The 57671-nt window shown below is 60.6% G+C and carries 49 protein-coding genes and 1 pseudogene (1 of these 50 running past the window's edge); 19 read left to right on the top strand and 31 right to left on the bottom strand.

Annotated features, from left to right (window positions below):
• The 7 genes from ASB65_RS28510 to tssH all read right to left on the bottom strand — a co-directional run.
• Window positions 1-358 carry the beginning of a DUF4150 domain-containing protein gene (locus ASB65_RS28510; protein ID WP_065695414.1) on the bottom strand. 1211 nt of this gene lie to the left of the window's left edge, so 358 of the gene's 1569 nt are visible here — the first part of the coding sequence; the start codon lies at window positions 356-358; its stop codon lies off the left edge, out of view.
• Entirely contained in the window at window positions 355-1437 is a 1083-nt protein-coding gene (locus tag ASB65_RS13445; protein ID WP_245301391.1) for a DUF2169 family type VI secretion system accessory protein, read from the bottom strand. The genes ASB65_RS28510 and ASB65_RS13445 overlap by 4 nt, the downstream gene beginning before the upstream one ends.
• A gap of 46 nt (window positions 1438-1483) precedes the next feature.
• Window positions 1484-3748, bottom strand: coding sequence for a type VI secretion system tip protein TssI/VgrG (gene tssI / locus ASB65_RS13440; protein ID WP_060724239.1), 2265 nt, complete (start codon window positions 3746-3748; stop codon window positions 1484-1486).
• Between the two features lie 13 nt (window positions 3749-3761).
• The gene (locus tag ASB65_RS13435; protein WP_059761067.1) at window positions 3762-4262 is read right to left on the bottom strand and encodes a type VI secretion system amidase effector protein Tae4; all 501 of its coding nucleotides are present in this window, start codon (window positions 4260-4262) and stop codon (window positions 3762-3764) included.
• Window positions 4263-4273: 11 nt separating this feature from the next.
• Complete coding sequence (locus tag ASB65_RS13430; RefSeq protein WP_060724238.1) at window positions 4274-4663, bottom strand: Rap1a/Tai family immunity protein; 390 nt, start codon at window positions 4661-4663, stop codon at window positions 4274-4276.
• 109 nt (window positions 4664-4772) lie between these two features.
• Window positions 4773-5249 (bottom strand): Hcp family type VI secretion system effector, encoded by a 477-nt coding sequence (locus tag ASB65_RS13425; protein ID WP_003504561.1) that lies wholly within the window; start codon window positions 5247-5249, stop codon window positions 4773-4775.
• 57 nt (window positions 5250-5306) lie between these two features.
• Window positions 5307-7961: a type VI secretion system ATPase TssH gene (gene tssH / locus ASB65_RS13420; protein ID WP_060724237.1), complete on the bottom strand. Its 2655-nt coding sequence runs from the start codon at window positions 7959-7961 to the stop codon at window positions 5307-5309.
• Window positions 7962-8181: 220 nt separating this feature from the next.
• Here tssH and tssA point away from each other — a divergent pair, with 220 nt between their 5' ends.
• The 14 genes from tssA (at window position 8182) to ASB65_RS13350 (ending at window position 26832) form a co-directional block, all read left to right on the top strand.
• Window positions 8182-9234: a type VI secretion system protein TssA gene (tssA, locus tag ASB65_RS13415; protein ID WP_080868622.1), complete on the top strand. Its 1053-nt coding sequence runs from the start codon at window positions 8182-8184 to the stop codon at window positions 9232-9234.
• A 67-nt stretch (window positions 9235-9301) separates the two neighbouring features.
• On the top strand, window positions 9302-9811 hold the full coding sequence (gene tssB, locus ASB65_RS13410) for a type VI secretion system contractile sheath small subunit (protein WP_020010212.1): 510 nt from the start codon (window positions 9302-9304) through the stop codon (window positions 9809-9811).
• Between the two features lie 98 nt (window positions 9812-9909).
• Complete coding sequence (tssC, locus tag ASB65_RS13405) at window positions 9910-11391, top strand: type VI secretion system contractile sheath large subunit (protein ID WP_060724235.1); 1482 nt, start codon at window positions 9910-9912, stop codon at window positions 11389-11391.
• Window positions 11392-11447: 56 nt separating this feature from the next.
• Window positions 11448-12842, top strand: coding sequence for a type VI secretion system contractile sheath large subunit (gene tssC, locus ASB65_RS13400; protein WP_003504543.1), 1395 nt, complete (start codon window positions 11448-11450; stop codon window positions 12840-12842).
• Window positions 12839-13663, top strand: a complete 825-nt coding sequence (locus ASB65_RS13395; protein ID WP_060724234.1) for a type VI secretion system accessory protein TagJ — start codon at window positions 12839-12841, stop codon at window positions 13661-13663. Before tssC (ASB65_RS13400) ends, ASB65_RS13395 begins: the two co-directional genes overlap by 4 nt.
• Window positions 13656-14165: a type VI secretion system baseplate subunit TssE gene (gene tssE / locus ASB65_RS13390; protein ID WP_060724233.1), complete on the top strand. Its 510-nt coding sequence runs from the start codon at window positions 13656-13658 to the stop codon at window positions 14163-14165. The genes ASB65_RS13395 and tssE overlap by 8 nt, the downstream gene beginning before the upstream one ends.
• Window positions 14158-15939, top strand: coding sequence for a type VI secretion system baseplate subunit TssF (gene tssF, locus ASB65_RS13385; protein ID WP_060724232.1), 1782 nt, complete (start codon window positions 14158-14160; stop codon window positions 15937-15939). The genes tssE and tssF overlap by 8 nt, the downstream gene beginning before the upstream one ends.
• Before the next feature lie 9 nt (window positions 15940-15948).
• On the top strand, window positions 15949-16953 hold the full coding sequence (tssG, locus tag ASB65_RS13380; protein WP_060724231.1) for a type VI secretion system baseplate subunit TssG: 1005 nt from the start codon (window positions 15949-15951) through the stop codon (window positions 16951-16953).
• Window positions 16954-16957: 4 nt separating this feature from the next.
• Window positions 16958-18163 (top strand): type VI secretion system-associated FHA domain protein, encoded by a 1206-nt coding sequence (locus ASB65_RS13375; protein WP_060724230.1) that lies wholly within the window; start codon window positions 16958-16960, stop codon window positions 18161-18163.
• Window positions 18153-19493, top strand: a complete 1341-nt coding sequence (gene tssK, locus ASB65_RS13370) for a type VI secretion system baseplate subunit TssK (RefSeq protein WP_060724229.1) — start codon at window positions 18153-18155, stop codon at window positions 19491-19493. Before ASB65_RS13375 ends, tssK begins: the two co-directional genes overlap by 11 nt.
• The gene (gene tssL / locus ASB65_RS13365) at window positions 19490-20992 is read left to right on the top strand and encodes a type VI secretion system protein TssL, long form (RefSeq protein ID WP_060724228.1); all 1503 of its coding nucleotides are present in this window, start codon (window positions 19490-19492) and stop codon (window positions 20990-20992) included. The genes tssK and tssL overlap by 4 nt, the downstream gene beginning before the upstream one ends.
• Window positions 20989-24465: a type VI secretion system membrane subunit TssM gene (gene tssM, locus ASB65_RS13360; RefSeq protein WP_060724227.1), complete on the top strand. Its 3477-nt coding sequence runs from the start codon at window positions 20989-20991 to the stop codon at window positions 24463-24465. The genes tssL and tssM overlap by 4 nt, the downstream gene beginning before the upstream one ends.
• Before the next feature lie 83 nt (window positions 24466-24548).
• Window positions 24549-25949 (top strand): type VI secretion system-associated protein TagF, encoded by a 1401-nt coding sequence (tagF, locus tag ASB65_RS13355; RefSeq protein WP_060724226.1) that lies wholly within the window; start codon window positions 24549-24551, stop codon window positions 25947-25949.
• A complete protein-coding gene (locus ASB65_RS13350; RefSeq protein ID WP_060724225.1) occupies window positions 25936-26832 on the top strand; it encodes a protein kinase domain-containing protein in 897 nt (298 codons plus the stop codon). Before tagF ends, ASB65_RS13350 begins: the two co-directional genes overlap by 14 nt.
• A gap of 10 nt (window positions 26833-26842) precedes the next feature.
• On the opposite strand, the gene ASB65_RS13345 is transcribed toward ASB65_RS13350, so the two are convergent.
• On the bottom strand, window positions 26843-27979 hold the full coding sequence (locus tag ASB65_RS13345) for a polysaccharide biosynthesis/export family protein (RefSeq protein WP_060724224.1): 1137 nt from the start codon (window positions 27977-27979) through the stop codon (window positions 26843-26845).
• Between the two features lie 275 nt (window positions 27980-28254).
• Between ASB65_RS13345 and ASB65_RS13340 the strand changes: the two genes are divergently transcribed.
• Window positions 28255-28551 carry a PRC-barrel domain-containing protein gene (locus ASB65_RS13340; protein WP_003504518.1) on the top strand — a complete coding sequence of 99 codons (297 nt, stop codon included), beginning with the start codon at window positions 28255-28257 and terminating at the stop codon, window positions 28549-28551.
• 166 nt (window positions 28552-28717) lie between these two features.
• Window positions 28718-30238 carry a glycine betaine/L-proline transporter ProP gene (gene proP, locus ASB65_RS13335; RefSeq protein ID WP_060724223.1) on the top strand — a complete coding sequence of 507 codons (1521 nt, stop codon included), beginning with the start codon at window positions 28718-28720 and terminating at the stop codon, window positions 30236-30238.
• A 104-nt stretch (window positions 30239-30342) separates the two neighbouring features.
• Here the strand turns inward: proP and ASB65_RS13330 are convergent, their stop codons facing one another.
• The 14 genes from ASB65_RS13330 to ASB65_RS13265 all read right to left on the bottom strand — a co-directional run bounded on the left by ASB65_RS13330 (window position 30343) and on the right by ASB65_RS13265 (window position 45780).
• Window positions 30343-31068 (bottom strand): SDR family oxidoreductase, encoded by a 726-nt coding sequence (locus tag ASB65_RS13330; protein WP_060724222.1) that lies wholly within the window; start codon window positions 31066-31068, stop codon window positions 30343-30345.
• 56 nt (window positions 31069-31124) lie between these two features.
• Window positions 31125-32735: an FGGY-family carbohydrate kinase gene (locus tag ASB65_RS13325; RefSeq protein ID WP_060724221.1), complete on the bottom strand. Its 1611-nt coding sequence runs from the start codon at window positions 32733-32735 to the stop codon at window positions 31125-31127.
• Between the two features lie 91 nt (window positions 32736-32826).
• Window positions 32827-33558: an SDR family oxidoreductase gene (locus ASB65_RS13320; RefSeq protein ID WP_060724220.1), complete on the bottom strand. Its 732-nt coding sequence runs from the start codon at window positions 33556-33558 to the stop codon at window positions 32827-32829.
• A gap of 39 nt (window positions 33559-33597) precedes the next feature.
• A complete protein-coding gene (locus ASB65_RS13315; protein ID WP_060724219.1) occupies window positions 33598-34575 on the bottom strand; it encodes an ABC transporter permease in 978 nt (325 codons plus the stop codon).
• Complete coding sequence (locus ASB65_RS13310; protein ID WP_060724218.1) at window positions 34565-36067, bottom strand: sugar ABC transporter ATP-binding protein; 1503 nt, start codon at window positions 36065-36067, stop codon at window positions 34565-34567. The genes ASB65_RS13315 and ASB65_RS13310 overlap by 11 nt, the downstream gene beginning before the upstream one ends.
• Window positions 36068-36136: 69 nt before the next feature.
• Window positions 36137-37048 (bottom strand): ABC transporter substrate-binding protein, encoded by a 912-nt coding sequence (locus ASB65_RS13305; RefSeq protein ID WP_020813002.1) that lies wholly within the window; start codon window positions 37046-37048, stop codon window positions 36137-36139.
• A gap of 97 nt (window positions 37049-37145) precedes the next feature.
• Window positions 37146-38030 carry a helix-turn-helix domain-containing protein gene (locus ASB65_RS13300; RefSeq protein WP_060724286.1) on the bottom strand — a complete coding sequence of 295 codons (885 nt, stop codon included), beginning with the start codon at window positions 38028-38030 and terminating at the stop codon, window positions 37146-37148.
• Between the two features lie 373 nt (window positions 38031-38403).
• Window positions 38404-39456, bottom strand: a complete 1053-nt coding sequence (locus ASB65_RS13295; protein ID WP_060724217.1) for an NAD(P)-dependent alcohol dehydrogenase — start codon at window positions 39454-39456, stop codon at window positions 38404-38406.
• 260 nt (window positions 39457-39716) lie between these two features.
• Window positions 39717-40175, bottom strand: coding sequence for a DUF1801 domain-containing protein (locus ASB65_RS13290; protein ID WP_060724216.1), 459 nt, complete (start codon window positions 40173-40175; stop codon window positions 39717-39719).
• Window positions 40176-40439: 264 nt separating this feature from the next.
• Complete coding sequence (locus ASB65_RS13285) at window positions 40440-41873, bottom strand: ABC transporter permease (protein ID WP_060724215.1); 1434 nt, start codon at window positions 41871-41873, stop codon at window positions 40440-40442.
• Complete coding sequence (locus ASB65_RS13280) at window positions 41870-42559, bottom strand: ABC transporter ATP-binding protein (protein ID WP_060724214.1); 690 nt, start codon at window positions 42557-42559, stop codon at window positions 41870-41872. Before ASB65_RS13280 ends, ASB65_RS13285 begins: the two co-directional genes overlap by 4 nt.
• A 4-nt stretch (window positions 42560-42563) precedes the next feature.
• Window positions 42564-43028, bottom strand: coding sequence for a hypothetical protein (locus tag ASB65_RS13275; RefSeq protein ID WP_060724213.1), 465 nt, complete (start codon window positions 43026-43028; stop codon window positions 42564-42566).
• A gap of 115 nt (window positions 43029-43143) precedes the next feature.
• Entirely contained in the window at window positions 43144-44898 is a 1755-nt protein-coding gene (locus ASB65_RS13270) for an alkaline phosphatase (protein ID WP_060724212.1), read from the bottom strand.
• Window positions 44899-45186: 288 nt separating this feature from the next.
• Complete coding sequence (locus ASB65_RS13265) at window positions 45187-45780, bottom strand: TetR/AcrR family transcriptional regulator (protein ID WP_060724211.1); 594 nt, start codon at window positions 45778-45780, stop codon at window positions 45187-45189.
• A 121-nt stretch (window positions 45781-45901) separates the two neighbouring features.
• Here ASB65_RS13265 and ASB65_RS13260 point away from each other — a divergent pair, with 121 nt between their 5' ends.
• Together ASB65_RS13260 and ASB65_RS13255 are read left to right on the top strand one after the other, a co-directional pair.
• Window positions 45902-47128 (top strand): MFS transporter, encoded by a 1227-nt coding sequence (locus tag ASB65_RS13260; protein ID WP_060724210.1) that lies wholly within the window; start codon window positions 45902-45904, stop codon window positions 47126-47128.
• Window positions 47129-47423: 295 nt separating this feature from the next.
• The gene (locus tag ASB65_RS13255) at window positions 47424-47708 is read left to right on the top strand and encodes a hypothetical protein (RefSeq protein ID WP_233283015.1); all 285 of its coding nucleotides are present in this window, start codon (window positions 47424-47426) and stop codon (window positions 47706-47708) included.
• A gap of 37 nt (window positions 47709-47745) precedes the next feature.
• Here ASB65_RS13255 and purU read toward each other — a convergent pair whose 3' ends face one another.
• The 6 genes from purU to ASB65_RS13225 form a co-directional block, all read right to left on the bottom strand.
• Window positions 47746-48630 (bottom strand): formyltetrahydrofolate deformylase, encoded by an 885-nt coding sequence (gene purU / locus ASB65_RS13250; RefSeq protein ID WP_003504493.1) that lies wholly within the window; start codon window positions 48628-48630, stop codon window positions 47746-47748.
• A gap of 122 nt (window positions 48631-48752) precedes the next feature.
• Window positions 48753-50021 carry a serine hydroxymethyltransferase gene (gene glyA / locus ASB65_RS13245; protein ID WP_060724209.1) on the bottom strand — a complete coding sequence of 423 codons (1269 nt, stop codon included), beginning with the start codon at window positions 50019-50021 and terminating at the stop codon, window positions 48753-48755.
• Between the two features lie 17 nt (window positions 50022-50038).
• Window positions 50039-50593: a sarcosine oxidase subunit gamma family protein gene (gene soxG, locus ASB65_RS13240; RefSeq protein ID WP_060724208.1), complete on the bottom strand. Its 555-nt coding sequence runs from the start codon at window positions 50591-50593 to the stop codon at window positions 50039-50041.
• Window positions 50594-50606: 13 nt separating this feature from the next.
• Window positions 50607-53597, bottom strand: a complete 2991-nt coding sequence (locus tag ASB65_RS13235) for a sarcosine oxidase subunit alpha (protein ID WP_060724207.1) — start codon at window positions 53595-53597, stop codon at window positions 50607-50609.
• On the bottom strand, window positions 53594-53914 hold the full coding sequence (locus ASB65_RS13230) for a sarcosine oxidase subunit delta (protein ID WP_060724206.1): 321 nt from the start codon (window positions 53912-53914) through the stop codon (window positions 53594-53596). The genes ASB65_RS13235 and ASB65_RS13230 overlap by 4 nt, the downstream gene beginning before the upstream one ends.
• Before the next feature lie 12 nt (window positions 53915-53926).
• The gene (locus tag ASB65_RS13225) at window positions 53927-55180 is read right to left on the bottom strand and encodes a sarcosine oxidase subunit beta family protein (protein ID WP_031234322.1); all 1254 of its coding nucleotides are present in this window, start codon (window positions 55178-55180) and stop codon (window positions 53927-53929) included.
• An 85-nt stretch (window positions 55181-55265) separates the two neighbouring features.
• On the opposite strand from ASB65_RS13225, the gene ASB65_RS13220 reads away from it, so the two are divergent.
• Window positions 55266-56312, top strand: a complete 1047-nt coding sequence (locus ASB65_RS13220; RefSeq protein WP_020813016.1) for a GlxA family transcriptional regulator — start codon at window positions 55266-55268, stop codon at window positions 56310-56312.
• Window positions 56313-56328: 16 nt separating this feature from the next.
• Here the strand turns inward: ASB65_RS13220 and ASB65_RS13215 are convergent, their stop codons facing one another.
• From ASB65_RS13215 to ASB65_RS28825, 3 genes and pseudogenes are all read right to left on the bottom strand, one after another.
• A complete protein-coding gene (locus ASB65_RS13215; RefSeq protein ID WP_060724205.1) occupies window positions 56329-56652 on the bottom strand; it encodes a cytochrome C oxidase subunit IV family protein in 324 nt (107 codons plus the stop codon).
• Between the two features lie 14 nt (window positions 56653-56666).
• Window positions 56667-57389 (bottom strand): heme-copper oxidase subunit III family protein, encoded by a 723-nt coding sequence (locus ASB65_RS13210; RefSeq protein ID WP_060724285.1) that lies wholly within the window; start codon window positions 57387-57389, stop codon window positions 56667-56669.
• 95 nt (window positions 57390-57484) lie between these two features.
• Window positions 57485-57671, bottom strand: a pseudogene (locus ASB65_RS28825) (cytochrome-c oxidase); the annotation flags it as partial.

Below are 57671 nucleotides of genomic sequence, written 5' to 3'. Positions count from 1 at the left end.
CAAGCACCTGATCAGCGTGCCCGATGGGTTCGCAGATGCTTTCCACCGTGCCGGATTTTACCCCCTTACGGTTACCGGGCGCGTCGCCGTGCACATGTGTCGTACACGAACGCATCACCATTGCCTTTTTGCCGGTGAACCGAACAGACGGCGTATAGTTTTTATCATGGCCGCAAAAATCCACGACCGGATAGGGAATAGGCACCACCGACGAGCCAACCGGTGTCAGGCATACATCAGGTGCCAAAGAGACGATACGCGCCTCATCGATGTCACGCAGTCCCTCACGCGGTGTCCCCGTCGTCCATGTGCCGGGATATTGGGGCTCTCCGATATAATTGTCGCGGGGGATGCTCATGCTGTCTCCCTCTCGGTTAAAGCCGCTTCGGTTTCGGGCGACTTCAGACGAACGCGCGTCAGGGTAAGTTTTGTTTCACCGGCATCGGGAAGAGGAAACCTGATGCGCCAGGTCAGAAGCACCCGTCCGTCATTGCGCCAGTCGAATTGCACACCATCAAGCTTCAGCACATGCCATTCATCGCGATCTTCGCGAGAGCAATGGACACCGAGGGTAAGGCCAGGCAACGAGCCTTTCGCGACCGGATGCTCAGAACTCAGGTTAACCAGCTCGTAGTTCTCGTCACCCTTGAGGTGAGGCGTCGCGATGAGATCAGGATGGGCCGCCTGCCAGAAGCGTGGATCAAAATCACGCGGCAAGAGGGGGTGCCTCTCCTCCCGCCAACCATCATCATAGGTTCCGGAATATTGCTGACGGAACTGCCACCAAGGCGAAACGAGCCCAAATCCCTGCGGTTCCGGCGTGCTCCGCCAATCGGAATGCTCACCTACGGCAGCGATCTGCGGAGCTGGAACAGGCCCGGCGTCGGCAGGCATCTCAAGATTGACGATGCCGCACCCAAGCGGGTTTCGGCGCTCCACGTCAATCGGTGTTTCCGTCCCCGCGTCACCTGTGCCCGGGAGCGCGCCGCCATAAGCGTTGCGCCAGCATATGGCCACGCTTCTAGCCGGTTCAGGATCGCTCAGTTTCCAATCCGCTATGACACGTTTGGCTTCCCTGGCGGAAAAACCTGCCCATTTCTCCTTAACGACAGGCTGCCAGAAGCGTCTGCCGAAAACCTCGATTTGCTTGAAAATTCCGCCAACGCGGATGGAGGCGCGCCAGGATTTCTGTGGCTCCTGCGACGGTGACCATGCATCTCCCAGGAAGCTGATATCCGTGCCGGGCTTGTCAGGGATGAGATCGCTCTGCCGCAGGAGGACTGTTTGATGCGGATCGTCCTCGTAAGCGTCTTCCCATTGAAAGCTCTCCTGCTCACGAGCGATCTCCATTGTTCCGTCCTGCACATGCGTGAAGGTAGCGCGCACGGAAACAATGCAATCAAGTTCCCCCTCGGCATCAAACTGACGGAAAGCCATCGCCGGAAACGGCAGGCGGTTCTGAAGCTCCAAGACCTTGCCTCCGTCAGTTCAGATCGATCGGCTTGCCACGAAGCTGGAAATGATCCGTTGCCACGAAGTTGAATGTCTTGCCAAGAATGATGACCTCGCCATTCGCCTTCATGATGAATTTGGAATCGCCACACTCGATGACGAACTCTTCACCGACAGCGATCTTCTTGAATTTACCGACGCTTTCCAGTGATGTCTGGCCGACATTGGTGACCTTGCTCACACCGATCTGTTCAGCGCGCGCCACGCCGACGCTGTCGGATTTGAATGTGCTGACAATCGTGTTCATGATGCCCGGCAACGGAAACAGTCCCGAAGCATCGGAACCGACGCCAGACCCGGAACCGGCGAGCGCCGTACCGGCGTCAGCACGCGGACTGGCACCGGCCACCACGCCTTCGCGCGATGTCAAACCGCCGGAGCCGAGAAATCCCAACGCAGACGAGGCCAACGTAGTGGCAAAGGCCGAAACACCGGGACCGCTGGCCCCGGCTATTTGAGCAGCTTGTGATAGCAGCCCAGCGGTATGACCTGAAAGCGCCTGCACACCCGCCATGGCCATCATCGCCATCGGCCCAGTACCGCCGACGACGGTGTTCACCGAACCACCGATCTCGTGTTTCTGGTTACCGGAAACTTCAACGGCGCGATTGCCGCCGACCGAGGCGACCTCGTGCCGGTCGATGCGCTTGGTCCGGTCGTTCAGGACCCGCGTCGTCTGGTCCTTCTGGGCGTGGAAGAACTGGTTCTCCTTGCCGGCCTCATCCTCGAAGGTAATTTCGTTGAAACCGTCGCCCTTGTGACTGTTGGAGCGAAGCACCATGCGCGTCTTGTTGGCGGGCAGATCGTAGGGCACGGAATTGGCCGGATTGTTGACCACACCTATGACCAGCGGTTTGTCCGGGTCACCGTCGACAAAGGCCACCATCACTTCCATGCCGATGCGCGGGATAACCTGCGCACCCCATGTACCGCCGCCCCATGCCTGACTGACCCGCACCCAGCACGTATCCGTCCCATCCTTCTTCGCCTTGCGGTCCCACGGGAACCACAGCTTGATGCGGCCATATTGGTCAGGGTGGATTTCTTCGCCTTCAGGGCCGGCGACGATCGCCACCTGCGTGCCTTCGATGCGCGGGCGCTTCGTCGCCCGGTGCGGCGTCAGCGGCACGCGGGCCGGGATCGCTTCGAAGTGATTGCGATATTCCGGCTCGTTGCTGTTTGTCTCATAGGAGAGGTCGACAATGCTGTGGCTTGCCCTGATGATCACATGTTCTTCGTAAGCATGTTCGGGATGCGCAACCTCGAAAGGCGTGAAACGGCGGCCGGCCTCCAGAATGCGCGTGGTCGACGAACCGAACACCCGGTCATGATCGGCTTCGATCGCCTGGGTGCGCAGTTTCTGCGCCCGCTCGGCTTCTTCCACCGTCCTGATGCGGGCCGGATATTCGTAAAGCTCGCGCTTCGTCGCATCCGGCATCTGCACCAGTGAGGGCGTCATCGTGCCCGGCACCATGCCCGGCGTCTCGAAATTCCAGTCTGCGCCAGCGCGCTGGCCGGAGACGTAAGAAAAGCGCCGCGCCCAGTCGTTGATGTGGTTGCGATCCGACGAGCCCTGTGCCAGACGCACCGTCCCCTCACCCTGCGCGGCCGGAGATGGCCCAAGCCAGCCGCTGGCGCTATCGGCCACATGCAGCTTGTGGGAACCATCTTCGTGGCTGAACCAGTAGAACAGGCCGTCCTCTTCGAAACGGCGGGTGAGATAATCGAGATCGGTCTCATTCCACTGAACACTGTAGTGCTGTGCAGGCGGCGGCGAGATGATGCCTGACGTATCGGGTGCGGGAATACCGTGTTCGGAAAACAGCGTCTCGACGATCTCGACCGCCGTCTTGTCCATCCAGATGCGGCAATCGGAACGGCGTGACAGAAGCCACATTTGCGGGCGGATCGTCAGCGCATAGGAGCGCATGCCGCGTGTGATCGGCGGGCCTTCATGCAGCTCCGTCACCAGGCCGTTGAACGGGCGGCGAACACCGCCGCCATCCCCCTCGCCCTGGCTGATCTCGATGGAGATATCGACCAGCCGTCCGATCAGTTCCTCGGGCTTGACCGCTTCCTTCTTGGCCCGCACGGTCAGGCGAATGTCGAAGAGCTGCGACACGCCCTCCTCGACCGTCAGACGCTCCGGCAGAAGCTGATCCTCGCCGAGAGGCGAAGAAACCTTCAGAACGCGGCCCGCCTGAACGAAATCGGAAAAAGACGGCTGGTCGTTCATGGGATACTCCTAATCAGGACCCGCGGCTGGACTGCAGGGGCCAGAACCAGATCGTTTCCGAATTGTAGTAGCAGGCCGAAGCGCATTGGGTGGCTTCGGAGCCGCCCCGCACAAGATCGATATGACCGCCGCCGGTGTAGCCGGGGATATTGTTGAACGCCACGACGCCATTGCGCGCGCCGATACCGTTGCGCGCCGTCGCGGGGGTGAAAGGTTCGGGTTCGCCAAGATAGCTCGTCCGCTTCATCAGGCTGGCAAGGCGGCGCATGTTCACCTCTATGCCCTTTCCGGCATAGGGGCCCTTCTGGATGCGGTGCGAGGCGGGCACGATGTTGATGCCCGACTTCACGAAAGCGATGCTGACGCGGATGGCGCAGGTATTGTGATAGTTCGGGTTGCCGATGAAATCGTCCCAGCCGATTTCCGTGAACAGATCACGCTGGCTGAGATAGTTCGGATGCGACGGGTCGCTGCTCGGATAATTCTTATAGAGAGTGTCAAAGTTAACGCGCATGGTTCGTCCCACTAGTTACTTTTCTGCTCACAGGGAAAGGAGACCTCGAGCGCCTCCCGCACGAGAGTGGCTGCCTGTTCATCCAGTTTTTCCGCAGGAAGATCGCCGAGATAAGTGTAGATCCGGTCGGTGAGTTCATGGGGCGCCACGGCGCCCGCACCACACCAGTCCGATCCGCTTGTCAGATCGGCCACACCGGCGATATAGGCGCTCGATTTTGCAACGGAAACCAGCCGCCGCATTTCCGGATCAGACACCTCAGGGGCAAGTTTGCCCTCGATGGCCTGCTTGAGCTCGGTACCGGAGAATATCCATGTCCGTTCCTCGGCACCGGCCGGTGAAAGACCGGACAGAGCCAGAACAACCGGCACGGAAACAAAAAACGCATATAGGGAGCGCATTAAAAACCCGCCTCGTCCAACGTGGATGAGAAACATCACGACGTGAGCTGCAAAACTGCAATGAAAACGTTCCGGTGCCGGCAAATACCGGCACCGGGTCGCGTCGCTGTCAAGCGGCCTTCGTCGTCGCCAGATCGTAAGAGGCGATCATCGGAGACTGCGGCGAGTTGTTGTCGTCGAACGGCGTGTACTTCACTTCCATCTTGGTGAAGTTGAGCTTGATGGTTTCCACCGGACGGTCACCGCTGGAATCCACCGAGTAGCTGGCGATGAGCGTGTTCGTCAGCAGGTACTCGATATAGGTGTTGCCCGGATTACCCGTAGTCACCAGATGGATGGTTGCGAGCTTACCAGTGCGGCCGGCGCAGGCTTCCTGGAAAAGCTTGGTGGAAGAAGAATCGCTAACCTTGGTCAGAATGACTTCCGAAATGGTCGGTTCGGATGCTTCGCGGTTTGCAGCAGAACCGGCAGAAGTGTTCATGTTGCGCGCTACGTTCCAGTGAATGGCTTCGATGTCCATCCACTTGCGGTGTTCCTCATGCGTGGCGTCGCCCTGGATACCGTCAATCTGCAGATAAATTGGCATGCTGTAAGCTCCTGTAGCTGAAATGACCTCTTGCTTCGAGGCCGCGTTACCCTTCGTTTAATGCCGCATGCGTCGGGTAGCCCCTTCCGACGCGGCAACTTTATCCACCCCACCCTCTTCGGTTGCGGCGAATTCATCTGGCTCCCCAGCCACTTCGGCACGAATACCGAACCGATTTTCATCAAAATCGACAACGATCTTGCCCACCCGTTCTCCCGCGATCACCTTCTCAAGGAAGAAGCTGGAAAGAGACGGCAGGAGATCCTTGCCGATCATGATTTCGATGGCGCGTGCGCCAATTTCACTTGCACCGGCGCGCGCCACCAACGCGTCGCGCGCGGCATCGGACAGGGTCAGGTCGGCGCCATATGTTGCCAGAACACGCTCCCTGATCTTGCCGATCTGCATGTCCACGATCCTTGCAAGCTCTTCCGCACCGAGCGGCATGAACGGCAGGATGATCGTGCGCCCGAGGAAAGCGGGCTTGAACTGTTTGGTCAGCTCCGGCATCAGCAGCGCTTCCAGCGCCTCGCCTTCCGGCATCGTATCCGGATCGGCCGAAAGTGCGGTCAGCAGCTCCGATCCGGTATTGGCCGTCATGAAGATCGTGGTGTTCTTGAAATCGACGTCGCGGCCTTCGCCATCGCGAAGCACACCCTTGTCGAACACCTGGTAGAAAATATCCTGAACGCCGGGATGGGCCTTGTCGATCTCGTCGAGCAGGAGAACGCCGAACGGCCGGCGGCGCACCGCTTCCGTCAACACCCCGCCTTCACCGAAACCGACATAGCCCGGCGGCGAGCCGAGAAGCAGCGAAACCTTGTGCTCCTCCTTGAACTCCGACATGTTGATCGTCGTCAGATGGCTGTTGCCGCCATAGAGCAGATCGGCCAGCGACAGCGCCGTCTCGGTCTTGCCCGTTCCCGACATGCCGACGAGAAAGAACACGGCCGGCGGGCGGCGAGGATCGGACAATCCGGCGCGCGCGGTTCGCATGGCATCGGCAATCCGGCCGATTGCGGCATCTTGCCCCACGACCCGCTGACGCATGCGCGCATCCAGAGTGCGGGCGCTTTCGATCTGGTCGGCCAGAAGTTTACCGAGCGGAATTCCCGTCCACCGCGATACGACGGACGCAATCGCTTCACGATCAACCACCGTCGGCACAAGTCTTTCAGCATTTGCCGGCCTGGTCTCAGCCGCACGCCGCAGGGGCGACACATTCGATGCACCGGTTTCAACCGACTGTTCTTCGCTGAGTTCAGCCATTTCCGCATCGTAACGGCTGCGCAGATCGTCAATCCCTCTCTCGAGCTTTTCGACTTCGTCGCGTATCGATTGGATACGGCCCTCAATCTCTTCGTCCTGCGGTTCACGCAGAAGCCAGTTCAACTCATCGGACAGAAGACGCCGCTCACTTTCCATCGCGCGCAGCCGTTCCGGCAGGGTCTGCCGCGCCAGCGAAACGGCAGCCGCGGCCGTATCGAGAAGGCTGACGGCCTTGTCCGGCAATTGCCGCGCCGGCATGTAACGCGCGGATAATTGCACCGCCGCCACGATCGCCTCGTCACGAACGACAACGTTGTGATGGCTGACGAAGCTGTCGGCGACACCGCGCAACATGCGTATCGCGGTTGTCTCATCAGGCTCGCGCACATGTACGGGCTGGAAACGTCGCGTCAGCGCCGCATCCTTTTCGAAATATTTCTTGTATTCGCTCCAGGTCGTCGCCGCGACGGTGCGCACTTCACCCCGCGCCAGAGCTGGCTTGAGAATATTGGCCGCATCGCCCTGGCCAGCTGCACCACCTGCGCCGACAAGGCCGTGCGCCTCGTCGATGAACAGGATAACCGGTTCGGCCGAGCGCTTTACGGCATCGATCACACCATGAAGACGGCGCTCAAATTCACCCTTCACGCCGGCGCCGGCCTGCAGCAGCGAAATATCGAGGTTCAGCCGGCGGACGTTGCGCAATTTTTCCGGCACGTTCCCGGAAGCGATCTCCAGCGCCCGCGCTCCCGCACCCGCCGTTTTACCGACACCGGCCTCGCCCACGAGAATGGGATTGTTCTGACGACGGCGTGTAAGAATATCAACGAGTTGGCGCAGTTCATCGTCGCGCCCAATCACCGGATCGACCTTACCGTTCCGGGCATCGGCGGTCATGTCCGGGGTGTAAAGGCGAAGAAAATCGTTCTGGCCGGCGGCTGGCGCTGTCCCCGCCGTCGTGGAAGGAACGCCGTTCCCGGCGGTCTCTTCAACGGAACTGCGAAGGCGCTCGAGAGCCGCGCGATCCATCGCCTTCAGCGACGGAAAAGCGGAGCGGACGAAAGAGCGGAGCGAGGTTTCCTCGTCCATCGCCAGAAGCAGGTCGCAGAACGTCACGCGGTCGCGCCCGGCCTCCAGCGAAGCAAGAACCCATGCCTCGCGGCCCGCCGTCAGAATGTTCTGGGAGAGCGACAAGGCCTCGCCGTCGCCAATCACGGCCTCTTCAAGGCTGCGGCCGATTTCTGCCTGCAACACCGGAAGTGGAATTTTTAATTCCTCGAATGTTTTCGCATAGATGCCGGCATCTACAACCGCCAGCAGCCAATGCGGGATATCCACGTACCTGTGCCCCATACGCACCGCGACAGAAGCCGCAGCTTCAAGGGTGACGCGCAGGTCAGGCTCAAGCGCTTCAACGAGGCGATTGAGATCGATATGCGACATGCAATGAGCCTCCTGCCCGGGTTCATTCCACAACGTGACGTGGAATAACTATGATGATGAAACCGGGTTGTCCACCCCGAAGTTTATTTTTTATCGGGTTAGATTAGACACTAGACGCCACAATTTAGACACATTTTGAATAAGTCTGTCTGATCAATAGCCTAACGTAAGGGAAGTAACTACAAAAAATCCATTACTATTTTCTGGGGATAGACTACCTTTGGATACGAAGCATGTTAAAATAGATGTAGAACTTTTAGGGAATTGCGGAGATAATATCCGCAATGATTCAAGAACGCGTGAACTATACTATAGAATTAAGGATGAAAGAAACCAGGCACGCACAGAAGAGCGCGCCACCTCCCCTCAGGATAACTTAAAGATCTCCAGTAGCTGGGACAGTGTCAGCAATCTTGGATTGCAGATTATATATTCCGAGAGCAAGGACATAGAAATATTGGCGTGGCTTTCGGAAGCAAGCCTGCGGTTGCGCGGCTTTCCTGGACTGCGCGAAATCTACGAGCTTTGCAATGATCTTTTTTACAACCACTGGGACTCATTGCGCTCGATCAGCGACGATAATGATGAGGAAAAATTTGCACCTTTTGCGGGATTGAACGGCATCGGCACCGAAGGAACACTTGTTCAGCCGCTCCGGCTTGCACCGCTGATCCCCGGAGGGAAATTTGGCGAGCACAGCCTCTGGGATTTCCAGCTGGCGCAGCGGCCAACCGAGAGCAAAAGGCGCGAAGAACTGTATCGGCTGGCATCCGAAGCGGGCGTTGCCGCAATGTCTTCTCATCTGGCCGAGGTAAACGCCTGTCTCGCCAGCTTCGACGCCATCATGGCGGTTCTTTCCGAACGCTGCGGCCAATTCGCACCACCCAGTTCCAATATCCGAAACACGCTCATCGAAGCCGCCGCCGCCATCCGCACGTTGGGCGGGCGCGAGAAGGAGCCGGCACCGGTTGAGCAGGCGGTAATCGCTGTTGCGGGCACTGACGAGGGCGGGCAGCCGGCCGCTCGGGCTCCCGCAACCTCGCCGGAGGGCATATCTTCACGCGATGAGGCATTTGAAACTCTTCTTTCGGTTGCGCGTTACTTTCGCCGGACCGAGCCGCACTCGCCGATCTCGCTCTCCATCGAAACACTGGTTCGCAGGGGGCGCATGGATTTTTCGGAACTGCTGGCGGAGCTTCTGCCCGAAACGCAGGCTCGAAACGCAGTTCTGACGGCCGCCGGGATCAAGCCCGGCGGAGAAAACGGAAAATAACGAGCAAGGGACGGGAAACGCCGTCCCCTAACAGTCAGCCATGCCAAGGGGCATCAAGGAGGTTGAAATGGCAAGTGTACATGAAAAGCTGGAGCGGGTTCGCAAGCCCCGCGTTCACATCAAATACGAAGTCGAAACCGAAGGCGCGATGGTGGTTAAGGAACTGCCCTTCGTCGTCGGCGTGCTGGGTGATTTCTCCGGCAATCCCACCCAGCCGCTGAAGCCGTTCGGCGAGCGCAAGTTCGTTCAGATCGACCGCGACAATTTCGACGAGGTGATGCGCCGCATGACCCCGGGCCTCAACATTTCCGTTGCCAACACGCTGCAGAAAGACGGGACGGACATGCAGGTCAATCTGAAATTCGAAAGCATGGACGATTTCGAACCCGGCGCCGTCGTGCAGCAGGTTCCTGCCCTGAAGGCGCTTCTGGACGCCCGCAACGAGCTTCGCGACCTGCTTTCCAAGGCCGACCGTTCTGAAGATCTGGAACGCATGCTGGAAGATATTCTGCAGAACAAGACCGATCTCGCAACGCTGGTTTCCGAACTCAAGGAAAAGAACGGCGCGAGCAAATAATCGCCTGCGCGGAGGAAAACCTCCCCGAACGGCCCCCATTGCGGGGCTTCAACTGTTCAAGCGGCATTTTCCAAAGCCGCATGTGGAAGGACTGAAACATGAGCGCTGAAAGCCTGCTGAAAAACGAAGCACAGGCAACGACCGCCGAAGATCAGGGACTGCTGTCCAAGGTGGTTGCCGCAACCCGCCAGACCGAACCGGACCGCGCGCAAAATCTTCTGCGCACGCTGGCCGACCAGGCGCTGAAGGGAACGGTCAAATACGACCGCAACCTCACCGTCACCCTCAACCACGCCATTGCCGAACTGGACCGGACGATTTCCGAACAGCTTGCCGCCATCATGCAGGCGCCGGAATTCGCGAAGCTCGAAGGCACCTGGCGCGGGCTCAACTATCTCGTCAAGAATTCCGAGACGAGCGTCAACCTCAAGATCCGCGTCATGAATTCCGGCAAGCGGGAACTCGCGCGCGATCTGGAAAAGGCCGTGGAATTCGATCAGTCGCGCCTCTTCAAGGCGATCTACGAAGACGAATTCGGCACCCCCGGCGGCGAGCCGCTCGGCGCGATCATCGGCGACTATGAATTCGACAACTCCTTCGATGACGTACAGCTGCTGCAGGGCGTCTCGTCGATTGCGGCGGCGGCTTTCGCACCGTTCATCTCGGCGGCAAGCCCGCATATGTTCGGCTTCGAGGATTATCGCGATCTCGCCCGTCCGCGCGATCTGGAGAAAATCTTCGATACGGTGGAATATGCCAAGTGGCGCAGCTTCCGCGAGAGCGACGATTCCCGTTTCGTGACACTCGCTTTGCCGCGTGTGCTGGCGCGCATGCCCTATGGCCCCAAAACCAACCCAATCGATGATTTCGCCTATGACGAAACCAAGGGTGCGGTGAATGGCGACCTGCAGCATGACGAATATTGCTGGATGAACGCCGCCTATGTCATGGGCACCAAGCTGACCGACGCTTTTGCGAAAAGCGGCTGGTGCACGGCAATCCGTGGCGCGGAAAATGGCGGCCGGGTGGAAAATCTGCCCATGCACGTCTTCTCCAGCGATGACGGCGATCTCGATCTGAAATGCCCGACGGAAGTGGGCATTACCGACCGCCGCGACGCCGAACTCGGCAAGCTCGGTTTCCTGCCGCTCTGCCACTACAAGAACACGGATTATGCGGTGTTCTTCGGTGCCCAGACCGCGCATAAGCCGAAGCTTTACGACAAGCCGGAAGCAACGGCCAACGCCGCCGTTTCGGCCCGCCTGCCCTACATCATGGCAACATCGCGTTTTGCGCACTATCTCAAAGTGATGGGCCGCGACAAGATCGGCTCCTTCATGGAGGCATCGGATTGCGAAGTCTGGCTCAATCGCTGGATTGCCAACTACGTCAACGCCAATGACGAAGCGGGCGAGGAAAGCCGGGCGAAATATCCGCTGCGCGACGCCAAGGTGACCGTGCAGGAAGTACCGGGCAAACCCGGCGCCTACAATGCGGTCGCATGGATGCGGCCCTGGTTGCAGATGGAAGAACTGACGACGTCGCTACGCATGGTTGCCCGTATTCCGTCCAAGAACTGAACCCGGACCGGGGTGGTCCGGCCACCCCGGCCCCGTTCTTCACCCGGAGCCCGCTCATGGCGCATCAGTCCTTTCCGGACGCCCGTATTTTTGCCGACCAGCTCATCGCCCTTATCGACGATGCGCTGACCGGCCAGGTGAACGCCATTCTCCATCACCCTGACTTTCAGGCGATGGAAGCGAGATGGCGCGGGCTTGCCATGGTGGTGCGCGAGGCTGGCCGGGGCACTGACGTCAAGGTGAAGCTGCTGAATGCCAGCTGGCGCGACCTTGCCCGCAACACGGAACGCGCCACCGATTTCGACCAGAGCCATCTTTTCGAAGTTGTCTATAACCGCGAATTCGGCATGCCGGGTGGCGAACCGGTCGGTCTTTTGATCGGCGACTACGAATTTTCCCCTGATGATCTCGAGGGTGCCGATTCCATCACGACGCTGTCGCAGATCGGCATGGTGGCTGCCGCCGCCTTCTGCCCCTTCGTGGCGGCGGCCTCGCCTTCGGCCGTCGGCCTGCAGGACTTCTCGGAGCTCAGCCGGGTCCACGATTTTTCCTGGCTGAAACAGGAGAAATCGCGGCTGCGGTGGAACGCGCTTCGTGCGCGTGACGATTCCCGCTTTGTCGGCCTTGTTGCGCCGCGGGTTTTGCTGCGCTCGCCCTACAGGCCCTATGCGCGCGGACGCGATGACGGATTTCCATTCCGCGAGCATGTGGCGGAAAGCGGCGAGACCCTGCTGTGGGGCAATGCCGCCTTCGCTTTTGCCACGGTGGTCGTGCGCAATTTCGTCGATTCCGGCTGGTTTGCGGATTTGCGCGGTGTGACACAGGACGCCGTGGATGGCGGCATGCTCTCTTCCCGGCAATTGCCGCCGCTCGATCTCGGCATCGAGAGCAACGGCCTTTCCGCGCAGCCGCCCGTCGAGGTGCAGCTGACGACCGGGCAGGAACAGCAATTTTCCGATCTCGGCATCGTGCCCGTTTCCACCACCTATCTCTCCGGCATGGCGATCTTCAACGCCAACCAGTCCCTGCATGCGCCCGGCCACTATTCCAGCGAAGCGGCAAGACAGAACGCCCGCCTCGCGGCCATGCTGCAATATGTGCTGTGCGCCTCCCGGTTCTCGCATTACCTCAAGGTCATCATGCGCGACGATATCGGCCAGCTGAGCGATGCGTCGACGATAGAACGCAAGCTGGAAGGTTGGCTTTCCTCCTACACACTCGGCAATGACGATGCGGAATCGGCGCTGCGCACGCGCTACCCGCTGCGCTCTGCCGGGATCAACGTCTTCGAGGTTCCCGGCAAGCCCGGAACATTCTCCTGCACCGTGCGCCTTCAGCCGCATTTCCAGCTCGACGACGTCTCCACGAGCTTCCACCTCATTGCCGAAACCATGATGCCGCCGGCGGCCGCATCCCGATCTTCGGCCGAGCCGCAAAGGATATCCGCATGACGCTGCGCGACGACATTTCCCGCCTTCTCGATGATGACCGGCTGCAAGAGGCGATCGGGCTTGCGCGCGAACACGTCAAAACCAGGCCCACCGACAAGGATGGTCGCCATTTCTATATCGACCTGCTGGTCCTTGCCGGCGACTATGAGAAGGCCGATGCGCAATGCAATCTGGCCGCAACATTCTCGCCGCAGGAAAGCGTCGGCTTTTCTCTCTTTCGCCATCAGCTGCGCGCCATGGCAGCACGCAATGCATGGTTCGAAACTGGCGCGGTGCCGGATTTTCCAGGCGGTCCGTCCGAACTCGATCAGCTGGCCATCCGAGCGAATATCGCCGCACGCAGCGGTGACGCGGATGCTGCCAGAACCGCACTGGCTGAACTCGATGAAAAGCGTGGCAATGTGACGATCGGCCATAATGGCAAAAGCGCCGGCGATATTCGCGATCTGGACGACCGGATTCCGCACGCGCTGGAAGTGCTGACCAATGGCGGCCGTTATCTGTGGATCGATTATGGCCGCATCGAGAGCCTCACCATCGACCCCATGAGCCGCCCGCGTGACCTCGCTTTCCGCGGTGCCGAGCTGACACTGCGCGATGGCGCGATCGCATCCGTGCTGCTTCCGGCCATCTATTACGGCGCAAAGGACGATGTCGGCCTTCTCCTTGGCCGGGAAACGCGCTGGAGCGAGGAAGACCAGCCACTGGCGACCGGGCAAGGCCAGCGCTGCCTCCTGATTGGCGACGATGTGGTGCCGTTCCACGAGATCGGTTCTCTTTCCGCCGCCTCCGACGATGAAAGGCAGATCGCCCGTGGTTGATCCGCTCGAGCAATATCGCGCACGGCAGAGAACGCTGTCGCGCTCCGTTCTGGACCGGCTGCTCGATGACGCGCCGGATGCGGAAACGGATGCGCTCGTTAGCCTGAAGGATCAGGCACGCGAAATGCGTGAGGTGATCCGCCGCGATCTCGAGGCATTGCTCAATACCCGCCGTAACCCCGCCGGCCCGCCGGTTGCGCTGAAGGAACTGTCCGACGCGCTGGTGAGCTATGGCGTGGACGGCATTCTCTCGGCCAATCTGGTGACGGATGCCTCCAAGGAGCGGCTCGCACGCAGCATCGAGCGGCGGATTTCCCTGTTCGAAACCCGCCTTGGCGATGTGCATGTGACAATCCTGAAAAACCGCACGGATGGCGACCGGGCGCTTCGCATGCGTATACAGGCAAGCTTCCGCCTTCAGGAAGGCATGCCGCCAATCAGTTTCGAATCCCGGATCGATCCGTCCACGCAGCGTTTCCTGGTGGAGGCGACGAATGGCTGACGGCTTTCTCGAAAAATACAATGATGAACTTTTTGCCCTGAGAAAGCGGGCATCGCGTTTCGCGGCGGCGTTTCCCAAGATTGCCGGCAGGCTGCGCATGACGGGCGATGTCGCCGACGATCCGCATGTCGAGCGGCTGATCCAGAGTTTTGCCTATTCCGCCGCCCGTGTGCGCCAGAAGCTGGACGACGAGTTTCCGGAACTGTCGGACAGCCTGCTGGAAACGCTCTATCCGCATTATCTTGCGCCGATCCCGTCCATGAGCGTGGTTCAGTTCACCCCAAGCACGGCGCTGGCAACCGTGCAGACGCTTCCGCGGCACAGCGAAATCCTCGCCGAACCCGTCGGCGGTGAAAGCTGCCGTTTTCGCACCACGCAGGCGGTGGAGATCGCGCCGCTGCAAATCGCAGCCGCAACCTTGTCCGGCCAGCCGATCGACGCGCCGTTTTCGGCCTCCTTCGCCGGCGCCGCCAGCTGCCTGCGGCTTTCGCTGCGCAGCACGGCGCCGCGCGGCGGCACTTTCCCGGAAATGGGACTGACAAAGCTTCAGATTTTCCTGTCCGCCGCCTGGCAGCAGGCCACGGCGCTTTACGAGCTTTTGACCAATCATTGCGTGGGCATGGCGCTTGCCCGTCACGCCGAGGACAAGGAAGCCGTTTTCCTGCCCGCCGGCAATCTCAGGCCATCCGGCTATACGCGCGATCAGGCGATGTTGCCCTATCCCGCCAACAGTTTTGACGGCTACCGGCTTCTCACCGAATTCTTCGCGCTGCCGCAGAAGTTTCTCTTTCTCGATATCGACGGACTGCAGAAATGGAGCGGCGGCGATTGCGAGCTTTACATCTATCTGGATGCGGCGGACACGCAGCTTGAGCGCATGGTGTCGGTCCGGGATTTTGTGCTGAACGCCTCGCCGGTTATCAACCTGTTCAAACAAAGCTGCGAACCGCTCAGCCTCGATGGCACGCGCACGGAATACCGCCTGCTGCCGGATGCACGGCGGCAGCGGACCCGCGAAATCTACGCCGTCGAAAACGTTCAACTGACCAGCCGCTCCGGGCAGACCGAGAAGACCTCCCCGTTTTTTGGCCGCACACAGCGCAATAACGGCGCCAACGTGTTCTGGCAGATACAGCGCCGGTTCGATGACGACGGTTCTTCCGATACGGACATCGCCTTCGTGGATCAGAAACGCGGACCACTTGGACCGCTCGACATGGTGGCGAGCATCGATACGCTGTGCATCAATCGCGAGCTGCCAAGCCAGCTCCCCTTTGGCGGTGGACACCCGTTCCTGCAGCTTTCGACCGGCAACGAGGCGGTGAAATCCATCCATGCGCTGATGCCGCCGACAGCGGCAATCCGCGTCAACGAGCGTTCGGCGCGTGAATGGCGGCTGATCTCGCATCTTCTCCTCAACCATCTGTCCCTCACCGACAGCGGCGGCGCACCGCTGAAGGACATTCTGTCGCTGTATTCCTTCAGGGACAGCCCGGAAACCCGGCAGCTCGTGGAGGCCATCAGCAATGTCGAGGCGCAGAATTCCCATGCCAGGATCGGCTCGGCCATGGTGCCGGGAACTGACATCACCGTGGAGTTCGACCCCGCGCTGATCGCGCGACCTGCCGCATTTGTTTTCGCCAATGTCCTCAACCATTTCTTCGGGCTCTACACCTCGATCAACAGTTTCACACGACTAACAGCGACGATGCGTGGCCACTCCAAACCGATTGCCCGCTGGCCAGCCCGCGCGGCCGACCGGCCGCTGCTCTAGGAGACCGGGATGGAACAGCAAACGCCAACCACGAAAGACCGGCAGGCGACGCTTCTCAGCGACGATCCCGGTCGTTTTGAGCCCGCCACCGCGTTTCGCGTCGCCCAGCTCGTTTCGGCGGATGACGGAATTGTCATCGGTGCCCATGGCGGAACACAGCCTACTCCGCTGGCGATCAGCGGTTTCAATCACAAACGAGGCCAGGCCGAACTGAAATCCGCTTTCGCGCCCATTGTCGGGCCGCTCGGTTCGCTGCCGCCGGCCTATGGCGAATTGCTGCAGCGGGAGGAACGCAATCGCTCCGGCGCGCTGGCAAGCTTCTTCAATCTGTTCGCGGCGAGATTCAGCGAATTATTCGTATCCGCAACGGAAAAATACCGCCTCGCAAGGGGATTGCGCTGGTCGGTCGAGCAGAGGGAGAACGGTTTTCGCAAAACCCTGCTTGCACTCACCGGGTTCCGCACGGCCGGCCTGGTGGAAAAGGCAGGCGTGAGCGAAGATGCGCTCCTGCGTTTCAGCGGCCTTCTGGCCGGCCGCAACCGCAATGTTTCGGCCCTGACCTCCATGCTTTGCGAATTCACGGGACTTCCGGTCAATGTCGAACAGTTTCGCCGGCGATGGGTGGCTTTGCCGCTTCACGAACAAAGCCAGCTCGGGCAGGTATCCGGGCTGAGGCTCGGACAGAACACGACGGCGGGAAGCGCTGTCGAAGACATGAGCGGCGGTTTCCGGGTCGTGATCGGTCCTGTCGCCTATGCGGATTATCTGGCCCTGACGCCCGGATCGAGGCGGCTTGCTGAGATATTTTCGCTGACGCGCCTGTTCGTCGGAAGCGCATTACATTTCGATGTGCAGGTGATCCTGAAAAAGGAGGATATTCCCTTTTGCCGCCTCGGCCAGTCCGATGCTCCCGCCCGTCTCGGCTGGAACAGCTGGGCTCGTGTGGCGCCCGCCCAAAAAGACAGCGCCGATGCTGTGGTGACCGAGCCGGAAGGCTCGGCGATTTCCGCGTGAGGGCATGGATATGAAGCTTGCACTCAGGGACACACAAAATATCGGAGCCGCAAGAGCCAACCCATGGAGCTTTGAGCGCGGCCGCCGCGTCATCGGCCGATCTGGCGATTGCGACTGGCAGATCGACGACAATGAGCGGCGCGTTTCCAAGCAGCACTGCACGCTCAGCCGCGATGGTGAAGGTTTTACGATCCTTGACCAGAGCGCGAACGGCACGCTGGTCGATGGCCGCCTGCTGCTCGAAGGCGAAAGCGCGCGTCTACGGGACGGTTCGCAAATCAATATTGGCGGGCAGATTTTTCAGGTTGCCATCAGCGGCGATGCCGAGCTGGATTTTTCCGATCCCGACGCATCCCTGCGTATGAGTGACGAGCCGCTGACCATTTCGGCGATCCTTGCCGATATCGCCCCGAACGGCCGCTCGGCCGGCGGCGTGATGGGCAACACAGCCGCCTCCGATGAATGGTCCGAAACATGGCGCGAGGGCGCGAACCGGAAGGCAAAATCCATTTCGCGAAATGTTGAGATCGGCTGGAGCGAACCGCCTGCGGCGCGTGGAATAGGCACCGTTCTGCCTGATAACTGGGACGACGAGCCGGTTGCAAGCAGCGAGCACGAACATACCGACGCATTGAACACGCCGGTCATGATTTCACGCCCGGTTTCGGCCGCAGGTAGCGAAGATTTCAACAGTGTTTTTCCGGAGGCAAGCGAAGAGCCGACCCTGGAGAAAGCATCAACTGCTGATAATTCGACCGCGCAGGAGATCGGCGATCTTCTGACCACGCTGGAGCGGGAAAACGCCGATTGTCTGGCCATTCTCGACATTGAAAACGAGCGCGCCGGCCACGGTTCGTCAGCCTCCCTGAGCGATCGGATGGAAACGCTGATCCGCCAGCAGCGGCGTCTCGCCGCCTCTCTCGAAACCTTGATCCATAACTGCACGCAAAAGCTCGAGCCACGGATTCTCGAAGCCTCCGTCGATGCCGGCAACGATCTCCGGGCGAAAATCGGCCGCAGGGACTGGCAGGGCCTGATCATGAAGGCCGATTACTGGTCCACGTACAAAAAGCAACTTGAGGAAAACGGCCGTCCATTACCGATCAGACAGTTCCTGCAGCGGGCAGCGCGCGGTGAGACCGCGCCTACACCGGAACCTGACGCGATTGCGGCCGATGCAAAGGGGGTAAACAACCACAATGAGACATGAGAACCGTGTTGCCTGGAGCGAGGGCATGTTTCTTCGCGTCCAACATTTTCAGCAATCCGACCGCTGGACCGAACGCCTGGTGCGCAACACCACGCGCAACCTCTCGCCTTACCCCTGGGGCGTCGCCGAAATCGGCGTGGACCGCAGCGCATTGTCGATAGGGCAATTCGCCCTGTCGAACCTGCGTGGCGTCCTTCCCGATGGAACGCCCTTCGAAGCGCCTGAAGATTCCGACTTGCCGCCGCCACTCGATCTCGACGAAAGCGTGAAGAACGCCGTCATCTATCTCGCCCTGCCGGCCCGGCAGCCGGGCAAGGCGGACATGTCCGCCAGCGGCCGCAAAGATGCGAATAATGTGCGCTTCACCGCTTCCAGCTACGAGGTCTCCGACACCAATATCGAGACGGATTTCGTGGCCCCCATCGATGTCGGCCGTCTTAGCCTGAAATTCCTCAAGACCGGCGACGATCTTTCCGGTTATGATCTCATCGGGCTGGCACGGGTCATCGAGGTCCGCTCCGACCGCGCGGTCATTCTGGACCCGGATTTCATTCCTCCGAGCCTCAGCTGCGCGGCGGCACCCCGCCTCAACGAATTGCTGACGGAACTTCTGGGGATCGTGCGCCACCGTGCGCAGGCGATTGCCGAACGCATCGGCGACCCGACGATCCGGGGAACCGCGGAAGTGGGCGATTATTTCCTGCTGCAGATCCTCAACCGCGCCGATCCGCTGCTGGCGCACCGCTGCGCCAACGCCACGCGTTTTCACCCCATCCGCTTTTACGAAGACTGCATCCAGCTTGCCGGCGAACTCGCCACCTTCACCACGGACAAAAAACGGGCGACGGATTTCCCACCCTATCGGCACGAGGATCTGAAGGCCACCTTCGGCGCGGTTTTTGATGATCTGCGCACATCGCTGTCGGCGGTTCTGGAACAGGCCGCCGTGGCCATCGAACTGGTGGAGCGCCGTCATGGCGTCCGCGTCGGCACCATCCACGATCGCACATTGCTGCGCGATGCCGGTTTCGTGCTTGCCGTGCGCGCGGATATGGCCGCCGAGGACATTCGCCGCCGTCTGCCGGCTCAGATCAAGGTCGGGCCGGTGGAGCGGATTTCCGAACTGGTCAACGTGGCGCTGCCGGGCATTCCCGTGCGCTCCCTGCCGGTTCTGCCGCGACAATTGCCCTATCGGTCCGGCACCGTCTATTTCGAGATCGACACGCAATCACCACTCTGGAAGCAGCTTGATACATCAGGCGCGATTGCCCTGCATCTGGCAGGCGAGTTTCCCGGGCTTGAGATGGCAATGTGGGCGTTACGCGAATGAGCAAGGAAAAGCCCTCCTCCTGGCAGGATTTGCCGACGGTGGTCGAAATCACCGAAGAAAGCCGCCGACGCAACCAGAACGCCCGCAACATGGCGGCGATCCTGGAAGACATTGTCGAAGCCGACGAGCCGGCTGGGCGAACGAAGGCAAGCGCGGCCGCCATGCCGGTCGATCAGCTGCTCTCCGGTTTCCATTTCGGCGGCGACGATGTGCCGACGCTCGTGCAATCGGCCGCCCCCCTTCTCAACCTCGCACATATCCTGCGCTTCAGCGATGCCGAGCCGGATCCCGATCAGCTTCGCCGCGCCTGCGTTGAGGCGATCACCCGCTACGAGCGTGATCTCGCTTCCGCACGCATCAGCCCCGAACGGGCAAGGGCGGCGCATTATGTCGTATGCGCCACGGTGGATGATGTCGTTCTGAGCAAGCCCTGGGGCGTGCGAGCAGGCTGGGCGCGCTCCGGCCTTGTCTCCACCTTCCACAATGACGTTACCGGCGGCGACCGGGTTTTCGACATTCTCGACCATTTCCACCAGTCACCCGGCGCCAACAAGGATCTGCTGCTGCTGATCTATCTGTGCCTGTCACTGGCTTTCGAAGGACGCACCCGCGTTTCGCCAAAGGGTGCGCTGGAGCTCTCGCGCATCCGCGACAGCCTCTACAAAACGCTGATCGGCCAATACGGCACTTTCGAACGGGAGCTTTCGCCGCACTGGAAAGGCGTCGATGCACGGCATACGCCGTTGCGCACGATGGCTGCGCTGTGGACCCTGCTTTCGCTGATGGCGCTTGCCTTCGCGCTTGGTTATCTCTTCTTCACGCTGTCGCTCAACAACGCCTCCGACGTCACCTTCGAGAAGCTCGCGCATCTGCCGCCGAACGAGACCCCGAGCGTGCTGATCGCAAACCCGCCGCCACAGCCACAGGCGCAGGTCGAAACGCCCAAGGTCGTGGAACCGCCGAAGACGGAGCCGCGGCAACCGTCCCGGCTTGAAAAGCTGATGGCCTTCCTTCAGCCGGAAGTCGAAAAGAAGCTTGTCACGCTTGCGGATGTGAACGGGCGGCTGCGCGTCCGCATCAACAATTCGGGCCTGTTCTCCACCGGCAGCGCCGATGTCAGTCCGCAGTTCCGCGACCTCATCCAGCGCATCGGCGGGGCGCTTGCGGCTGAAAAATTCCGCGCCGTCGTCATCGGTTATACCGACACCGTGCCGATCAAGACGGTGGAGTTTCCGTCGAACTGGCACCTTTCCGAAGCGCGCGCCAAGGCGGTCGGAGACATTCTTTCACAATTCACCGGCCCGGAAGCGATCCTGACGGAAGGCCGTGCCGACAGCGACCCGATCGCCGACAACAAGACGGAGGAAGGTCGTCAGATCAACCGCAGAACAGAAATCATGGTCCTGACCAATCCCGATGAAAAACTGAGCGACGCCGGCATTCTCTCGCCGACCGTCCAGAACAGTTCGGGACAGCAGCCGCGAGAGGTCCAGCCATGAATCCGCTAAGCTATTTTTATACGATCCGCTCCTATGTCGAGAGCTATGCGGCTCTCATCGGCCGCCGATTCCTGTCGCTGCTGTGGGTGGTCGCGCTCTGCATCGTCATCTGGTTTTACGGCTATCTGGTCGCACTGGGCGATTTCAAGCCTTTGGGAACGACACAGGCCCGGCTGATCGCCATCGGCATCATTCTGGCGATATGGCTGGTCTATATCGTCGTCACGATTTATCGCGGTCGCAAGCAGGACAAGGAACTCGTCGACAGTATCGAGCGCGAAGCCCTTGCCAACCGCCAGGCCGAAGTCGGCGAAATCCAGACGCGTCTCAAGGAAGCCTTGGCGCTGCTGCGGCGGGTCACGAAAAAGCGCTTCGGTTATATTTACGACCTGCCCTGGTATGTCATCTTCGGCGCACCGGGCTCCGGCAAGACAACGGCGCTCACCAATTCCGGCCTGCAATTTCCGCTTGGCGATGCGCTCGGCGAAAACGCGGTGAAGGGCATCGGCGGCACACGCAACTGCAACTGGTGGTTCGCCGACGAGGCGATATTGATCGACACTGCCGGCCGTTACACCACGCAGGACGACCTTGATGGCTCATCGAAGGCCGGCTGGGAAGGATTCCTTGGACTTCTGAGACGATATCGCCGCTCGCAGCCGATCAACGGCGCATTGGTGACATTGTCTATCCCCGATCTTCTCACCCGTGATCCCGAGGAACAGCGGCAGGAACTGCGCTCCATCCGTCAGCGGCTTTCGGAACTGGACGAGTATCTGCGTGCGCGCGTTCCGGTCTATATCGTGCTGACGAAGGCGGATCTGCTGCATGGTTTCGTGGAATTCTTCGACGGTTTCAACAAGACCGATCGCCAGCAGGTATGGGGCACCACCTTCAAGCTGGATGAGAGCTATACCGCCGAAAACCTGCCGCAACGCCTGATGGAAGAGTTCGAACTGCTGCAACAGCGGGTCGATGCGATGCTGATCGAGCGCCTGCAGCAGGAGCAGAATGCCGAAACGCGCGGCCGCATCTTCCGTTTCCCGGCTGAACTCGCACGGCTGAAGGACCGGCTCCATGAAGCTCTGACCGAGCTTTGCGCAAGTTCTCCGCTCATCGAAGCGCCGCTTCTGCGTGGCGTTTACCTCGCTTCGGGAACGCAGCCGGAAACGGGAAGGTCTCCCGCAGCGTCCCGAACCCGCCGAAGCTATTTCCTGTCGCGGCTGTTCAAGGACGTCATCTTCCCCGAAGCCGCACTGGTGATGCGTGACAAGCGCCTTTCCAGGCGACAATTGCTGGTGCGGCGCATTGCCTATGGCGTTTCCGCCGCCGCGGTCGCCATTGTCTTCACCGGCTGGATTTTCACCTATTTCGCCAATACGCAGGCGCTAGCGGAAGCCGATCGCAAACTTGGCGCTTATGAACAGCTCGTTCAGGGCATTCCCGTGCGCGATGTTTCCGACGCCGATTTTCTCCGTATCCTCCCGGCGCTCGACAATCTGCGCGATGTCAATTCCGGCTTTGCCCGCGAGAGAGTGTGGAACGTCAGCTTCGGCCTCGATCAGGAAGACAAGATCGCCGGACGGCAGCGTGACGCCTATCAGCGCGCGCTCAACGCCCTTCTCCTGCCCCGCATGATCGTGCAGCTACAGAAACAACTGAAGGACGAAAAGGATATCACACGCACCTTCAATTCGCTGAAGCTCTATGGAATGCTCGGCGGCATGGGTGCGCTGGAGCCCGATTTCCTGACCGTGCAGACGCATCAGATGTTCGCCTCCCTTTATCCCGGCGACGGAAGAGCGGCGGCGAGAGAGGCGCTCGACCGGCACGCAAAAGCACTGGCGAATGGCGTGCTCGCCCCGATCGAACTCGATGCGCGGCTCATCGCCACCGCCCGCGAAACCATCCGCAACCAGGCTGTCGGCACGCGTGCCTATGATATTCTCGCCGGTCTTCCGCAGGCGCGGGAACTGATGGAATGGACACCCGCCACGGCTTTCGGCCCGCTTGGCGAGCGCGCCTTCGAGCGTCGCAGCAAGGCGCCAATGGCGGAAGGCATCGAAGGTCTTTTCACGGCGGAAGGATATCGCACCGTTGTCATTCCGCAGGTCGCCCATGCGGCGCGCATCGCGCTTTCCGAAGCGTGGGTGCGCGGTTCCGATGATGCCATCAGGGGCGCCACGGTCGAGCAGGTGGCGCAGGCTGCACTGCAAATCTATTTCGACCGTTTCGAGAAAAAATGGGCCGATACGCTGGCCGACCTTCGGGTCAAGCCATCCCAGACCCTGGGCGACGCGGTGGAAACAACCCGCGCACTTGCCAATGAGCGCAATATTGTGGTGGAGGCCGCCAAATCGATCGCGGATGCGACCGATCTGCGCCCCGGAGCAAACCCGGCCACCCTCGCCTCCGCCGCGGAAGGTGACACAACCGCAGCCGTTCTGGCCGCCACGGTGAATGCGGCCGATCCCTATGCGAGACTGCGCGACATGCTTGCGGCGAAAGGCACGACCGCAACGGGCGAGGCCAATGGCGGCAAGGCCGGTGGTTCGCCATCGGAACAGTTGCTGGCGCATTTCAAGATGCTGAACGAGCAGCTTGCCCGCTCGGCAACCACCTCCGACGAAGTCGCCAGGGTGTTCGACGTGGATAGCCAACTCACCAAGGCAAATCAGGATCTGTTGCAGCAGGCCCGTGAATTGCCTGCGCCGCTGGATGTGTGGGTGGCGGGCGTGGCGGCGGATGTCGGCTCGCTTGCGGTCAAATCCGCACGCAGCCGCATTGCCGAACTCTGGGCAGCCGATGCGGCGTCCCTGTGCTCTTCCATCGTCACGGGCCGTTATCCTTTTGACAGGTCGTCTTCCCGCGATGTCGCCATCGCGGATTTCACCCGTCTGTTCGGGCCATCTGGTGTTTTCCAGAGCTTCTTCAAACAGCGACTGGAGCCGTTTGTCGACAGGACGACCAACCCCTGGAGCTGGAAAGGCACCTTCGGCGCCGCCGGCATTCCCAGCAGCGCCATTGCCCAGTTCGAAAATGCCGACAAGATTTCGCGCGCCTTCTTCCCGAATGGCAGCGAGACGCCGGCGGTGTCGATCAATGTCAAACCCGTTTCGCTCACCAATGCCTCCAGTGCCGTCATGCTGGAAATCGAGGGTGAGCGGGTCGTTTATTATCACGGCCCCATTCAGGCGAAATCGATCACCTGGCCGTCGCGCGAAAACACGGCCAGCCTGTCGCGCATCGCCTTCCAGCCGGGCGGCTGGCAGCAGGCGAAAACCGAAAACGGCGACTGGTCGCCATTCCGGCTGTTTGACGGCGCCGACATCGAAAACCAGTCGGGTGATCTGCTGCGGGTGCGATTTGCGAATGGCGCTCAGGCTGCCGAATTCGATATTCAGTTCGGTTCGGTTCTCAACCCATTCAGGCTGGACGCCATCGCCGGCTTTGCCTGCCCCGCACAGTTTTAGCGGCGGGGCGGCACAGCGTTTTTTTACAGGAGGGGATCTATGATGAAAGCAACGACGAAAAGCACCACGGTCAATAACAACTAATGGCCAATCAGGCATCGAGGCCCGCGGAAACCGCAGCGGAAAGCGACCGTATCGGTTTCTTCGGCAAAGTACCCAGCCATGGCGACTTCATCTCCGACGGGCTTGAACGAGAGTTGATCGGGACGTTTGACGACTGGATGCGATCCGGCCTGCACGCCTGCGCGGACACGTTCGCGGGCCGATGGTCCGAAATATTCGCGTCATCGCCTCCCATACGTTTCATCATCGAAAGCGGCATATGGGGAAACTCCGCCTATGCCGGCGTGCTGGTGCCCAGTGCAGACCGGGTGGGGCGAAAATATCCGCTTGCCATCGTTGCCCAGCTCAATAACTTCCGGAAACATCCAAGAACGCTCTATCTCGACGACACCTGGTTCATGGCCGCCGAGGCGCTGGCCGAAACATCCATGACGGGTGATTTCGACATGTCCCGGTTCAACGCCTCCGTCAAAAAACTGCGCCCGCCGAAGCCACGGGAAGAGGATGATGCACCGGAAATGGTGCGTAACCGTGTACCGACGAGCCTCTGGTGGCGCATCGATCCCGTCAACCGCCGTGCACGCGGCCTCAAATTTGACGGCAAACCCAAAGCTTCCGATTTCCTGCGCCTCTTCAGCGACATGGCAGGCAAGGGCGATGAGGAAGGTTCAGCACCTGCGCAGGCGCCGGAGAGTGCGAGACAGAAAACCCCACCCGTTATTTCGCCCGCGCCCTCAACCGAACAGCCCACGCCGGTTATCTACAGCTATGCCACGCACCCGGGAACACGGCTCTCCCTGAATGCGGATTCGCTCTTCGTTTCCCAGACGCCTGCCCTCTTCGCCATAGCGGATGGACAGGGGGACACGCACAGCGCCGTGGAAGCGGCGCGTCTGGTCACGAATATTCTTGCCGAGACGCCCGATGCCGAAAATCCCGAAGTGATGGCGCAGCAGATCAGGGGAAAGCTCGGCACGGTCAACAGCCTGCTTCTGTCCCGGCAGGCCATGGGCGCCGACGGCAGGCCGATGGCGAGCGTCGTCATAGCCTCCATTATCGGCCGCAGGCTGAGCGTGTTGTGGTCTGGCGACGCGCGTGCCTATCTCCTGAAAAACGGAACCATGCACCAGCTTTCGCGCGATCACGTCGTTGTCGGCATGAAAAAGCAGCTCTCGCAATGTGTCGGCCTTTCCCAGCAATTCCGGCCGGATATCGTCGGGGAAGAGTGGAGTTCGCAGGACAGGCTGCTCCTGTGCAGCTATCCGCTGGTGCAAATCCTGAAGGAGCGCGCCATTGCCGAGATTGTCGGCAACACCCCGATCAAGGACTGCGCCAGCGCCCTGATCCAGGAAGCGCTGATCGAAGACGCACGCGAGAATGTCAGCGCCATCGTGATTGGAAACCGGCTTGAGCAAGGGTAAACAACCGGGCGATGGGCCTGCCTACCCGCAGGTTGCCGAGCGCTTTTCCGATCTGTGGGAAAGCATCCGCCACGATGGCACTGAGGAGAGGTCGGCCGAAGACCGGAAGGATCTGATCGACCAGATCAGGAACGCGCTGGATCGGAAAGTCTCGTATTTTTCCGAGGCAAAACCCGACTGGATTGCCGACAGTTTTTCCCTTGAACGGATTGCCTACGAAAGCGAAAACACCCTGCTGCTGCAAGTGCGGCACCGCGATCTCGGCACCCTTCATGCGCTGAAGACCGTGCCACCAGCGTTGAGAAACGACGCGGCGCTACTGCAAAGATTGCGGGAGGAGGCACAGGTCGGACTGGCGCTGCGCCATCCGTGCCTGGTGGAAACATCGGCGCTGCTGAGACTGCCCGATGGGAGGCCGGGTCTGTTGCAACCATGGCTGCCGCAGTCACTGGCGTCGCAGCGGCCTACTACCGCGCCGCAGGCGATCACAATCCTTCGCCGCCTGCTGGAAGGGCTAAGCGGCATGCATGCACGGGGTTATGTCCACTGCGATGTCACACCAGCCAATATTTTTCTGGAGGACGGCGATTTCGAAACAGGTAGGCTTGGCGATTTCGGTATTACGCTGGAGATCGGCCAAAGACATGCGGAACGGGGCATGAGCTTCGCCGCCTCGCGCGAATTTGCGGCGCCGGAACGGATGCGGGACGCAGCGGCAAAGCCGGATCAGGATATATTTTCAGTGGGACGGCTTGCCCGGCGGCTTGCCGGGTCAGATGGGGCGCGAGCAACGCAAAGCTTGGCGGATTTTGCGGACGCCTGTTGCCATGACGATCCCGCTTTGCGTCCGCAATCGGCGATGGAAGCGCTACAACTTCTGTAGCGCCCAATCGTCAGTTGCCGCTGCCGGGAAGCGGTGCTGCCGCCGTCGGCACGCTCTTCTGGAACACGGTCAGGAGCTTGGCCGAATCCACCAGCGGCGCGTTGCTGGCATAAAGCACATCACCCATCTGCATCTGGAAAAGCTGCATGAGGGCAATGCTGGAAGCGTCGCGCATATTGACGTGATAGATTACCGGCCGCATGGTCGTGGCTGTCGCGACCGGGCCTTTCGCGCCCGATGCCGTTGCGGCGGGAACCTGAATGATCTCGTTGCGGAAGACATAGACATTGCGTGCGTCCGCACGGTCATCCAGCAACCCGCCGGCGCGGCCGACAGCCTGCGCCAGGGTGAGTTTTCCGGCTTCGAACTGGAATTCGCCGGCGCTCTTGAAGGCGCCGAGCGCCGTGTAACTCGCCGCATCGCCATCGATCATGATCTGATCATCCGGCGAAAGTCGGATATTCTGGCGGTCTTCCCGCATGACGCGGTCAAGCGGCGCGCTGGCCCTGTGCGAGCCGCGAACAACGGTGACCGTGGCAGCACCCGGCGCGACAGTCGGGCCGCCGGCCTGATTGAGGGCATCGAGCACCCGCTCCTGCCGGGCGGTGAGCGTTATTTTGCCGGGGTTCTTCACTGCACCGCCGAGCATGACGGCGCTCGTCGGCTTGTCAACGACGGTGACGACGGCCTGCGGGTTCACGGCCGATCCCTTGAGCCCGGCGACGACCTGCGATTGCAGCCCCTCAGGCGTCGAATCCACCACCCGCTGTTTGCCGACGAAGGGAATATTCACCGATCCGCTCTGATCCACGGTAAAGCGGCCGAGATTGAGCGTCTTGCTTTGCGTCGGGGAGAAAAGTCCGTCTTCTCCCGTATCCAGCACGGTGATGTCGATCACGTCGCCGCGCCGCAATCTCTGGGCGTTGTAACCGGTGTTGCGAAGCGCGGTAAGGCCAGGCCCGGAGGCGCCCTGCAGGCTCCCGGCGGAAACCGTGGCCGCCGGTGCATTCGCCAGTTCGATGACGGGGATTTTTTCGTTGGTTCGTGGGAAGGTCGCAGACCGGATATTGCCCGCGGTCGGTCCGTCAGATGGCTTTGCACATGCGCTCAAAAGCGCCACCAGCAAAACCGCCCCCAACTTTTTCATCCCTCATCCCCTCGATGATTCAACCTGACGCAGAGATAACATCCCGACACGTCATCGCAACAACTTTAGCGGTTGCAATTTAGCGAAAACTTGTCTTCCAAAGAAAAGGTGTGACCATTCCGCAACCTTTTCGGAAGCGCCCAAAAGCAAACCCCAACAATGTACCGATGAGAAATAGGCAGCGATCCCGCGCTCACCGGCATGGGGATTTTGGATGGAACGGTTTTGCGGTGCGGGAGTTTGTTTTGTGCAAACCCAAGACAGGAGGAAGAACAATGGACCACAGCAATCACGTCCGTCTGGCTGAAACCGAACTCACACCATCCGTTCTGGAAGGCGCCACCGTTTATGGCGCGGATGATCACAAGGTCGGTAAAGTTGACCATGTCCACGGTGTCGGCGCCAACACGACAGCCATCATTGATGTCGGTGGTTTTCTCGGCATTGGCGCAAAGCCCGTTGCAGTGCCGATCAGCGACCTTGATTTCATGCGCGATGAGGATGGCGACGTCCATGCCGTTACCTCGTGGACAAAGGACCAGTTGAAGGACATGCCCGAACATCGTCACTAAGCCTGTCCCACCAGACTTCAGAAGCGCCCGGCCATGTGCCGGGCGTTCGTTTATATGGGCCGCTCCCTGCACCGCTCCCCCTCCGCCGGCAAATGGAACACTTGCGCATGTCAGGCATTTTCATGGCGCGCAATAATCGGGCGCAAGGCATTCAAGGGGACGACAATTGCACAATCAGGTTCAGGCCAGCCCGCTGAGCATTGACGACGTGACCGTCATCGATGACGAAAAGGTCAAGAAGGCCGTGACGGCCGCAGCCCTCGGCAACGCCATGGAGTGGTTCGATTTCGGTGTTTACGGTTTTGTCGCTTATGCCGTCGGCAAGGTCTTCTTTCCCGAGGCGGCTCCCGCCGTTCAGACCGTAGCGGCACTGGCGACATTTTCGGTGCCGTTTCTCATTCGTCCTCTCGGTGGCATTTTTTTCGGCGCGATGGGTGACAAGTTCGGACGCCAGAAAGTCCTTTCGCTCACCATCATCATCATGGCGGCCAGCACTTTCTGCATCGGCCTCATTCCGGGATATGCGACGATAGGCATCTGGGCGCCCGTCCTCCTGCTGCTCTGCAAGCTCGCACAGGGCTTTTCCGTAGGCGGCGAATATACCGGCGCGGCGATCTTCGTGGCGGAATATGCGCCGGACCGCGAACGCGGCTTCCTCGGCAGCTGGCTCGATTTCGGCTCAATTGCCGGCTTCGTGCTTGGCGCGGGCTTCGTCGTGCTGCTCAGTAGCGCCATGGGGGAAGCAAAATTCCTAGATTGGGGCTGGCGCATACCCTTCTTCCTTGCCGCACCGCTCGGCCTCATCGGCCTTTATCTCCGCCACGCCGCGGAAGAAACCCCGGCCTTCACCGAACGGCTGCAGCGCGCTGAAGAAGAGGACCGCCAGTCGCTCAAGGAGCGGCCGATGGTGCCGATAGCGGAAATCGCCAGAGAGCATACCCGATCCCTGGCAATCTGCATCGGCATGGTTCTCGTCACCAACGTGACCTATTACATGCTGCTGACCTACATGCCGACCTATCTGTCGAAAACGTTGAATTACAGTGAGGATCACGGCGTTCTCATCATCATCGCTGTCATGGTCGGCATGCTGTTCGTCCAGCCGGCGATCGGCTTGCTGAGCGACCGAATCGGCCGCAGGCCGTTTCTCGCCGTCGGCAGCACGGCGATCCTTTTTTTCTCGCTGCCGGCCTTTCATTTCATTGCCAGCGGTCAGGTGGTGCAGATCTTCTTCGGGCTGCTCATTCTCGCAGTCGCACTCAATTGCCTGATCGGCATCATGGCCTCCACCTTACCCGCCCTCTTCCCGGCCCGCATCCGCTACAGCGCTTTGGCAATCGCCTTTAATATCTCGATCATCGTCGCGGGGCTGACACCAACGGTAACCGCCTGGCTGGTGGAGGTGACCGAAAACATCTACATGCCCGCCTATTACCTCATGGTCGCAGCCGTCTTCGGCATCGTCACGACCTTCTTCCTGAAGGAAACGGCCAACCGGCCGCTCTATGGCGATACGCCGAATGCCTCCAGCCGGAAGGAAGCAAAATCGCTCCTTGCCGAGCAATATCTCCACATCGAAAAAAGTGTCGAGGAGATCGACGAGGAACTCGTCAAGCTGGAGGAGCAGAAGAAAACCCTCCAGGCGAAACGCGAGGAACTCGTTGGCCGCCATCCGGACCTGAACTGACAACTGCGCGTCAAAAAATAAAATGCGCGGCGGTGCATCTTGCACCCCGCGCATCAGGTTTGATGGTTTTCAGCAATGCGCCTTGATTTCCGCCGTTGCCTGTCTCAAACGGCGAGGAAACCGCCATCGACGGGCAAGACGGCGCCGGAAATCATCTTGCTGTCGTCCGAGAGCAGCAGCGCGATGCTCTGCGCCACCTCTTCCGCTTCGGCAAAACGGTTAAGCGGATGACGAACCATCATCGGCTGGCTCTTTGCGGGGTCGTTCCAGGCCTCGGCAGCGAGTTCGGTCAGCGTGATGGTCGGCGCAACCGCGTTGACGCGAATACCATGGGGGCCGAGCTCCTTGGCGAGAACACGAGTTGCACCTTCAAGCCCTGCCTTGGACGCTGCATAACACAGGTGATCCTGAAAACCGCGATGGCCGGCGATAGACGTGATGTTGACGATGGCGCCACCGCCGCCATTTGCGATGCGGGCGCGGGCAAATTCCTGGCAGGTGATAAGGGCCGCACGCAGGTTGATGCCCAGCACGGCTTCATAACCCGCATCGCTCATGTCGAGCACGCTTTCCAGCACGTTGATGCCGGCGCTGTTGATCAGGAAATCGCAGGGGCCAGCCTCCGCCATCGCGGCGCGGGTGGCGGCGACATCGGCAAGATCGACACGGATCGAACGGCCGCCGATTTCGCTTTTCAGGCTGTCGAGATCTGATTGCGTGCGGCTGATCGCCACCACTTCCGCACCGCGCGCGGCCATCAGCTGCGCACAGGCGCGGCCGATACCTTTTCCTGCGCCGGTGATGATGACGGATTTTCCGGAAAACTGCATGGAACCCTCGTTATTTGCGGCCGATACGGCCGGATGATCTAAGCTTGTGACGCGTTTCAGGAATGGCTGGCGGAACGAATGGCGCGTGCCGCATTCTGCAGCGCAAGAAACGCGTCGTAACGCCCCTGATGAACCTTTTGAAAATCAGGATCTGGCGTTGCGCTGCTGGCGATACGCGACATCGCCGGCATGGCGGCGATGAGGTCGGGATAGGTTCCGGCGGCAACGGCACCCAGCATGGCCGAACCGAGAAGCACTGGCTCCTCGCATTCGGTCAGTTCGACGGGAAGGCCGGTCGCATCCGCCAGTAATTGCCGAGCAAGCGGATGAGCGCCCGCCCCACCGCTGACGCTGATGGTTTCCACCGGCGCACCATTGCGGGCCTGCGTCTCGATAATCTGACGAAGCCCGTAACCGAGGCCCAGAAGCCCCGCCACATAAAGCGCGACGAGCGAATCCACGCCCGTCTCCATGCCATAACCGGCAATGACCGCGCGGGCATGCGGATCGGCGAAGGGCGCGCGGTTACCGAGAAATTCCGGCACCACATGAAAATCCTCGGCGATCTCAGCTACGGCGGAAACGGAAGCGGCAAGGCCGAGGGCGCGGTCGGCAAGCCAGACCGGCAAGGCTTTGCCATCCTTCTCGGCAAGCGCCTTCGCCTCGGTAAAGGCCGGATGCAATTGCACCAGGTAATCGATGGCCGCGCCGGCGGCGGACTGACCGCCTTCATTGAGCCATGCGCCGGGAACCATGGCGGAATAATAGGGACCCCAGACGCCAGGCACAAAGGCGGGCTCGGCTGTGGTGGTCATGGTGCAGGAGGAAGTGCCGAAGACATAACCGAGGCATCGCGAGGCGTCACCACCCGCTGCCACCGTGCCAACGCCGCCGGCATGGGCGTCAATCAGGCCTGCGGCAACGGCGGTGCCTGCAACCAGCCCCATGGCTTTTGCAGCGTCTTCGGTGAGACCCTTGCCCAGCGCCGTGCCGGGGTGAACGACGCTTTCACCGATGCGGCGGAAGCCCTGCTCCGCGAGATCACCAAGCCCGATGCGGGTGAAATAGTCCGCATCCCAACGGTTCTCATGGGCGAGATAGGTCCATTTGCAGGTGACCGTGCAGGCGGAGCGATCAAGCGCGCCGGAAGCCTTCCATGTCAGAAAATCCGTCAGGTCGAAGAAGTGCTCGGCCCGGGCGTAGATTTCCGGCCTGTTTTCGCTGAGCCACAGCAGTTTCGGCGTCTGCATTTCCGGGGAAATACGGCCGCCGACATATTTCAGGACGGCGTGTTCGCCGGCGTTGATGCGCTCCGCCTGTTCCACGGCGCGGTGATCCATCCAGACGATGATATCGCGTTCGGGATGATCGGTAGCGCCGACCGGCACAGTCTCGTCATCAGCACCACGCACGACAAGCGAACAGGTCGCGTCGAAACCGATGCCGGCAACCTCAGCCGGATCGATCCCGGCGCGTGACACGCTTCCCCGCACACTATCACAAACGGCCTGCCACACCTCACCACTCGATTGTTCGGCAATGCCCCCATCTTCGCGGTGCATGGTGATCGGGCGCTTGGCGGTGGCGAGAAGCTTGCCCGCGACATCAAAGACACCGGCCCGCGCCGAGCCGGTCCCGACATCGACGCCAACAAGATAGGAAGCCATTTACGATACTCCTCGGAGCGGATCATCCGGTGCTTGAACAGATTTTAAGCGGCGGGGGCCGTTTCCGGTTTTCCCGCCGCTCCAGAAGTTTTTAAACGCGGTCGAAGTTGGTCGGCAAGACCAGCATGTCGCGGATGGTGACGGTGCGCTTGCGCGTCAGCATGTAGATGACGGCATCGGCCACTTCGCTCGCATCGATCAGGCTGCCCGATTCCTTGGCCTTGCGGAGGTTTTCCTCGGGCCAATCAGCCAGAAGTGCGGAAACGACCGGGCCGGGAGAAACCTGCGCGACTCGCACGCCGTGCGGGATCATCTGGCGGCGCATGCCCTGCACGAAGCTGGTGATCGCCCATTTCGAGCCCGAATAGACCGGCTCCCAATAGGTCGGGAAGTGGCCGGCGATGGAGCAGGTGACAATGATATCGCCGGTCTTGCGCTCGGACATATGCGGCACGACGGCATGAACGTTCTTCATGACGGCGTTGACGTTGAGGTTCAGCATCTTGTCGATGGCTTCGGGCGTCGTCTCCGTGAGATCGCCGCCGATATAGGTGCCGGCATTGCAATAGAGAATGTCGATATGGTCGACCTTCCCGAGGATTTCCGGGATCATGGCGTTGCAGCTGTCGGCATCGAGCAGGTTCGTCACCTGCGGGATAGCGCGGTCACCAAGCTTGGCGACCAGACCATTCAAGGCTTTCTCGTTCCAGTCGACCATGACCACGGTTGCGCCCTGTTCCAAGAGCGCCTCTGATGTGGCAAGCCCGATGCCGGATGCGGCGCCGGTGATGACTGCGATCTTGCCTTGCAGCGATTCAGACATTTAATTCTCCTGCGTTTATGAAGATGTTTCCGGGCCGGCTCAGCGCCATTCGCGCCCGATATAGATGGCCAGCAGGATGATGCCGCCCTTGATGACATCCTGCAGATAGGGGTTGATGCCCATCAAATTGAGGCCGTTATTAAGGATGCCGAGCAGCACCGCGCCGATGAGCGTGCCGAGAATGAGACCCCTGCCGCCTGCAATCGCCGTGCCGCCGAGAACGACCGCCGCAATGGCGTCCAGTTCGAAGCCGACACCGGCATTGGGCTGACCGCTCATCAAGCGGCCGGTGAGGATGAGCGCGGCAAAAGCTGCCGTGACGCCCGAGATGCCATAGACCGCAAGCTTGACGCGCTGGGTCTTCACGCCCGAAAGACGGGCCGCCAGCTCGTTTCCGCCAAGTGCATAGACATGACGGCCGAAAGCCGTTCGCTGCAACAGCACCCAGGCGATGGCATAAATCACCACCATGATCACGACAGGCACCGGAACGACACCGATACGGCCGACGCCGAACCAGGAAATCCAGCTCGGAATGCCGCTGACCGGGTAACCGCCGGAATAAATGAGGCCGAGACCGCGCGCCATGCCCATGGTGGCAAGCGTCACGATAATGGCGGGCATCTTGCCCCAGGCGACAAGCGCCCCGTTGAAGATGCCGATGCCGAGACCGATGAAAAGGCCAGCTGGCAAAGCAACCGCGGGCGACAGGCCGGTATTCACCATCAGGCCGGCCGACAGCGTGCCGACAAGCGCCATGACCGCGCCGACCGAAAGGTCGATGCCGCCGGTGAGGATGACGAAGGTCATGCCCACGGCGAGAATGCCGACGACGGAAACCTGCCGCAGCACGGTCATGATGTTGTTGACGCTGAAGAAATTGTCGCCCGCAAGCCCCATGAGGATCGATACGACGATGAGACCCGCCAGCGGCAAGGCGAGCGGCGAACGCAACATGGCGCCGAGACTGAAACCGCCCGTTTTCGCGGCTGTGCCGGTGTTTGCATCAAGCGACATGTTCAACTCTCCCGGTGGTGGCGTTTGTCATTATTGTTTCTGAATTGATGTCTTCGCCCTCGACCGTGGCGACGATGCCGCCGGAACGGAAGACGCAGACCCTGTCGGACATGCCGATCACTTCCGGCAGCTCCGAGGAGATCATGATGATCGAATGGCCCTTGGCGGCGAATTCACGCATGAGCGAATAGATTTCCGCCTTCGCGCCGACATCGATGCCGCGTGTCGGCTCGTCGAAGATCAGCACGCGCATGTCATGGTTCAGCCAGCGCGCGATGACGATCTTCTGCTGGTTGCCGCCGGACAGCGTGTCGACGCGGGCAAAAGGCCCCTGCGCCTTCACCTGCACCTGTGCCATGGCCTTCGTCGTGTGCTCCAGTTCCTTTTTGAGATCGAGGAACCAGTGCGCCCTGCGGTATTTGCGGTAATTGTTCAGCGAAATATTCTGCAGGATGGAGAAGCTGGTGATCAGCCCCTCCTCCTTGCGGCTTTCCGGCAAGAGGCCGATGCCGCGCATCAACGCTTCATCGGGGCCGGAAAAACGCGTGTCCACGCCATCGACCTTGATCTTGCGGCGCGATGCGGAATGCGCGCCGAGCATGGCCAGCACCGTTTCGGTGCGGCCTGAACCGACAAGCCCGGCAAAGCCGAGGATTTCACCCTTGCGCAGCGCAAAGCGCGAGACGGGGCCGCCCTTCTTCAATTGCAGCTCTTCCACTTCAATCACGCTTTCGGCGGAAGGATCGAGCTGCGGCTTCGGCGGGAAATTGGCTTCGATGCGTCGGCCGACCATCATCTCGACGAGACGGTCATTATCGACCTCCGACGTCAGGCAGGAGCCGATCAGTTCACCGTCGCGCAGAACGGTGATGCGGTCGCAGATCTCGAATATTTCTTCCAGATGATGCGAAATGAAGATGATCGCCACGCCTTGACGCCGCAGTTCGCGCATGACCTTGAACAGATGCTCGGTCTCAGACGGGGTGAGCGTCGCGGTCGGCTCGTCAAGAACAAGGATGCTGGCATCCAGCGACAGCGCCTTGGCGATTTCGACAAATTGCTGCTGGGCAACGGAAAGACGATGCACCGGTACGTCGAGCGGCACATCCACGGCCAGCCGGCTCATGATCTCTGCCGCGCGCTTGCGCATCGCGCCCCTGTTGAGAAGGCGCAGCGGCCCGCGGATTTCGCGGGCGAGGAACATGTTTTCCACGGCATTGAGATAGGGGATCAGGCTGAATTCCTGAAACACGATGCCGACGCCGGCGGCAATCGCCTCATCATAATTGGCGAAGCGGCGATCCTTGCCGTCGATGCGGATCGTCCCCTCCGAGGGCTGCAGAATGCCGCACAGGATCTTCATCAAAGTCGACTTGCCGGCGCCGTTTTCGCCTAGAAGCGCATGCACCTCACCGGCGCGCGCCTGAAGGTCGACGCCACGCAGGACTTCGATCTTGCCAAAGCTTTTTCTTATTCCATTCAGTTCCAGCATTTCACCCTCCTCGATGGTCGGGACTGCCCCGCCCCCGCACGAAGCGGGGACGGGACCTGGGAGGCGATCTTACCAGCTGAACTCGCCGGCGTTTTTGCTGTCAACGACCATGACGTCGATCGGGACTTCCTTCGGCACGACGCGTGCGCCCCACTTCTGGGCGAGCGCCATGGCAAGACCGACACGAACCTGGTCACGCGGGAACTGCGCGGTGGTTTCGATGAAAGGGCCACCGTCGGCAATTGCCTTCACCGCTTCCGGCGCACCGTCCACCGAGGTCAGCTTGATGTCCTTGCCGGAACCCTGGATCGCAGCGAGTGCACCCATCGCACCGCCATCGTTGACCGAGAAGATACCGGCGAGGTTCGGACGCGACTGAATCATGTTTTCGACGACGCCGAGAGCAACGGAGCGGTCCTGACGGCCGTTCTGCGTGTCGACCAGCTTGATGTCTGCGAATTCTGCAAGAGCCGCCTTGCAACCTTCGACGCGCTGCAGGATCGGCACGACCGGAATGCCGTCGAGGATAGCAACCTCACCCTTACCACCGAGGGCTTCACCGAGATATTTGCACGACTGGTAACCCGCGTCGCGGTTCTTCGAGCCGACGAAGGTGTCGACCGGGCCATTGGCGTTGGCGTCGACGGCGACGACAGTCACGCCGGCGGCCTTGGCAGCGTGAACGGCGGCTTCGATGCCGGCGCTGTCGGTCGGGTTCAGGAGCAGGATGTCGATCTTCTGCTGAAGCATGTCTTCAACGTCGGAAATCTGCTTTGCCACATCGTGGCCGGCATCGGTGACGACGACATCTGCGCCAATGCTTGCGGCGGCTTCCTTCAGGGCTTCCTGCATCGATACAAAATAGGGGTTGTTCAGTTCCTGGAAGGTCATGCCGATCTTCAGCTTTTCCTGCGCCAGCGCCGGAGCGGCCATCATTGCAATTGCGGCTGTCGCCATCAGAAACTTGGATTTCATTTTCATCTCACTTTTCCTCCCGTTTGGAAAGTTGGGGCAACAGGTGCCCGGTTCCGGACAGCCCTCTGCCCGAATTGGTAAAAATCGGCGATGTGTCGCTGGTTTACTCCGCCATGACCGCTGCCTTCTGGGCTGCGAATATGGTTCGGAACCTCGACGGCGACATTCCCTTCAGCTTCAGGAAATGCCGGTTGAAATTCGAAAGGTTGGAAAAGCCCACATCGTAGCAGACCTCCGCCACCTTCACATCCTGATCCGCCAGGAGCATCTGGCAGGCAAGATCGATGCGTAACTGATTGCGATACCGCACCAGCGTCGTTCCCGTGTGGCGCTTGAAGGCGCGGGAAAAGGCGCTCGGGCTCTGACCCACCATGTCGGCGAGATCGATTTCCTCAACCTGCTCGGTCAGATGCTGGCGTAGATGCGACAGAGCACGGTTGATGCCGCTGTCGCCGATGCCGGTCAGATCCAACTCGTAGCTAAGGCTCGCCAGCACCTCCGATGTCGGGGCATTGACCAAGAGATCGAGAATTTCCCAGAAAAGCGCCAGACGCGTCAGCCCCTGCGCTTCGATCAACCGGAGGATCAGCGGGCGGACGCGGTCGCTGGTCTCATCATCGAAAAGAATGCCGCGGCGGCTGCGATCCAGAAGGCCGCGCACCACTTCCATTTCCGACATGGAAGTGCAGGCATCCTCGATAAAGCTCTCCGGAAACTGGATCACGAGGGAACGTGTCGGCACGATTTCGTCCGGCTCGATCTCGCTGATCCAGTTCTGGGGGAGATTGGGACCGGTCATGATGAGCTGACCGGGGCCGAAGCGACCGACGAAATCACCGATATAAAACGTGCCCGATGTGGCGACGACGAGGTGGATTTCGTATTCGGGATGATAATGCCAGCGCACGGTGCGGAACGGATAGCCGTGCCGCCAGGCGGCGAAGGATTCGCCCTTGCGGATGTGCACCAGTTCCAGATCGGGCTGCATCATGGTTCCTCCCATCAGTCGCGTCCGCCGTATTTGCGGACAGCAGCCATTTCCTCTTTATGGCTCGTCCCAGGCGTTGATGAGGAGCATATGGCGGGCGGCTGCGGTACATCCACATCACGCCGAAGAAATTACCGATACTTTTTTGACTCTTTTTTGTCGAAAATTGAAGAGTCGCCCGAAAGGGCTGACCATAAACGCGGCGATGGGGCCGACTTTTCCGCTCAATTTGGCGTGATGCGCTCAAAGAATGCGCAACCGGAAGCGATTTTCGTTGAAATTTTGACGTGTAGCCTGCCGGATGCCGACAGGCTACACTCATACTTTTCCGCAACTTCTCTGCCGCTCAATCATCAGCGGCTGGCTTCGTTCGTTACTGCGGCATCACGATCTGCAGTTTCACATCCGTTTCCCGTGCTTCAACCGCACGGTCGAAACCGGCAATGCTGTCTTCAAAGGGAATGGTCGCGGAAATCAGCGGCTTCAGGTCCACCTTGCCGGACGCGATAAGCGCCACGGCGCGGTCATAGACGTTGGCATAGCGGAAAACCGTCTCCACCCGAAGTTCCTTGGCCTGCAGGCCGACAATATCGACCGGAACCGGATCGACGGGCATGCCGACCAGCACGATCGCGCCGCCGGGCCGCGCCAGCTTCGCCATGCCAAGCACGGCGGGTGCGGCGCCCGAGCATTCGAAGACGACATCGCAACCCCATCCGTCGGTCGCAGCCGAAACGGCCTCTGCGAGATTGCGTTCGCGAATGTTGACGGTTTCGATGCCATCATAGGAGCCGATGATATCGAGCTTCGGCTGGGCAAGATCGGCAACGATGACCTTCGCGCAACCGCCGGCAAGTGCTGCGAGCGCCACCATCATGCCGATCGGGCCTGCACCCGTTACCACGGCGATATCACCCGGCTGGATACGCGCCCGGAGCGCCGCCTGCATGCCGATGGCGAAGGGTTCGACCATGGCGCCTTCGGCAAAGGACACGTTGTCGGGCAGCTTGTAGGTGAAGGCGGCAGGATGAATGACCTCAGGCGTCAGGCAGCCATGGATCGGCGGCGTCGCCCAGAAGCGGACAGCGGGATCGACATTATAGATGCCAAGTTTCGAGGCGCGTGATGTCGGATCGGGAATGCCGGGCTCCATGCAGACGCGATCACCAGCCTTCAGGTGTGTTACCTCGGCACCGGTTTCGATCACGGTTCCAGACGCTTCGTGCCCGAGCACCATGGGCGCATTGACGACGAAATGACCGATCTTGCCATGGGTATAATAATGGACATCAGAGCCGCAGATGCCGACCGTATGGGTGCGGATAAGCACATCCTTCGGCCCGAGTTCACCGGATCCTGCTCCACCGGGAATATCAAAATCCCTGAGCGAGAGCTTGCCTTTTTCTTCCAGCACCAGTGCCTTCATCTCATCCTCCGTGGTTTGCGATACGCCTGGCAGCGAGTTCAGCAAGCGTGATGGCGTGCAACATCGGCAAAAGTAAACAGAAATCGGCCGGATCGGCCGGTTTTTCTTCGCGACGGAAAAACTGTATCGAGGAGCCTGCGATTTCTCATCATCCCCAGCGCGGCGCGGCCTTTGAAGGTGAGGAAAGACGGCGTGATTCGCCACCGCATTCCGCGATCTTCACCCGCTCCCAAGCCTGCCGAGCCGGCGAACCAAATCGCTCACATTTTTTCGCCGGGCAAGGCGCTCGCCTGCCGCACCCAGTCGGCAAACTGCGCTTCATCAAACGCACCCTCATGGATATCGAGGTAACGAACCTTCGGATGCTTGGAGGTGCCGGGTGGCAAGGGCTGTAAAGATACGCCGTTGAGAAAGGTCACTTTGATATATTTCGTAAAACAGTGAAGGCTGAGAAACCAGACGTCGTCTTCCATGCCGTAAAAGGGCGAATTCCACTTCACGGCCTTGCGCACACCGGGCACGAGGCTTTCGATCAGCGCATCGATACGCGCTCCGACCGGACTTTTCCAACCCGGCATGGCGGCAATATAGGCCTGCACCGGGCCGTCGCCATATCCCTTGGCAATCTGCGGATTGCCGCCCGAAAGAAGTGTCGGCGCAGCAGCGTACGGCTCGGTTTGCGCGATTTCGGCAGATTTCCCCGGCTTCTTTTCGACCATCTCGGTTCCCTCCCGGTATTACGCGGTTCCCGCTGTTTTCCCAAGCCTCGACACAAGCCTGCCATAAAAAGCGGCCACAGTAAAAAAACTATATTTTATGTGCGTGCTCATGCTTTACGCCTTGGAGAGCATATTTGAGGCGGAAGCGTCGATGTGTCGGCGTGGCTATCAAAACGCTGACGGACTAGACCGTGCCAATCGCCCGGACTTGCACGCCATTCGATCAATCCAAAAAAAGCGCAGGCTGCGGCACCCTGCCCGAGGCTAGGCGCGGAGGGCGGCGGCTGGAGACTGACGATAGGCGAGCAAAGCCGGTATCGCCGAAAGAACCGCGGCAAAGCCCAGCAGGAACAGTACAAGACGCAAATCTTCGCGGGTGAAGCCAACCGGCAGGATGACGCCGCTTTTTGCGGTAAAGAGTTGTGCGCCGATATGGGCAGCGCCCAATCCGACCAGAAAACCGATGCCGACACCGAGCACCACCAGCAAGAAAAGCTCCAGCCAGACGATGGCGAATACCGAGCCGCGCGGCGCGCCGAATGCCCGCAATGCGCCGATCTGCCTGCGTCGTTGCCCGACATGGATCACCGTCACCAGCACCAGCGCCGCCGCCACCAGCCCCTGCGAACCGGCGGCAACCGCGCTCAGCACCATCTTGGCATCGCCGAGCGTCGCATAGAGACCCGTCAGAACTTCGCCCGGGAAAACGCCAAGCGTATTACCGGTCCGGTATTCCTGCCGCAGGCGATAGGCGTCGGCGATCGTTTTGGGCTTGACGAGAATGGCCGGCAGGCCGGGCGCGCCCTCGCCAAAAGTCTCCACGATTGGCGCATCCGCATCGATGCCGCCTTGATGGTCAGACTCCACATGCGCCGAAGTGGCGGGACCGAGGGCCAAAGCATGCTTTTGTCCCTGCGAGACCACCAGCTGAACAGCGGCTTCGGCATGATCCGCCTCACTTTCGGCATGCGTATCACCATCTTCGTGATGTTCTTCGCCTTCATGGGCGTGATCGTGACCGTCCCCGTGGTGATGTTCTTCATCATGCGCGCCCGCATGGCCATCCTCATGCCCTTCATCATGGCCATGATCATGACCGAGACCATGGACGTGCCACACGGCCTGTATCGGCACGAGAATGGCGCGATCCCAGGGCGTGCCGGTGGGCTGCAATTTGCCAACGACTTTATAGGCGATCTCGGTATGGGTGTGGCCGCCGGTCTCGGCGGTGCCGTGCATCGGCTTGATCTCAGCACCGAGAGACAGATCGACGGCAGCCCCGAGTATGGCTTCGCCTTCCAGCGCGAACATCCTGCCCTCGGCAAAACCTGATGTCGTGTTGCTGACGAGGCTCATCGTCGTGCCGACTATCGGGTATCCGGCAAAGGAATCGCCAAACCCGACAGGTGCCGCCCAGGCAACGCGCGGATCGGCGGCGAGCTTCGGCAGAACAGCGCCGTCCACAAGCGGCAGCGGTGCGGCCTGCAGAAAAATGGAGGAAAGGATCAACTGGGTTTCGCTGCCGGCCGCGCCGATAACGAGATCGAATTTATCAGCGGCACGGGCGCTGCCGAGACGCAGCGAACGCTCCTGCAGCGTGACCGCAACGCCAAGCGCGGTGGCGAGCGCAACCAGGAGAACCACGACGATACCACCCAGCCAAAGGCGGCGCAGGTCGGCAAGGATGAAGCCGATCATGCCGCAATCTCCTTCCGCTCGGTATCGGTGACGATACGGCCGCCGCTGAGGGTGAGACGCCGGTCGAGGCGGCCGATAAGATGCTGGTCATGGCTGGCGACGATAAGCGTGCTGCCGGTGCTGGCCGCAACGGAAAGCAAGAGATCACCGACAGCCTCGCCGCTTTCGAGATCGAGGCTTGCGGTCGGTTCGTCGGCAATGATGACGCCGGGACTGCGCAGCAGCGCACGGGCGATAGCGACACGCTGCATTTCACCGCGCGACATGGTCTCAACGTGCTGTCCCGGGCGTTTGAGGCCGACAGTCGCAAACAGGGATTCCGCGCGTTTCATGAGGTCCGCATTCGCCGCGCGCGACAGGCGGGCGGGCAGCAGGATATTATCCAGCGCGGAAAGGCCGGGGAAAAGATGAAACTCCTGCATGACGAGGCCGATATTGGCGGCGCGCCAGCGGTCGCGCCGACCCTCGGGCAGATCCGCAATGTTCTCTTCTCCCCAGACAACGCGGCCGGCCTGAACACGCTCAAGGCCGGCGATGATGTTGATCAGGGTGCTTTTGCCCGAGCCGGAACCACCGGTCAGCGCAACGCGGCTACCGGCAGGGATTTCCAGACCGTCGAGAACGAGAACCGGTGCCGACAAACCGGGAAAGGATACGGCAAGATCATCTATCTTCAGGGACAGCATGGTCTCAAACCGTCGCGTATTCTGCCTGGCGGATGCGCAGCAGGCTGACGAAGCCGGTATCCGGATCGGTCCAGGAACCCGTTTCCAGCGTGCCGCGCACTTCGATTGTCTGGCTCGGCTGGGTAAAAGTCTGTTTTTCGCCGAGATAAACGACAACGATGTTGTCCGGCCAGTCGGCATCCGTCGAGCAGAAGGGGCAGATCGACATGGGTATTTCGGTCAGCACGAAAAACTGCGCTTCTGCCTTCAGCGGCGGCGCCATGAAACCGCGCATGGCGATCTCCTTGCCGTTCAACTGCTTGACCTTTTCGGAAAACTCCAGCCCGAGGACGCTGACCTTGCCATAGAGTTCGTCGAAGGTAATGTCGCTGTTCGCCTGCGCGCGCGCACCAGCGGCCAGCAGCGGCAGACCGGCAATGAGACCCAGGGTCTGGCGACGGTTGAATTGCGCCCGATCAGCCTTGCTCATGACCATTCTCCTTCTTGAAAAGGTCTGCCATCGTCCGTCGTCCGAATAGACGATGAAAGACCTGAAACTATTGTGAGGGCACGCGATAGCGGCGTGCCCTCACAACATTCATATCTTAGTTGGTCTGCTTGGCGCCAAGTGCGAAAGCTTCGGCGAGACCCTTGTAGACGTCGCTCTGTTCCATGTAGCCACGGAAGCCTTCAGCGCCGGGGCCTTCAGCCTGCAGAACGACGTCATCCACTGCGTGGACGCCGCTATCCGAGCTTTTCGGAATGATGCCGGGTACGAACACAGCACCGGGAACGTCCTTGTACTGCTCGTTGGCGACATATTCCTTCTTTTCGTTCTGGACGGCCGGTGTGAACGGGCCATCAAGCTTCGGACGGAAGGTCTCGTAATGGTCAGGACCGTTATTGGCGTTCAGGAACAGACGACGGGAAACGTCGACCTTATCAGGATAACCGTCACCGTCCTTGTCTTCATAGTTCGGGAAGCCGGCCTCGGCATAGGTGCCGACCTTTTCGCGCATTTCGGTGCCCGGCTTGTCATCATCAACGGTGCCGATGATGGAAACGCCATGCGTATGGTCGCCGGTGACGACGATCAGCGTATCGGGGTTCTTCGCGGCGAATTCACGGGCGACACCGACGGCCTTGTCGAATTCGATCGTGTCGACGACAGCGCGATCCCAGTCAAGCGGATGGGACATCTTGTCGACGTTGGCAGCTTCGACCATCAGGAAGAAGCCGTCCGGGTTCTTCGACAGTTCGCCGAGCGCAACCTTGGTCATTTCAACGAGGCCCGGCTGATCCGGGAACTTCGCCGTGGTGCCCTTCTTGAGGAACTCGCGGTCGAGCGCTGTGTCCATGTTGCCGGTGTGGAACAGGCCGAGGATCTTGCCGGTGTTGGTGCCGGCGGCCGTGGCGAGTTCCGCCTTGCTGGTCGCCAGCGTGTAGCCAGCTTCCTTGAACAAGGCGATATAGTCCTTGTCATCCTTGCGCTTGGAACCCGCCGTCGCCTGCGGCAGGAAATAAGAGGAGCCGCCGCCGAGGAGGACATCCGGCTTCACATCGAACAGCATGCCGTTGATGTCGGCCTTGTCGCCGCGCTTGCGGGTGTGGGCAACGACGGCAGCCGGCGTGGCGTCCTGCAGTTCGGCGGTCGAGATGATGCCGATCGACTTCTTGGTCTGGCGGCGCAGGGCTTCCGCGATCGTTTCGGCCTTCGGATCGTCGAGCGAGGCCGGGGTGCGGTCGGCATAAACGCCAATGGCGTTCACGGCGGTCTTGTGACCGGTCATGTAGGCTGACATGGTGTTGGCGCTGTCGGTGGCCACGGCGTCGGTGGCGGAGGTGCCGATGAAGGCGACCGGCGGCACATCATCCATGTTGAGGCGGCCATTGGCCTTACCCTCGGTCATGCCCTTGGACATGATGCGGGCAGCAGTGCGGTGAGCGACGGACAGGCCGTCGGCGATCAGGAAGATGACGTTCTTGGCTTTTGCCTGGGCCGGCGTGCCATAAACGGTCCAGGTGATCGCCTTGGTTTCGGAACCGGCAGAAACTTCGACCTTGTAGTCACCGGCGCTGGCGAGCGTGACGCCGCGCAGGATGACGGCCGAACCAAGGACCTTGTCCTTGTTCTTTTCTTCGGCGACGAACTCGGCATCCTTGCCGAGAGCGGCCTTGTAATCCTGGCCGTTGACGGTGATCTTGACGTCTTCCGGCTTTACGACGGAAGCGAACTCGACTTTGAAATCGAACGGCGAACCGGTCAGGATCGTAGCACGATCAAGCGGATAAACCTCGGCAGCCTGGACGGCGCCGGCAAGAAAGGTCGTGGCGACCAAAGCAGCAACGATTTTGCGCATATTCCCCTCGCGAAACGTGTGAAAACCACACTTTCTCCTAGACCCGCGATATGACAGTTGCATGACTTGCAGGCAGCATATCCGGGCTCATGGGAAATTCGCGGGGGACGGTTTCAGCACGCCGTCCTCCTCCGGTCGCCGCGCGGCGCGGCAACCCTCTATGATGCGTTTCTCTCCGGGGGGCAACGGATATCGAGCCTCGACGAAATTGTCGGGCGTATGCAGAGATGCTGCGGGACCGAATGATCGGGCTGCCCGGCGCGCATGGGCAACCGCGTAAAGCCCGGTTCAGTCTTTCCTGATCCGCAATCCCTCCAGAAAGGCCCGGAAGCTGCCCACGGCCCGTTTCGAGGTCATTTCGGGGTCGTCGGAATTGGCGATCCACTGGGCGGCGGCGCTGCTTGCCGCGTTGATGAAACGGGCGCATGCCTCCGCATCGATATCGCCGATGGTGCCTTCTTCCTTCAGGGCATCGAGGCTTCGCGCGACTGCCGAGATGCAGCCGTTTGCATTTGGCCAGCGCGACGGATCGCCGAGCACCGCCGGCCCGTCACGAAACATGATCCGCTGGATTTCAGGTTCGAGAGCCATGCGCACATAACCGAGATTTTCTTCGACAAAACCCTCCCACCGGGACTCGGCCCTCGAGGAGATGTCACAGAGCCTCTTCGTCATTTCCGCGTCGATTTCAGCCACCACCGCCAACAGCAGGCCTTTTTTATCGCCAAAATGGTGATAGAGCGCGCCGCGGGTGAGACCGGCCTCGGCGGTGCAGTCATCCATCGACGCTTCCGCATAACCGATGCTGCCAAAGGCCTTGCGGCCGGCAGCCAGAAGCTTCGTCCGCGTCTCGGCAATCATTTCACTGCGAGGTTTGCGCATTTTTTCTCCATTTTCCACATACGACGCGTATATTAGTTGACATACGCGCCGTATGCAATTATCTCATTCACATACGCCACGTATGTATGTGGTGGACACCCTCTGAACAAGGTGCATCCCGATGGCTAATCCATACAGAGAAATTTTCCGGGCTCCAGGCGCAAAAGGCTTTTCCGCCGCCGGTTTCTTCGCCCGCCTTCCCATTGCCATGGCCCCGATCGGCATCGTTGCCATGCTTTCGCAAACCCATGGCGAATATTGGCTGGCCGGCGCCGTCTCCGCAACCTTTGCGCTGACCAATGCCGCCGTCTCCCCACAAATCCCCCGGCTGGTAGATCGCAAGGGGCAGAGCAAAGTCCTCATCCCCGCCACCATCGTCTCGGTCATCGCCTTTGCGGCGCTGATTATCGCGACAAACCAGAAATGGCCGGCCTGGACGCTGTTCCTTTCCGCCTTCCTCGCCGCTGCCATGCCGAGCATTCCGGCCATGATGCGCGCCCGCTGGACGGAAATCTTCCGCGACCGGCCGGAACTGAACACCGCATTCGCCTTTGAATCCGCCGCCGACGAACTCGTCTACATTTCCGGCGCCTCGCTTTCCGTCGGCCTGGCAGTCTCGCTCTTTCCGGAAGCGGGCATAATGATCAGCACCACCTTCCTGGCGCTCGGCACCTTCGCTTTCCTTCTGCAACGTTCGACCGAGCCAAAGGTACGCCCGGTTGAAAGCGGTCGCCGGCAGCGTTCGGCCATCTCCCTGCGCCCGGTCCAGATCATCACGCTTGCGCTGATCTTTGTCGGCTCCACTTTCGCCACTGCCGAGGTAAGTGCCGTCGCAATCACCAAGGAACTTGGCCAACCGGAAGCCGCCAGCCTCGTCATCGGCGTTTATGCCATCGGGTCCTTCGTGGTCGGCCTCATTCTCGGCGCGCTCAATCCCAAAATGCCGCTGCAACGCCAACTGCTGATCGCCGTCAGCGTGCTTGCACTCACCGCACTGCCGCTGCTTGTCGCCAGTACTTCCGTCGCCCTTCTGGCTTTTGCCGTTTTCCTCAGCGGCGTTGCCATCTCTCCGATCTTCATCACCTCATTCGGCCTCATCGAGCGCCGTGTGCCTGAATCGATGCTGACGGAAGGCGTGACCTGGGTGATGACCGGCATCGGTATCGGCATAGCGCTCGGGGCATTTCTCTCCGGCTGGGTCATCGATAATTTCGGCCCGGATAACGGTTTCTGGGTGTCAGTCGCCGCAAGCCTTTCGACCGTTGCCATCATCACGCTCGGTCAGCGCAGCCTCTCCGGAGATCGCGAAAGATCCGGCATAGAGGCCGCGGCGCAGCCCGCCGAATAACAACCCTTACTCGTAGTCTGCCTCATTCATCGCGGTAATTGATATGTGAGCAGGAAAGGTCACAGACTAATCTATAGTACAGCGATTGTTTTACTTTGCTGTCGCCCCGCAAGCATGATACCGGCAACATTGATGGCCGATGATATCATGCCTGCGGGGCGATCCTGCTTATCGACGCCGTCGCTTCGCATATTCTCGAATTCGGCACCGATTGCTGCATCGTTCGACACTATCTGCTGGCCGGAGATGAAGCGGCCTTGCCGCCCGCATCTGCGAGAACTTGCCCGAAAATGCCGTGGGTCAGGTCTTCCTGCGGGCCGAGAATTGCCGATATGACATCGCCGCACCTTCGGGAATAAAAATATACTGGCTGCCCCGCTCGACCGTGTCTTCCGCAAAATTTGTTGAACGCGTTTGCGATGCGGCAATGGAGACAGCCGCTTCCACCAATGATTATTTCCTGTGGCTCGCCAATGCACTCTCCCAATGGCAGGGCTTTCGGGACAAATTATCCGTTATGTCCAAAAAACGTTATCTCAACGCCTGCTACTGGCGGGACGACGTGACGACGAGCCACTGACGAAGGACACAAATCACGGTTCCGCGCGCGCCGGCATTCAACCCATGCGCTCGGACACATGCTCCCCGGGAGACGCAGGAAAGACAACCGTCCTGTTTCCATTTAGGAAGACCCGGTGATGAATGTGGGCGTGGATGGCCCGCGCAAGAACCTGGCTTTCCACATCCCGACCCAGGCTGACATAGTCCATCGCGCTTTGGGCATGGGTTACGCGGATCGTATCCTGCTCGATGATCGGCCCTTCATCGAGATCGGCGGTGACGTAATGGGCGGTCGCGCCGATCAGCCTCACCCCGCGTTCATATGCCTGTTTATAAGGGTTGGCGCCCTTGAAAGATGGCAGAAAGGAATGATGAATGTTGATGATACGGCCAGACATTTCCTGACACAGCCGGTCCGACAGAACCTGCATGTAGCGCGCAAGCACCACAAGCTCCGCTCCGGTATCCCGCACCACCTGCAGGATCGCGGCTTCCGCCTCGGGCTTCGTTTCCGGCGTGACGCGAATGTGGTGAAAGGGAATATCCTCGTTCACCACCTGCTTCTGGTAATCGAGGTGATTGGAAATCACCGCGACGATCTCCACCGGCAGCGCGCCGATGCGGGAGCGGTATAGCAGATCGTTCAGGCAGTGACCAAAGCGCGAGACCATGATCACGACCTTCGTCTTTCGCGAAAGATCGTGGATATCATAGTCCATATCGAAATCGGCCGCGACGGGACCAAAGCCGTCGAGCAACGCATCGCGTCCCGATCCCTGTTCGGAAACGAAGCTCAACCGCATGAAAAAGCGGCCCGTCTCCTGGTCGGTGAATTGCGAACTGTCGTTGATATTGCATCCGGACCGGGCGAGATAACCGGATACGGCGGCGACGATGCCGCTGCGCGCCGGGCACGCGACTGTCATGATATAGGTGCTCAAATCCTGCTCCCCTGGGTCTTTGCCGCGCGGACGGATCGCCCGCGCTTTCGCGCAGATTGTCTATCAACCGCCGGCCGTGGTCAGGACGGCGATTGAGACTAATCGAAGCCCGGCAGGGCCGCTTACGAACCGTAGATCGGGAAGGCCTCGCAAAGTGCAGCAACCTCTCCCCGCACCTCGGCTTCGACCGCGGCATCCCCTTCGGCATTCGCCGCCAGCGCGTCAATGACACGTAAGATCAGCGCGCCGATCTGTTCGAATTCGGCCACGCCGAAACCGCGGGTGGTACCAGCCGAGCTTCCAAGCCTGACGCCCGAAGTGACGAAGGGCTTTTCCGGGTCGTTGGGAATGGCGTTCTTGTTGCAGGTAAGCCCCGCCCGCTCCAGAGCGATTTCGGCAACCTTGCCGGTCACGCCTTTCGGCCGAAGATCGACCAGCACCATGTGGCTGTCGGTTCCACCCGAGACGATGCCCAGACCACCCTTCGTCAGCACCTTTGCCAGCGCCTGCGCATTGGCGATGACCTGGCCGGCATAGTCGGAAAATTCCGGACGCAAGGCCTCGCCGAAAGCCACGGCCTTGGCGGCGATGACGTGCATCAGGGGGCCGCCCTGATTGCCGGGGAAGACGGCCGAGTTCAGCTTCTTCGCCAGATCGGCGTCATTGGTAAGGATCACGCCGCCGCGGGGGCCGCGCAGGGTCTTGTGGGTGGTGGAGGTGACGACATGGGCGTGCGGCACCGGGTTCGGATATTTGCCGCCGGCGATCAGACCCGCATAATGGGCCATGTCGACCATCAGATAAGCGCCGACTTCGTCGGCTATTCTGCGGAAGCCGGCAAAATCGATCTGGCGCGGATAGGCCGATGCGCCCGCCACGATCAGCTTCGGCTTGGTCTCCAGCGCCCGCGCCCGCACCTTCTCCATATCGATCAGATGTGTATCGGCATCGACCTCATAGGAAACGACATCGAACCACTTGCCGGACATCGTCACCGGCGAACCGTGGGTCAGGTGGCCGCCATGGGCAAGTGACATGCCCATGATCCGGTCGCCTGGCTGCAGCAGCGCCAGAAACACCGCCTGATTGGCCTGCGCGCCGGAATGCGGCTGCACATTGGCGAATTCCGCACCGAAGAGCTGCTTCAACCGGTCGATGGCGACCTGTTCGACCTTGTCGACAAATTCGCAGCCGCCGTAATAACGCTTGCCGGGATAGCCCTCGGCATATTTGTTGGTCAGCACCGAGCCTTGAGCCGCCAGAACATCGGCGGAAACGATGTTTTCCGAAGCGATGAGCTCGATCTGCGTTTTCTGGCGGTCGAGTTCCTCGGCGATGGCGTCGGCGACCACCGTGTCCGAAACGGTATTATGTGGCAGGCGGTTGAGCATTGTTTTCTCCTCCCAGATCAAGCGATATCAGCCGCAAGTTCCTTGCAGCCGGTTTCAAGCAAATGGCCAAGATGCGACACGAAGCTGTTCCAGATATCCATGCGGAAACGGTTTTCCGCATCGCGCCAGAGCACCACGGTCACGCCGTCGAAAATCGTTCGGCGCGCCTCACCGACAGCAATGGTGTCGATATCGCGGGCGCAGCCCAGCGTCAGCAGTTCGCCAGCCTGTGGCCCCTCGATCGAGAGCGTCACTTCCCGGCTGGAAATATCGACGAGGCTGTGCGGGTGGCTGGCATAGACAGCGCCGCAGGCCGTAATCAGTCTATCGGCCTCCCCTGTCGGAGCAAGGATCGTCCATTCGTCGGGACCGAGGCGCACGGCCTCGATTTCGCCTGCGGCGGAGCGGGTGCCGATCCGGTCGGGCAAGGCAAGGCCGAGGGCGGCGCCGAGTGAGGTGAGATCACCCCGGGCGCGTAGCGACAGCCGCGTCTGCACCCGCAGGATGCTGACCCGGGCCGCTTTGCTCTCGGCCAAAGTGCCGGAAACGAGGGGGGAAACGCGCATGTTCATTGTCATCTCCGGGTCAGATTTTCAGGCGGGTATTTTCGGGATCGACAAAGACCATCCCGGTGATTTTCGCGGCAATGGTGCGGTCCAGCATGGGGATGTAGACGGTCTCGCCCATCCGCTCATGGCCACCCTCCACCAGAGCCAGCGCGATGGGCTGGCCGGCGGCATCCGAGTGATAGGACGAGGTGACGTGGCCGACCATTTTCATCGGGATCGGCTGTTTCGGATCAAAGACGATCTGCGCGCCCTCTTCCAGCTTCGAGCGGTCTTCGGTCAGAAGGCCGACGAGGTGGCGGCGATCCTTGGCGACGAGATCGGGGCGGGCAAGGCCACGCTTGCCGACGAAATCCGGCTTGTTCTTGCCCACGGCCCAGCCCATCGCGGCGTCATAGGGCGTGACGGTACCATCGGTATCCTGACCGACGATGATGTAACCCTTTTCGGCACGCAGCACATGCATGGTCTCGGTGCCGTAAGGCGTGATGCCATATTGCTGGCCGGCCTCCCACAGGATTTCCCAGAGCTTGCGGCCGAGCGGTGCAGGGACATTGACCTCGAAGCCGATCTCGCCGGTGAAACTGACGCGGAACAGCCGCGCCGGCATGCCGGCCACCGTGCACTCCACGCAGGACATATGCGGGAAGGCCTCTTCCGTCAGTTCGACGCCTTCCACCAGCGGCGCGAGCAGCTTTGCCGCGTTCGGGCCGTTCAGCGCAATGGTGGACCATTGTTCGGTCGTCGAGGTCAGCCAGACATTGAGATCCGGCCACTCCGTCTGGAGGTAATCCTCCATCATGTTCAGCACCCGGGCGGCGCCGCCTGTCGTGGTGGTGACGTGGAAACGGTCTTCGGTCATGCGGCCGATGACACCATCGTCGCGAATGAAGCCGTCATCGCCGAGCAGCAGGCCATAACGGCAGCGGCCGGCGGCGAGCTTCGTCCAGGGATTGGTATACATGCGGTTCATGAACTCGACCGCATCAGGCCCGACAACCTCGATCTTGCCGAGCGTCGAGGCGTCGAAAATGCCCACACTCTGGCGCACCGCCCGGCATTCGCGGCCGACAGCCGCGTCCATGTCTTCGCCCGGTTTCGGGAAATACCAGGCGCGACGCCATTGTCCGACCGGCTCGTAGACCGCGCCATGCGCCTCAGCCCACCCGTCGATCTGCGTCTTGCGCGTTACCTCGAAATGCGCGCCGCGGTGATAACCGGCGAAGGCTCCGAAGGTCGTCGGCGTATAGGGCGGGCGGAAGGTGGTGAGGCCGACCTGCGGCTGGCGTTTGCCGAGTGCTTCCGCCGCGATGTTGAGGCCGTTGATGTTGGACATCTTGCCCTGATCGGTCGCCATGCCGTTGGTGGTGTAGCGCTTGACGTGCTCTATGGAACGCATGCCCTCACGCACGGCGAGCCTAAGATCCTTGGCAGTCACATCGTTCTGGTAATCCACGAAAGCCTTGGCCTTGCCGGCATCACGGTCGCTCGGCAGTTCCGTGTGCGAGACGCCGCTGCCGGTGCGGTCATGTTCCACCACGAGAGCGGAAGGGTTGGCGGCCTTGCCGAGCACTGCTGCAACTTCGCGACCCCGTTCAGCACCGTCCTTCAGCGCCGCTTCGATGCCCCACAGCCCGCGTCCGGCCCCGGCAATCACGCAATCCTCGTTGGTGGCGGCAGGAAGGAAGGTAGTCCGCTCATCATCCCAGGAGATCTTGCCCTGCGTATGGGAAAAGAGATGCAGCGACGGCGTCCAGCCGCCGGACATCAGCACCGCATCGCAGGCGATTTCCTGCCCCGCACCGACCGACGCGCCACTAACCGGATTGACCCGGACTGACTTGACGCGCAGCCGCCCCGACGTCGCCGTGACCGTATGCGACAGCTTGACCGGAATGCCGAGCGCACGCGCCTCGTTCACCAGTTCTTCCCGCACCTTGGCGCGGGTATCGACAATGGCCTGAACGCGTGCGCCCGCGCCGTGAAGATCAAACGCCGCATACCAGGCGCTGTCATGGCTCGTCACCACCACCGGCCGGTTGCCGACCTTGACGCCATAGCGGTTGAGATAGGTCTGGGCGGCACCCGCGAGCATCACGCCCGGCCGGTCGTTGCCGTGGAAAACCAGCGGCTTTTCCAGTGCACCCTGCGCCAATACGACGTGACGCGCCCGAACGCGCCACAGGCGTTCGCGCGGCGTATCCTTCGGCACGGCCTCTAAATGGTCGGTCAACTTTTCGCAAAGGCCGATCATGTTCTGGTGGTAATAGGCGATGGCCGTCGTGCGGGTCATTCCCTTGACGCCGCGCTCCTTCAGCGCCGTCAATTCATCCGCCAGCCAGTTCCATACGGGCTTGCCATCGATCTTCGCCTGCGGCTCCGACAGCAGCGTGCCGCCGGCTTCGGCATTTTCATCGACCAGCACGACCTTGAGACCATCGACCGCCGCCGCACGCGCCGCCGCCAGACCGGCCGGACCAGCGCCGACGATCAGCACATCGCAATGCAGGTTGCGCGAGGCATAGATATCCGGGTCTTCCTCGGTGGGGGAAACGCCGAGACCCGCGGCCGCGCGGATGAAGGGCTCATAGACCTTGTTCCAGAAGCTCTTCGGCCACATGAAGGTCTTGTAATAGAACCCTGCCGAAAACAGCATATAGGCCATGTCGTTGACAGCGCCGATATCAAATTTCAGGCTCGGATATTTGTTCTGGGAGGTAGTTTCCAGCCCGTTCCAGATTTCCTGCACCGTGGCGCGGGTGTTCGGCTCAAAACGTCCTGCGCTGCGGCGGGTGCCGATCAGCGCATTCGGCTCTTCGGAACCCGCCGCCACAGGGCCGCGCGGGCGGTGGTATTTGAACGAGCGGCCCATGAGATGCACGCCATTGGCGAGAAGTGCCGAGGCGACCGTATCGCCCTTCACGCCGCGATAGGTCCTGCCATCGAAGGTAAAGCTGACCGAGCGGGTGGCATCCACACGGCCACGGCCGGAAACGCGATAGGAGTTCATTTCGACACCTCGAAACTGGCTGGTGCACGGGTCAGGGAAGAAAGTTCTGGACGCGGTTCACCCGCACGATAGGTCGTGAGGAACCGGTCGCTCACCGTGTCACGCACGGCGTTGAAGAAGCGGCCGCAACCATGCAGATGCCGCCAGCGCTCGAAATGCGGGCCTTTCACGTTTTCGCGGATGAACAGGAATTCTTCCCATTGCTCATCGGTCTGCGACGAAGGATCGGCGGCGCGGGTAATATGGGCCTGCCCGGCATAGGTGAATTCGGCTTCGGGCAGCGTTTCATTGCAATAGGGGCAGCGGATCAAAAGCATGGGGTCGGCTCCTCAATGCGCCACGGCGGCGGCGGCGGCCTCGTCGATCAGGCGGCCGGAGCGGAAGCGTTCCAGCGTGAACGGCGCGTTGATCGGGTGCGGTTCGTTTTTGGCAATGGTCCAGGCGAAGGTGTGGGCAGCGCCCGGCGTGGCCTTGAAGCCGCCCGTGCCCCAGCCGCAATTGACATAAAGACCCGCGACCGGCGTCTTGCCGAGAATGGCCGAGCGATCCGGCGTCACATCGACGATACCGCCCCATTTGCGCAGCATCCGCATGCGATTGAAGATCGGGAAGATTTCGACGATGGCCGCAATCGTATGCTCGATCAGCGGCAGGCCGCCGCGCTGCGAATAGGATGTATATTGGTCCGTACCCGAACCGATAACCAGCTCGCCCTTGTCGGACTGGCTGATATAGGCGTGGACCGCATTCGACATGACAACGCAGGGGAAGATCGGCTTGATCGGCTCCGACACCAGCGCCTGCAAAGGATAGCTTTCGAGCGGCAGGCGCACGCCGGCCGTGTCCATAACAACTGAGGTGTGGCCGGCGGCGGAAACCGCGACCTTCTTCGCCTTGATGAAGCCCCTCGCCGTCTCGACACCAGCGACGGAGCCATCGGCATTGCGACGAATGGCGGTGACCGGGCAGTTCTGGATGATATCGACGCCACGGGCGGCAGCCCCGCGCGCATACCCCCAGGCAACCGCATCGTGGCGCGCCGTGCCGGCCCGTTCCTGAAGCGCGCCGCCCATGACAGGATAACGCGCATTCGGCGCGATGCTGAGCGGCGGGCAATATTCCTTACATTCTTCCGGGGTGAGCCAGCGATTGTCCACACCGTTCAAACGGTTGGAATGGATATGACGCTTGAAGCTCTGCACATCGTGCACATTATGCGCCAGCATCAGCACGCCGCGCCTTGAATACATGACGTTGTAGTTCAGCTCCTGGCTCAAGTTCTCCCACAGATCGACGGCGTGATCGTAAAGACGGGCGCTCTCGTCATAGAGATAGTTGGAGCGGATGATCGTCGTGTTGCGGCCGGTATTGCCGCCCCCGAGCCAGCCCTTGTCGATGACGGCGACATTGGTGATGCCGTGCTGGCTGGCCAGATAATAGGCGGCTCCCAGACCATGGCCGCCGGCGCCGACGATGACCACGTCATATTCGGCTTTCGGCTGGCTGTCCGGCCACTGCTCGTCCCAGTTCTTGTGGCCGGTCAGGGCATTCCGCAAAAGATTGAAAGCATTAAAACGCGTCATGAGCGGACCCGATGGTTGGAAAATCTCGTGTCGTAAACGCTATGAGCATTTGCCGCGCCCCGGCTGGACAATCGCGTCTGTTTGCATGAATATTTGCGTCATGACTTCACACCGCGCCAGAAAACGCCTCAGCGTCGCCTTCCTGCTTGCCGACCGCTTCACGCTGTCAGCCTTTGCGAATTTCGTCGATGTGCTGCGTCTTGCCGCCGACGAGGCGGACCGTTCCCGGCCTATCCTGTGCGAATGGTCGGTGCTCTCGGCAACGCTGGGCAGCGTGCAATCGAGCTGCGGCGTGAAGGTGCAGCCGGATACACGGCTGATGGACGCCGGGCATTACGACTATATCGTCGTGGTCGGCGGTTTGATCAGCGACCACAGCGCCCTGCCGCAAGAGGCGCTGCGGTTCCTGAAGGATCGGGCGGCGGCGGGCATTCCCATCGTCGGGCTCTGCACCGGTGTTTTCATTCTGCACGAAGCGGGCCTGCTTGATGGTTATCGCTGCTGCGTGAGCTGGTTCCACCATCAGGATTTTCTCGACCGCTTCGATACCGTCCAGATGATCTCCGACCAGATCTTCGTCATCGACCGCGACCGGCTGACCTGTTCGGGCGGTCACGGCGCCGCGCATCTGGCGGCGTTCCTTGTCGAGCGCCATGTCGGCCAGTCCGCCGCCATCAAAAGCCTCAACATCATGATGATCGACAGCGCGCTGAGCGGCGAAAAACCCCAGCCCGGCCAGCAGAGCGCGCGAAAGGCCAATGATCCCCTGGTCAAAAAAGCGATCTTGCGGATGCAGCAGAATATCGAGGTTCCGAAAACAGTGCTGGAACTGGCGAACGACCTTGGCCTTGGCCGCCGCAGCCTCGAACGGCGTTTCCTCACCGACCTGAACGCGACGCCTTCCAAGGTCTATCTCGAGCTTCGGCTGGACCGTGCGCTCTCCCTCCTGCGCACCACGCATGACCCGATCACCCAGATTGCGCTCGCCACCGGTTTCTGCGACGCGCCGCACCTTTCCCGCACACTGCGAACCGAGCGCGGTTTCACGCCCAGCGAATATCGCAAGACGCAGGCCGGCCACACAGCGACTGACGAGGAATTCGCCGTCGGCGTGCTGCTTCCGCAAGCCTGAAATATGTTGCAGCGGCCTAGGAACCCGCAGTCATAAAGGTCAGCCGGGTGAAAGCCGTATAATTGGATTCCGACACCATCAGGGCGGCGAAGACAAGCACGAGGACCGGTGGGAGCAGGATGACGTAGATCAAGACGAGCCGTTCCCAGGCCAGATGCATGAAAATCGCGATGATCAGCCCCGCCTTCAGCAGCATGAATACGATGATCAAAGACCATCGGGGATAGCCCTGAATGCCGAGATAATCGACCAGATAGGAGAACGTGCTGAGGACAAAAAGCAGTCCCCAGGCCACCATGTAAAGTCTTATCGGATGCTGCTGTGATTGTTCCTGTGCCATGATGCCATCCTCACTCACCACAGATAGAAGAATGCAAAGATGAAGACCCACACCAGATCGACGAAGTGCCAATAAAGCCCCATGATCTCGACGACCTCGTAGTGCCCCTTGCGGCTGGTGAAAAATCCCCGCTTTTCCTGATCGAAATCTCCCCGCCATACCTTGCGCGCTATGATGAGGAGGAACAGCACGCCTATCGAGACATGGGTGCCGTGAAAGCCCGTGATCATGAAGAATGTCGAACCGAATTGCGCCGCACCCCAGGGGTTTTCCCAGGGACGCACGCCTTCCTCGATCAGTTTCGTCCATTCGAATGCCTGCATTCCAACGAATGTCGCGCCAAGGAGGGCCGTTACCACCATCAGCGCCGCGGTTTTGCGACGGTCACGGCGATATCCGAAGTTGACGGCCATGGCCATCGTGCCGCTGCTGCTGATAAGGACGAAGGTCATGATGGCAATCAGGATCAGCGGGATATCCTTGCCGCCAATCGTCAGCGCAAAAACCTCGCTCGGATTGGGCCAGGCGACGGTGGTCGACATGCGCGCGGCCATATAGGCCAGTAGGAAACAGCCGAAAATGAAGATGTCGCTGAGGATGAAGATCCACATCATCGCCTTGCCCCAGGAGACGTTCTTGAACGCCCGCTGGTCCGATGACAGATCGGCGGCAACGCCGCGCAGTCCCGTGGGGCGCAGATGCGGATCGCTTGCTGGCCTTTCCATGGATGCGGTCATGATCGACACTCCTTAGAGGATTTCCAGTAAAAGTGCGTAGCGTCCGGAAAATCTGATGCTTAGATAAAACTTAGAGCGGCGGGGCCCGCTCCCGGTCATCTCCCCCCCCCCTCGCTGACCAATTGACGGCATAGATCGACAAAACACTCTCCTCGCCCGCCAAAGAGCGCAAAAAGGATCAGCCACACCACCAGCATGAAATGCCAGTAGATGGCGCACAGCTCCACGCTCAGGCGCATCCTTGCCGACAGGGGTCCGCTGCGGGCGCGGGGCTCCGGGCGG

It is taken from the genome of Agrobacterium tumefaciens str. B6, assembly GCF_001541315.1.
Classification (GTDB): domain Bacteria; phylum Pseudomonadota; class Alphaproteobacteria; order Rhizobiales; family Rhizobiaceae; genus Agrobacterium; species Agrobacterium radiobacter.
Note: the sequence above shows the minus strand (reverse complement) of the source record. Positions and strands in the feature narration are given on the sequence as shown.

Excerpts from the sequence above, each read along its gene's own strand:
- ASB65_RS13265 (WP_060724211.1), bottom strand. The coding sequence starts at position 45,780 with ATGCGCAAACCTCGCAGTGAAATGATTGCCGAGACGCGGACGAAGCTT.
- ASB65_RS13320 (WP_060724220.1), bottom strand. The coding sequence starts at position 33,558 with ATGTCTGAATCGCTGCAAGGCAAGATCGCAGTCATCACCGGCGCCGCA.
- tssL (WP_060724228.1), top strand. The coding sequence starts at position 19,490 with ATGAGCAAGGAAAAGCCCTCCTCCTGGCAGGATTTGCCGACGGTGGTC.
- tssK (WP_060724229.1), top strand. The coding sequence starts at position 18,153 with ATGAGACATGAGAACCGTGTTGCCTGGAGCGAGGGCATGTTTCTTCGC.
- ASB65_RS13330 (WP_060724222.1), bottom strand. The coding sequence starts at position 31,068 with ATGCAGTTTTCCGGAAAATCCGTCATCATCACCGGCGCAGGAAAAGGT.
- tssM (WP_060724227.1), top strand. The coding sequence starts at position 20,989 with ATGAATCCGCTAAGCTATTTTTATACGATCCGCTCCTATGTCGAGAGC.
- ASB65_RS13235 (WP_060724207.1), bottom strand. The coding sequence starts at position 53,597 with ATGAACTCCTATCGCGTTTCCGGCCGTGGCCGTGTGGATGCCACCCGC.
- ASB65_RS13275 (WP_060724213.1), bottom strand. The coding sequence starts at position 43,028 with ATGAGCAAGGCTGATCGGGCGCAATTCAACCGTCGCCAGACCCTGGGT.
- ASB65_RS13445 (WP_245301391.1), bottom strand. The coding sequence starts at position 1,437 with ATGGCTTTCCGTCAGTTTGATGCCGAGGGGGAACTTGATTGCATTGTT.
- ASB65_RS13260 (WP_060724210.1), top strand. The coding sequence starts at position 45,902 with ATGGCTAATCCATACAGAGAAATTTTCCGGGCTCCAGGCGCAAAAGGC.
- ASB65_RS13340 (WP_003504518.1), top strand. The coding sequence starts at position 28,255 with ATGGACCACAGCAATCACGTCCGTCTGGCTGAAACCGAACTCACACCA.
- ASB65_RS13375 (WP_060724230.1), top strand. The coding sequence starts at position 16,958 with ATGGATATGAAGCTTGCACTCAGGGACACACAAAATATCGGAGCCGCA.
- tssI (WP_060724239.1), bottom strand. The coding sequence starts at position 3,748 with ATGAACGACCAGCCGTCTTTTTCCGATTTCGTTCAGGCGGGCCGCGTT.
- ASB65_RS13430 (WP_060724238.1), bottom strand. The coding sequence starts at position 4,663 with ATGCGCTCCCTATATGCGTTTTTTGTTTCCGTGCCGGTTGTTCTGGCT.
- ASB65_RS13395 (WP_060724234.1), top strand. The coding sequence starts at position 12,839 with ATGACGCTGCGCGACGACATTTCCCGCCTTCTCGATGATGACCGGCTG.
- soxG (WP_060724208.1), bottom strand. The coding sequence starts at position 50,593 with ATGAACATGCGCGTTTCCCCCCTCGTTTCCGGCACTTTGGCCGAGAGC.
- tssC (WP_060724235.1), top strand. The coding sequence starts at position 9,910 with ATGAGCGCTGAAAGCCTGCTGAAAAACGAAGCACAGGCAACGACCGCC.
- tssB (WP_020010212.1), top strand. The coding sequence starts at position 9,302 with ATGGCAAGTGTACATGAAAAGCTGGAGCGGGTTCGCAAGCCCCGCGTT.
- ASB65_RS13325 (WP_060724221.1), bottom strand. The coding sequence starts at position 32,735 with ATGGCTTCCTATCTTGTTGGCGTCGATGTCGGGACCGGCTCGGCGCGG.
- ASB65_RS13435 (WP_059761067.1), bottom strand. The coding sequence starts at position 4,262 with ATGCGCGTTAACTTTGACACTCTCTATAAGAATTATCCGAGCAGCGAC.
- ASB65_RS13345 (WP_060724224.1), bottom strand. The coding sequence starts at position 27,979 with ATGAAAAAGTTGGGGGCGGTTTTGCTGGTGGCGCTTTTGAGCGCATGT.
- ASB65_RS13270 (WP_060724212.1), bottom strand. The coding sequence starts at position 44,898 with ATGCGCAAAATCGTTGCTGCTTTGGTCGCCACGACCTTTCTTGCCGGC.
- ASB65_RS13425 (WP_003504561.1), bottom strand. The coding sequence starts at position 5,249 with ATGCCAATTTATCTGCAGATTGACGGTATCCAGGGCGACGCCACGCAT.
- ASB65_RS13290 (WP_060724216.1), bottom strand. The coding sequence starts at position 40,175 with ATGGTCGAAAAGAAGCCGGGGAAATCTGCCGAAATCGCGCAAACCGAG.
- tssG (WP_060724231.1), top strand. The coding sequence starts at position 15,949 with ATGGAACAGCAAACGCCAACCACGAAAGACCGGCAGGCGACGCTTCTC.
- glyA (WP_060724209.1), bottom strand. The coding sequence starts at position 50,021 with ATGCTCAACCGCCTGCCACATAATACCGTTTCGGACACGGTGGTCGCC.
- tagF (WP_060724226.1), top strand. The coding sequence starts at position 24,549 with ATGGCCAATCAGGCATCGAGGCCCGCGGAAACCGCAGCGGAAAGCGAC.
- ASB65_RS13285 (WP_060724215.1), bottom strand. The coding sequence starts at position 41,873 with ATGATCGGCTTCATCCTTGCCGACCTGCGCCGCCTTTGGCTGGGTGGT.
- ASB65_RS13295 (WP_060724217.1), bottom strand. The coding sequence starts at position 39,456 with ATGAAGGCACTGGTGCTGGAAGAAAAAGGCAAGCTCTCGCTCAGGGAT.
- ASB65_RS13230 (WP_060724206.1), bottom strand. The coding sequence starts at position 53,914 with ATGCTTTTGATCCGCTGCCCCTATTGCAATGAAACGCTGCCCGAAGCC.
- ASB65_RS13310 (WP_060724218.1), bottom strand. The coding sequence starts at position 36,067 with ATGCTGGAACTGAATGGAATAAGAAAAAGCTTTGGCAAGATCGAAGTC.
- ASB65_RS13225 (WP_031234322.1), bottom strand. The coding sequence starts at position 55,180 with ATGACGCGTTTTAATGCTTTCAATCTTTTGCGGAATGCCCTGACCGGC.
- ASB65_RS13215 (WP_060724205.1), bottom strand. The coding sequence starts at position 56,652 with ATGGCACAGGAACAATCACAGCAGCATCCGATAAGACTTTACATGGTG.
- ASB65_RS13315 (WP_060724219.1), bottom strand. The coding sequence starts at position 34,575 with ATGTCGCTTGATGCAAACACCGGCACAGCCGCGAAAACGGGCGGTTTC.
- ASB65_RS13220 (WP_020813016.1), top strand. The coding sequence starts at position 55,266 with ATGAATATTTGCGTCATGACTTCACACCGCGCCAGAAAACGCCTCAGC.
- ASB65_RS13305 (WP_020813002.1), bottom strand. The coding sequence starts at position 37,048 with ATGAAAATGAAATCCAAGTTTCTGATGGCGACAGCCGCAATTGCAATG.
- ASB65_RS13210 (WP_060724285.1), bottom strand. The coding sequence starts at position 57,389 with ATGACCGCATCCATGGAAAGGCCAGCAAGCGATCCGCATCTGCGCCCC.
- tssF (WP_060724232.1), top strand. The coding sequence starts at position 14,158 with ATGGCTGACGGCTTTCTCGAAAAATACAATGATGAACTTTTTGCCCTG.
- tssC (WP_003504543.1), top strand. The coding sequence starts at position 11,448 with ATGGCGCATCAGTCCTTTCCGGACGCCCGTATTTTTGCCGACCAGCTC.
- ASB65_RS13300 (WP_060724286.1), bottom strand. The coding sequence starts at position 38,030 with ATGCAGCCCGATCTGGAACTGGTGCACATCCGCAAGGGCGAATCCTTC.
- tssH (WP_060724237.1), bottom strand. The coding sequence starts at position 7,961 with ATGTCGCATATCGATCTCAATCGCCTCGTTGAAGCGCTTGAGCCTGAC.
- ASB65_RS13280 (WP_060724214.1), bottom strand. The coding sequence starts at position 42,559 with ATGCTGTCCCTGAAGATAGATGATCTTGCCGTATCCTTTCCCGGTTTG.